General features: G+C 35.4%; 61 protein-coding genes (1 of these 61 cut by a window edge). 37 read left to right on the forward strand and 24 right to left on the reverse strand.

Annotation, left to right across the window (positions count from 1 at the left end; translation table 11 throughout):
- The first annotated feature begins 197 nt into the window (after positions 1-197).
- Positions 198-632: a hypothetical protein gene (locus tag Q1V95_RS11770; RefSeq protein ID WP_300674150.1), complete on the forward strand. Its 435-nt coding sequence runs from the start codon at positions 198-200 to the stop codon at positions 630-632.
- Between the two features lie 17 nt (positions 633-649).
- Positions 650-1063: an OsmC family peroxiredoxin gene (locus tag Q1V95_RS11775; protein ID WP_300674153.1), complete on the forward strand. Its 414-nt coding sequence runs from the start codon at positions 650-652 to the stop codon at positions 1061-1063.
- A 123-nt stretch (positions 1064-1186) separates the two neighbouring features.
- Here Q1V95_RS11775 and Q1V95_RS11780 read toward each other — a convergent pair whose 3' ends face one another.
- Positions 1187-1483 carry a hypothetical protein gene (locus tag Q1V95_RS11780; RefSeq protein WP_300674155.1) on the reverse strand — a complete coding sequence of 99 codons (297 nt, stop codon included), beginning with the start codon at positions 1481-1483 and terminating at the stop codon, positions 1187-1189.
- Positions 1484-1575: 92 nt separating this feature from the next.
- Between Q1V95_RS11780 and hflX the strand changes: the two genes are divergently transcribed.
- Genes hflX through Q1V95_RS11810 form a run of 6 tightly spaced genes read left to right on the forward strand, consistent with a single transcriptional unit; the run spans position 1576 to position 6431 of the window.
- Positions 1576-2790 (forward strand): GTPase HflX, encoded by a 1215-nt coding sequence (gene hflX / locus Q1V95_RS11785; RefSeq protein ID WP_300674158.1) that lies wholly within the window; start codon positions 1576-1578, stop codon positions 2788-2790.
- On the forward strand, positions 2780-3439 hold the full coding sequence (locus Q1V95_RS11790) for a DUF4919 domain-containing protein (protein ID WP_300674160.1): 660 nt from the start codon (positions 2780-2782) through the stop codon (positions 3437-3439). The genes hflX and Q1V95_RS11790 overlap by 11 nt, the downstream gene beginning before the upstream one ends.
- A 22-nt stretch (positions 3440-3461) precedes the next feature.
- A complete protein-coding gene (locus tag Q1V95_RS11795; protein ID WP_300674163.1) occupies positions 3462-4748 on the forward strand; it encodes a sodium:proton antiporter in 1287 nt (428 codons plus the stop codon).
- Positions 4749-5381 carry a CatA-like O-acetyltransferase gene (locus Q1V95_RS11800; protein ID WP_300674164.1) on the forward strand — a complete coding sequence of 211 codons (633 nt, stop codon included), beginning with the start codon at positions 4749-4751 and terminating at the stop codon, positions 5379-5381.
- Positions 5382-5385: 4 nt separating this feature from the next.
- Positions 5386-6105 (forward strand): DNA alkylation repair protein, encoded by a 720-nt coding sequence (locus Q1V95_RS11805; protein ID WP_300674166.1) that lies wholly within the window; start codon positions 5386-5388, stop codon positions 6103-6105.
- Positions 6105-6431: a DUF6122 family protein gene (locus Q1V95_RS11810; RefSeq protein ID WP_300674168.1), complete on the forward strand. Its 327-nt coding sequence runs from the start codon at positions 6105-6107 to the stop codon at positions 6429-6431. Before Q1V95_RS11805 ends, Q1V95_RS11810 begins: the two co-directional genes overlap by 1 nt.
- Here Q1V95_RS11810 and Q1V95_RS11815 read toward each other — a convergent pair.
- On the reverse strand, positions 6428-6805 hold the full coding sequence (locus tag Q1V95_RS11815) for a group III truncated hemoglobin (protein ID WP_300674315.1): 378 nt from the start codon (positions 6803-6805) through the stop codon (positions 6428-6430). The two genes, Q1V95_RS11810 and Q1V95_RS11815, sit on opposite strands and share 4 nt — an antisense overlap.
- Positions 6806-7020: 215 nt before the next feature.
- On the opposite strand from Q1V95_RS11815, the gene Q1V95_RS11820 reads away from it, so the two are divergent.
- From Q1V95_RS11820 to Q1V95_RS11830, 3 genes are all read left to right on the forward strand, one after another.
- Positions 7021-7512, forward strand: a complete 492-nt coding sequence (locus tag Q1V95_RS11820) for a YkgJ family cysteine cluster protein (protein WP_300674171.1) — start codon at positions 7021-7023, stop codon at positions 7510-7512.
- 112 nt (positions 7513-7624) lie between these two features.
- Positions 7625-7930 (forward strand): hypothetical protein, encoded by a 306-nt coding sequence (locus Q1V95_RS11825; protein WP_300674172.1) that lies wholly within the window; start codon positions 7625-7627, stop codon positions 7928-7930.
- A gap of 222 nt (positions 7931-8152) precedes the next feature.
- Positions 8153-8410: a hypothetical protein gene (locus tag Q1V95_RS11830; protein ID WP_300674174.1), complete on the forward strand. Its 258-nt coding sequence runs from the start codon at positions 8153-8155 to the stop codon at positions 8408-8410.
- Positions 8411-8445: 35 nt separating this feature from the next.
- Here the strand turns inward: Q1V95_RS11830 and hemE are convergent, their stop codons facing one another.
- The 4 genes from hemE to hemA are packed head-to-tail and all read right to left on the reverse strand — an operon-like array spanning position 8446 to position 12345.
- Positions 8446-9471 (reverse strand): uroporphyrinogen decarboxylase, encoded by a 1026-nt coding sequence (gene hemE, locus Q1V95_RS11835; protein WP_300674176.1) that lies wholly within the window; start codon positions 9469-9471, stop codon positions 8446-8448.
- 5 nt (positions 9472-9476) lie between these two features.
- Complete coding sequence (locus Q1V95_RS11840; RefSeq protein WP_300674179.1) at positions 9477-10145, reverse strand: uroporphyrinogen-III synthase; 669 nt, start codon at positions 10143-10145, stop codon at positions 9477-9479.
- An 18-nt stretch (positions 10146-10163) separates the two neighbouring features.
- Positions 10164-11078 carry a hydroxymethylbilane synthase gene (gene hemC / locus Q1V95_RS11845; protein WP_300674181.1) on the reverse strand — a complete coding sequence of 305 codons (915 nt, stop codon included), beginning with the start codon at positions 11076-11078 and terminating at the stop codon, positions 10164-10166.
- A complete protein-coding gene (hemA, locus tag Q1V95_RS11850) occupies positions 11053-12345 on the reverse strand; it encodes a glutamyl-tRNA reductase (protein WP_300674183.1) in 1293 nt (430 codons plus the stop codon). Before hemA ends, hemC begins: the two co-directional genes overlap by 26 nt.
- Positions 12346-12601: 256 nt before the next feature.
- Here hemA and Q1V95_RS11855 point away from each other — a divergent pair, with 256 nt between their 5' ends.
- From Q1V95_RS11855 to Q1V95_RS11925, 15 genes are all read left to right on the forward strand, one after another.
- Positions 12602-13627: a rod shape-determining protein gene (locus Q1V95_RS11855; protein WP_079666444.1), complete on the forward strand. Its 1026-nt coding sequence runs from the start codon at positions 12602-12604 to the stop codon at positions 13625-13627.
- Between the two features lie 27 nt (positions 13628-13654).
- A complete protein-coding gene (gene mreC / locus Q1V95_RS11860) occupies positions 13655-14509 on the forward strand; it encodes a rod shape-determining protein MreC (RefSeq protein WP_300674186.1) in 855 nt (284 codons plus the stop codon).
- Complete coding sequence (locus Q1V95_RS11865) at positions 14499-15005, forward strand: rod shape-determining protein MreD (protein ID WP_300674188.1); 507 nt, start codon at positions 14499-14501, stop codon at positions 15003-15005. The genes mreC and Q1V95_RS11865 overlap by 11 nt, the downstream gene beginning before the upstream one ends.
- The gene (locus tag Q1V95_RS11870) at positions 15002-16981 is read left to right on the forward strand and encodes a penicillin-binding transpeptidase domain-containing protein (protein WP_300674189.1); all 1980 of its coding nucleotides are present in this window, start codon (positions 15002-15004) and stop codon (positions 16979-16981) included. The genes Q1V95_RS11865 and Q1V95_RS11870 overlap by 4 nt, the downstream gene beginning before the upstream one ends.
- The gene (gene rodA, locus Q1V95_RS11875) at positions 16978-18231 is read left to right on the forward strand and encodes a rod shape-determining protein RodA (RefSeq protein ID WP_300674191.1); all 1254 of its coding nucleotides are present in this window, start codon (positions 16978-16980) and stop codon (positions 18229-18231) included. The genes Q1V95_RS11870 and rodA overlap by 4 nt, the downstream gene beginning before the upstream one ends.
- A gap of 30 nt (positions 18232-18261) precedes the next feature.
- Positions 18262-18945 carry a M15 family metallopeptidase gene (locus tag Q1V95_RS11880; RefSeq protein ID WP_300674193.1) on the forward strand — a complete coding sequence of 228 codons (684 nt, stop codon included), beginning with the start codon at positions 18262-18264 and terminating at the stop codon, positions 18943-18945.
- A gap of 257 nt (positions 18946-19202) precedes the next feature.
- Complete coding sequence (locus tag Q1V95_RS11885) at positions 19203-19523, forward strand: hypothetical protein (RefSeq protein ID WP_300674195.1); 321 nt, start codon at positions 19203-19205, stop codon at positions 19521-19523.
- A gap of 236 nt (positions 19524-19759) precedes the next feature.
- Positions 19760-20491 carry a hypothetical protein gene (locus Q1V95_RS11890; RefSeq protein ID WP_300674197.1) on the forward strand — a complete coding sequence of 244 codons (732 nt, stop codon included), beginning with the start codon at positions 19760-19762 and terminating at the stop codon, positions 20489-20491.
- Positions 20484-21233 (forward strand): hypothetical protein, encoded by a 750-nt coding sequence (locus tag Q1V95_RS11895; protein ID WP_300674199.1) that lies wholly within the window; start codon positions 20484-20486, stop codon positions 21231-21233. Before Q1V95_RS11890 ends, Q1V95_RS11895 begins: the two co-directional genes overlap by 8 nt.
- A 154-nt stretch (positions 21234-21387) precedes the next feature.
- A complete protein-coding gene (gene miaB, locus Q1V95_RS11900; protein WP_300674201.1) occupies positions 21388-22824 on the forward strand; it encodes a tRNA (N6-isopentenyl adenosine(37)-C2)-methylthiotransferase MiaB in 1437 nt (478 codons plus the stop codon).
- A 22-nt stretch (positions 22825-22846) separates the two neighbouring features.
- Positions 22847-23989: a PDDEXK nuclease domain-containing protein gene (locus tag Q1V95_RS11905; RefSeq protein WP_300674202.1), complete on the forward strand. Its 1143-nt coding sequence runs from the start codon at positions 22847-22849 to the stop codon at positions 23987-23989.
- A 5-nt stretch (positions 23990-23994) separates the two neighbouring features.
- Positions 23995-24342 carry a hypothetical protein gene (locus Q1V95_RS11910; RefSeq protein ID WP_300674204.1) on the forward strand — a complete coding sequence of 116 codons (348 nt, stop codon included), beginning with the start codon at positions 23995-23997 and terminating at the stop codon, positions 24340-24342.
- A gap of 61 nt (positions 24343-24403) precedes the next feature.
- Positions 24404-25690 (forward strand): sigma-54 dependent transcriptional regulator, encoded by a 1287-nt coding sequence (locus Q1V95_RS11915; RefSeq protein WP_300674206.1) that lies wholly within the window; start codon positions 24404-24406, stop codon positions 25688-25690.
- Between the two features lie 13 nt (positions 25691-25703).
- Positions 25704-26258 (forward strand): LptE family protein, encoded by a 555-nt coding sequence (locus Q1V95_RS11920; protein ID WP_300674208.1) that lies wholly within the window; start codon positions 25704-25706, stop codon positions 26256-26258.
- 2 nt (positions 26259-26260) lie between these two features.
- A complete protein-coding gene (locus tag Q1V95_RS11925; protein ID WP_300674210.1) occupies positions 26261-28252 on the forward strand; it encodes a hypothetical protein in 1992 nt (663 codons plus the stop codon).
- An 11-nt stretch (positions 28253-28263) separates the two neighbouring features.
- Here Q1V95_RS11925 and Q1V95_RS11930 read toward each other — a convergent pair whose 3' ends face one another.
- The 4 genes from Q1V95_RS11930 to Q1V95_RS11945 form a co-directional block, all read right to left on the reverse strand.
- Positions 28264-28905 (reverse strand): response regulator transcription factor, encoded by a 642-nt coding sequence (locus Q1V95_RS11930; protein ID WP_300674212.1) that lies wholly within the window; start codon positions 28903-28905, stop codon positions 28264-28266.
- Positions 28906-28920: 15 nt separating this feature from the next.
- Positions 28921-29715 carry an ATP-binding protein gene (locus Q1V95_RS11935; RefSeq protein ID WP_300674214.1) on the reverse strand — a complete coding sequence of 265 codons (795 nt, stop codon included), beginning with the start codon at positions 29713-29715 and terminating at the stop codon, positions 28921-28923.
- A gap of 279 nt (positions 29716-29994) precedes the next feature.
- Positions 29995-30807 carry a M48 family metallopeptidase gene (locus Q1V95_RS11940; RefSeq protein ID WP_300674216.1) on the reverse strand — a complete coding sequence of 271 codons (813 nt, stop codon included), beginning with the start codon at positions 30805-30807 and terminating at the stop codon, positions 29995-29997.
- Positions 30808-30889: 82 nt separating this feature from the next.
- Complete coding sequence (locus Q1V95_RS11945) at positions 30890-31642, reverse strand: RDD family protein (protein ID WP_300674217.1); 753 nt, start codon at positions 31640-31642, stop codon at positions 30890-30892.
- A gap of 22 nt (positions 31643-31664) precedes the next feature.
- Between Q1V95_RS11945 and Q1V95_RS11950 the strand changes: the two genes are divergently transcribed.
- The 7 genes from Q1V95_RS11950 to Q1V95_RS11980 all read left to right on the forward strand — a co-directional run bounded on the left by Q1V95_RS11950 (position 31665) and on the right by Q1V95_RS11980 (position 38399).
- The gene (locus Q1V95_RS11950) at positions 31665-32657 is read left to right on the forward strand and encodes a stage II sporulation protein M (protein WP_300674219.1); all 993 of its coding nucleotides are present in this window, start codon (positions 31665-31667) and stop codon (positions 32655-32657) included.
- The gene (locus Q1V95_RS11955; RefSeq protein WP_300674221.1) at positions 32626-33597 is read left to right on the forward strand and encodes a DUF4013 domain-containing protein; all 972 of its coding nucleotides are present in this window, start codon (positions 32626-32628) and stop codon (positions 33595-33597) included. The genes Q1V95_RS11950 and Q1V95_RS11955 overlap by 32 nt, the downstream gene beginning before the upstream one ends.
- The gene (locus Q1V95_RS11960) at positions 33545-34363 is read left to right on the forward strand and encodes a DUF4129 domain-containing protein (RefSeq protein ID WP_300674223.1); all 819 of its coding nucleotides are present in this window, start codon (positions 33545-33547) and stop codon (positions 34361-34363) included. The genes Q1V95_RS11955 and Q1V95_RS11960 overlap by 53 nt, the downstream gene beginning before the upstream one ends.
- Positions 34363-35535: a hypothetical protein gene (locus Q1V95_RS11965; protein WP_300674225.1), complete on the forward strand. Its 1173-nt coding sequence runs from the start codon at positions 34363-34365 to the stop codon at positions 35533-35535. Before Q1V95_RS11960 ends, Q1V95_RS11965 begins: the two co-directional genes overlap by 1 nt.
- Positions 35536-35554: 19 nt before the next feature.
- Positions 35555-36547, forward strand: a complete 993-nt coding sequence (locus Q1V95_RS11970) for a MoxR family ATPase (protein ID WP_300674227.1) — start codon at positions 35555-35557, stop codon at positions 36545-36547.
- A gap of 17 nt (positions 36548-36564) precedes the next feature.
- Positions 36565-37887 carry a DUF58 domain-containing protein gene (locus tag Q1V95_RS11975; RefSeq protein ID WP_300674229.1) on the forward strand — a complete coding sequence of 441 codons (1323 nt, stop codon included), beginning with the start codon at positions 36565-36567 and terminating at the stop codon, positions 37885-37887.
- Between the two features lie 92 nt (positions 37888-37979).
- Positions 37980-38399: an OsmC family protein gene (locus tag Q1V95_RS11980; RefSeq protein ID WP_300674231.1), complete on the forward strand. Its 420-nt coding sequence runs from the start codon at positions 37980-37982 to the stop codon at positions 38397-38399.
- Between the two features lie 72 nt (positions 38400-38471).
- Here the strand turns inward: Q1V95_RS11980 and Q1V95_RS11985 are convergent, their stop codons facing one another.
- Positions 38472-39422 (reverse strand): 2-oxoglutarate and iron-dependent oxygenase domain-containing protein, encoded by a 951-nt coding sequence (locus Q1V95_RS11985; RefSeq protein ID WP_300674233.1) that lies wholly within the window; start codon positions 39420-39422, stop codon positions 38472-38474.
- Positions 39423-39633: 211 nt separating this feature from the next.
- Positions 39634-41421 (reverse strand): transcription termination factor Rho, encoded by a 1788-nt coding sequence (rho, locus tag Q1V95_RS11990; protein WP_300674235.1) that lies wholly within the window; start codon positions 41419-41421, stop codon positions 39634-39636.
- A 173-nt stretch (positions 41422-41594) separates the two neighbouring features.
- Between rho and Q1V95_RS11995 the strand changes: the two genes are divergently transcribed.
- Both Q1V95_RS11995 and Q1V95_RS12000 read left to right on the forward strand, forming a co-directional pair.
- On the forward strand, positions 41595-41984 hold the full coding sequence (locus tag Q1V95_RS11995) for a DUF4293 family protein (RefSeq protein ID WP_300674237.1): 390 nt from the start codon (positions 41595-41597) through the stop codon (positions 41982-41984).
- Between the two features lie 103 nt (positions 41985-42087).
- Positions 42088-43926, forward strand: coding sequence for an ABC transporter ATP-binding protein (locus Q1V95_RS12000; RefSeq protein WP_300674239.1), 1839 nt, complete (start codon positions 42088-42090; stop codon positions 43924-43926).
- A 3-nt stretch (positions 43927-43929) separates the two neighbouring features.
- Here Q1V95_RS12000 and Q1V95_RS12005 read toward each other — a convergent pair whose 3' ends face one another.
- Positions 43930-44277 carry a tRNA-binding protein gene (locus Q1V95_RS12005; protein ID WP_300674317.1) on the reverse strand — a complete coding sequence of 116 codons (348 nt, stop codon included), beginning with the start codon at positions 44275-44277 and terminating at the stop codon, positions 43930-43932.
- Between the two features lie 304 nt (positions 44278-44581).
- Between Q1V95_RS12005 and Q1V95_RS12010 the strand changes: the two genes are divergently transcribed.
- A complete protein-coding gene (locus Q1V95_RS12010; protein WP_300674240.1) occupies positions 44582-45859 on the forward strand; it encodes a T9SS type A sorting domain-containing protein in 1278 nt (425 codons plus the stop codon).
- A 43-nt stretch (positions 45860-45902) separates the two neighbouring features.
- Here the strand turns inward: Q1V95_RS12010 and Q1V95_RS12015 are convergent, their stop codons facing one another.
- From Q1V95_RS12015 to Q1V95_RS12055, 9 genes are all read right to left on the reverse strand, one after another.
- Positions 45903-46424 carry a hypothetical protein gene (locus Q1V95_RS12015; protein WP_300674242.1) on the reverse strand — a complete coding sequence of 174 codons (522 nt, stop codon included), beginning with the start codon at positions 46422-46424 and terminating at the stop codon, positions 45903-45905.
- Positions 46425-46463: 39 nt separating this feature from the next.
- Positions 46464-46928 carry a hypothetical protein gene (locus Q1V95_RS12020; protein ID WP_300674245.1) on the reverse strand — a complete coding sequence of 155 codons (465 nt, stop codon included), beginning with the start codon at positions 46926-46928 and terminating at the stop codon, positions 46464-46466.
- Positions 46922-47485, reverse strand: a complete 564-nt coding sequence (locus Q1V95_RS12025) for a hypothetical protein (protein WP_300674248.1) — start codon at positions 47483-47485, stop codon at positions 46922-46924. Before Q1V95_RS12025 ends, Q1V95_RS12020 begins: the two co-directional genes overlap by 7 nt.
- Positions 47486-47520: 35 nt before the next feature.
- On the reverse strand, positions 47521-48834 hold the full coding sequence (gene sufD, locus Q1V95_RS12030) for a Fe-S cluster assembly protein SufD (RefSeq protein WP_300674250.1): 1314 nt from the start codon (positions 48832-48834) through the stop codon (positions 47521-47523).
- A 3-nt stretch (positions 48835-48837) separates the two neighbouring features.
- Positions 48838-49827: a PDDEXK nuclease domain-containing protein gene (locus Q1V95_RS12035; protein WP_300674253.1), complete on the reverse strand. Its 990-nt coding sequence runs from the start codon at positions 49825-49827 to the stop codon at positions 48838-48840.
- 180 nt (positions 49828-50007) lie between these two features.
- On the reverse strand, positions 50008-50751 hold the full coding sequence (sufC, locus tag Q1V95_RS12040; protein ID WP_300674255.1) for a Fe-S cluster assembly ATPase SufC: 744 nt from the start codon (positions 50749-50751) through the stop codon (positions 50008-50010).
- 136 nt (positions 50752-50887) lie between these two features.
- Entirely contained in the window at positions 50888-52336 is a 1449-nt protein-coding gene (gene sufB / locus Q1V95_RS12045; RefSeq protein ID WP_300674258.1) for a Fe-S cluster assembly protein SufB, read from the reverse strand.
- 8 nt (positions 52337-52344) lie between these two features.
- A complete protein-coding gene (locus Q1V95_RS12050; protein WP_300674261.1) occupies positions 52345-53445 on the reverse strand; it encodes a hypothetical protein in 1101 nt (366 codons plus the stop codon).
- 78 nt (positions 53446-53523) lie between these two features.
- Complete coding sequence (locus tag Q1V95_RS12055; RefSeq protein ID WP_300674264.1) at positions 53524-53853, reverse strand: iron-sulfur cluster assembly accessory protein; 330 nt, start codon at positions 53851-53853, stop codon at positions 53524-53526.
- Positions 53854-54046: 193 nt separating this feature from the next.
- Here Q1V95_RS12055 and Q1V95_RS12060 point away from each other — a divergent pair, with 193 nt between their 5' ends.
- Positions 54047-54877, forward strand: a complete 831-nt coding sequence (locus tag Q1V95_RS12060) for a GLPGLI family protein (RefSeq protein WP_300674266.1) — start codon at positions 54047-54049, stop codon at positions 54875-54877.
- Between the two features lie 153 nt (positions 54878-55030).
- Here the strand turns inward: Q1V95_RS12060 and trpS are convergent, their stop codons facing one another.
- Positions 55031-55999: a tryptophan--tRNA ligase gene (gene trpS, locus Q1V95_RS12065; RefSeq protein WP_300674268.1), complete on the reverse strand. Its 969-nt coding sequence runs from the start codon at positions 55997-55999 to the stop codon at positions 55031-55033.
- An 80-nt stretch (positions 56000-56079) separates the two neighbouring features.
- A protein-coding gene (locus Q1V95_RS12070) for a tetratricopeptide repeat protein (protein ID WP_300674271.1) crosses the window boundary here: on the reverse strand, positions 56080-57067 show its 3' portion. The gene runs 146 nt beyond the window's last position; only the last 988 of its 1134 coding nucleotides appear in the window; its start codon lies off the right edge, out of view; the stop codon is at positions 56080-56082.

A 57067-nucleotide genomic window follows, 5' to 3' on the forward strand; every position in this document is an offset into this window, starting at 1 on the left:
GCCATTAAGACGCTTGATAAGCATTAATAGCCACATTCCTTCGTCTGCTCTCATCTGAGCAAAACTCAAAAGAAAAGTAAGTGCTAAAAATATTCTTTTCATAGAGTAAAATTTTTGCTGGCTAATTTACTCAATTTATTCGAGAAAGTCTTAATTTTAGAGTGTTAAAATGCGGTTTAACCTAATTTTTGCGTGTTATGAAATTTTCAAAATCAAAATATTTTTTACTTCTAATTGGTTTTTTAATGCTTGTAAGTTGCAATGCCTTAATCACTAAGCAAAGTATACCAATCGAATTAGAGCGGCAATGGATGTTGACATCAATTGTTGGTTTTGCAAAAGAAAAATTGGTCAGAAATAAAGCGCAGTTGGACTTGACGCAATATTCTGGTAAAAAAGCGAATCTCGGCTGTGGCGATTTTGCCATCGAAGTTGCACAATTAAACGGTGACAAAATAAAATTTAAAAGTAAAGATAATCCTGCCAAAAAATGTATTGATTCTGATGTGTTGGAGTATGTTTTCAGAAACGAGTTGGCTACCGTTAATCGATACAAAATTGAAGGACATTTCTTAAAATTATATCAAAATGATAAAATTGTCATGGAATTTGTAGCTGCTGATTGGGATTAACCTTAAAACAAAAATACATGAAAAGAAAAGCAACAGCCCTTTGGACGGGCTCAGTAAAAGACGGTAGCGGAAATTTGACTACTGCAAGTAAAGTATTGGATCACACGCAATACTCTTTCAAAAGTAGATTCGAAGATGGGATTGGAACAAATCCTGAAGAGCTTTTGGCAGCAGCGCACGCTGGATGCTTTACCATGAAAACTTCTGCTGACTTGACGGAGGCTGGTTATGTGCCAGAAAGTTTGGAAACAAACGCCGTGATTACATTCGAAGGTGGAAAAATCACAAAATCAGAATTGACTTTAACAGCAAAAGTTTCTGGAATTTCGGAAGAGGAGTTTCAAAAAATTGCTGCGAATGCGAAAGAAACTTGCCCTGTGAGTGCAGCATTTAGTTTTGAAAAGACGCTTACTGCAAGCTTGATTTCTTAACGAATTGAAATTCGTCAGTCCGAGTGATTTTTCAAAATGAAATGTCGAAAAATTGTATCGAGGATAGAATTTCATTTATGTTTAATGATAGCTTTTGTGGTTGCTTTTTTGAAAAAATCCAGGTTAACTAAGAGTATTAAACTTAACAACATTCCAAAATATTGCTGCGCTTTTCGGTAGTAATATTTTGGAATTTTCATTTGTGATAAAATCCTTTGCAGATGAGGTTTTATTGCAGTAGTTTTCGATTTTAATTAAATACAATTCCACATCTTTTCTAGTAAAGGCGATTTTGAAATCGTCTTGCAGTTCTTCATTTTCAAAAGCAAAACAAACGTCGTTGGGAAGTTCGGTTTTTAATTCCAGTTTCAATTCGTTGGTGAGATAATAGCACACGAAATTGAAATCCTCTTGTGTCATAAATATTAAATTTAGATAAAAATAAAACGATTTTTTGTATTTTTTATTCAAAAAAACTATCTTGTGAAACTTACAAAAAAGATACTTATTTAATGCTAGATAAAAAAACACATCAATACGAAAAAGCGGTATTGGTAGGTCTTGTTACAAGAGACCAAGATGAGGAGAAACTTCAGGAATATATGGACGAGTTGGAGTTTTTGGCGTATACGGCAGGTGCGACTGTGGAAAAACGTTTTACCCAAAAATTGACACAGCCAGATTCCAAGACATTTGTCGGAAGTGGAAAAGCGGAAGAGATAAAAGCTTATGTTAAGGAAAACGAAATTGGAACAGTGATTTTCGATGACGAGCTTTCGCCTTCGCAACTTAAAAATCTTGAACGCGAAATTGAAGTTAAAATTCTTGACAGAACCAATCTTATCCTTGATATTTTTGCACAAAGAGCACAAACTTCTTATGCAAGAACGCAAGTAGAATTGGCGCAATATCAATATTTGTTACCTCGATTGACCAGAATGTGGACCCACCTCGAAAGACAAAAAGGGGGAATTGGGATGCGTGGTCCTGGGGAAACGGAAATCGAAACCGATAGACGTATTATCCGCGACCGAATTACTTTGCTAAAAGAAAAATTAAAAACCATCGATAAGCAAATGGCGACGCAACGTAACAACCGTGGAAAGGTTGTGCGCGCTGCTTTGGTTGGTTATACCAATGTTGGAAAATCAACTTTGATGAATGCTTTGTCGAAGTCCGAGGTTTTCGCTGAAAACAAATTGTTTGCAACGTTGGATACAACTGTGCGAAAGGTTGTAATTGGTAATTTGCCTTTCCTATTGACGGATACCGTTGGATTTATCAGAAAACTTCCAACGCAATTGGTGGAGTCTTTTAAGTCAACTTTGGATGAGGTTCGCGAGGCGGATTTGTTAATTCACGTTGTGGATATTTCGCACGAAAGTTTCGAAGATCATATTGCGTCGGTTAATCAGATTTTGATGGAGATTAATGCACATCAAAAGCCGATGATTATGGTATTTAACAAGATTGACGATTTCTCTTATGAGAAAAAAGCCGATGATGATTTGACACCATCAACGCGCAAAAATATTTCTTTGGAAGAATGGAAAAAAACGTGGATGGCAAAGTCAAAATATCCAACTGTTTTTATTTCTGCTTTAACAAAGGAGAACTTCTCCGAAATGAAAAAGATGATCTATGATGAGGTGATGAAGATTCATATTTCGCGCTTCCCATACAATGATTTCTTGTTCGAATATTTTGAGGATGAGGATGAAGAATAATTTAAAATTAAATTTTATCAAAAGCTTATTCTTTCTAGGATTTCTAATCTTGGGAGGATTGGCTTTTGGTCAAAATAAAATTGACTTTTCTGAAATCAAAAAAAATATTCAGGACAAAGATTCGCCTTATTATTATGATCGTTTGCTTTTTAAATATCGAGGAATGCCGCAATCCATCGATAGTACAGAAGCTTTTCATTTGTATTATGGCAAGAAATTTACCGATCATCAACTCGGTGAAATGAATCCTAATTTTAGCAAGCTTCGAGAAAAATTTCAACAAAGAAATTTTGCAGATGCCATTAAAATCGGAGAGGATTTGCACTTTAAAGATCCTACGAATTTGGAGGTTTTGCTGATTCTTTTGCAATCGTATGAACAAATGAAAGATCAAAATAAATTCGTCTGGACTTTGCAAAAATTCCGAATGATTTCCGCAACCGTCCTTACTTCGGGTAAAGGTGATCAGGAAGATTCGCCCTATCTCGTGAATAGCGTTGGGGAAGAATATGTCTTGCTTAATCTACTAAAAGTGCCTTTTCAGAATTATCAACGTTCTTCTAAAATGACAAAAGATGGAATGATGGATATTTGGACAAACGGAAAGGAAAAAATTTACATTAACGTCGTGGGACACGCTCCCGAATAGAAACTTAACTTAAACAAAATAAATGGAGTTATATTACTCATTTTCAGTCTTAATTGTGTTGGCATCGATATTTTCTTACATTAACTATCGATTCTTAAAATTACCCAGCACCATCGGCATCATGCTTATTGCGATTGTCGTTTCTACATTTTTAGTATTTTTTGGAGAGGCAGTCTTGCCTCGTACTTTTGGTCATCTTCACGACCTTATGAATAGCATCAATTTTACCGAAGTCCTTATGGGAGCGATGCTAAATTTTCTACTCTTTGCAGGAGGAATCCACATTAACATCAATGATTTAAAAGAGCAATTTTGGCCTGTTGTAATATTTTCTACAATTGGCGTTGTTATATCCACCTTTATTGTGGGATTTGGTGTGTTTTATATTTTGCCTTTGGTTGGCATTCACATGCCTTTGCTCTATTGTTTGGTGTTTGGTGCGCTAATTTCTCCAACGGATCCTGTTGCGGTTTTAAGTATTTTAAAACAAGCTAATGTTTCAAAATCTTTGGAAACTAAAGTTGCTGGCGAATCTCTTTTTAATGACGGTGTTGCCGTTGTTGTATTTTCGGTATTGTTGCAATTGGCGCTTGGTGCAGAAATCGATATTACTGCGGAAAGTATTGGATTGTTGTTAATTCAAGAAGCGGGCGGTGGTATTTTGCTTGGTGTACTTTTAGGTTATTTCACGTCAAGATTAATGCGTGAAGTTGACGATTATATTATCTCGGTTTTGGTAACTTTGTCTGTTGTGATGGGCGGTTATTTGATTGCGAAACAAATGCATATTTCGGGACCTCTGACAATGGTTGCGGCAGGATTATTTATGGGGAACTTCAACAAAGGTTTCAAAATGAAATCCATTACCCAAGATTATTTGATTAAATTTTGGGAATTGATTGACGAAATTTTGAATGCTGTTTTGTTCTTATTTATCGGTTTCGAATTATTGATGATAAAAGATTTGAATCATTATTTAATTCCGGGACTTGTTGCAATTATGATTGTGTTGTTCGCTCGTTTTATTTCGATTTGGGGACCAACAAAGTTTATGTCTTTCAAAACACGATTTACGCCACAGACGGTTAAAGTTTTGGTTTGGGGAGGTATTCGCGGAGGTGTTTCTATTGCGTTGGCGATGTCTATTCCGAAGAGTGAATACAGTACGATTATTGTAAGTATTACTTATTGCGTGGTTGTTTTCTCAATTATTGTGCAAGGTTTAAGCATCGGAAAGGTGGCAAACCCTAAGAAAATTGCTACCGAAGAAGAATTACAAGACGAAGAAGTTAGCGAAAATATACATTAAATGAAGCAGGAAATAAATCTCGAAACTTGGAATCGCAAAGAGCATTTCAATTTGTTTTCGAATATGGATATGCCGTCTTTTGGTATTGTCACAGAAGTCGATTGTACAGAGACTTTTAGGTTGGCAAAAGAGAATAAAGAATCTTTCTTTGCACATTATCTTCACAAGTCAATGATTGCAGTTAATAAAGTTGATGCTTTTAAGTTGAGAATTGAGAACGGAAAAATTTTTCAATATGATGTCATCCATGCTGGATCGACGATTGCAAGAGAAGACGGAACTTTTGGATTTGCGTTTATGAATTATTCGGAGGATTTTAAAACTTTTAATGAAGCTTTGCAAAGTGAAATAAAAGCAGTGCAAGAATCAACTGGGCTTAGAATCAGTAATGACGATTTGGACTTGAATTTAATTCGACACTCTACATTTCCTTGGCATCAATTTACCTCGATTTTGCATCCTGCAAATGTTAACAATAAGGAAAGTATTCCGAGAATTGTTTTTGGTAAATTTTCCGAGAAGAATGGAAGAAAAATGTTACCGATTTCTGTGGAAGCACATCACGCTTTAATGGATGGACGCCATATTGCAATGTATTTGGAGGAGTTTCAGAAGCAACTAAATTTGGTTTAAAATAATGGTATTTGTTGAAGATATAAAAGCGGCTTTACAGGATTTGTCAATTCCTGAAAAGAAAGAATTTTTTCCTAAGTTTTTTAAAACTGGTGAAGGAGAATACGGTGAAGGCGATTTGTTTTTGGGTGTTAAAGTTCCAGACCAGCGTGCCGTTGCAAAAGCTTTCTACGAAAAAATTAGTTTGGAGGAACTGAAACAATTATTGTCTTCCAAATATCACGAAGAGCGTTTGACTGCTTTGTTTATATTGGTTCTTAAATTTGAGAAGGCTAAAAAAGATAAGGCGCTTCAACAAGAAGTGGTTGATTTCTATCTCAACAATTTAGAATTTGTCAACAACTGGGATTTGGTGGACAGCACGTGTTATAAGATTTTGGGAAGATTCGCGTTTGAAAACGATCAACCGGAATTACTACGAAAGCTGTCGAAGTCCGATGAAATGTGGCATAAACGAATCGCGGTTGTCGGAACAATGTATTATATTAAAAAAGGAGAATTTGGGTTGACAAAAGAATTTGTTGAACGTAATCTAAAACATTCACACGATTTGATGCATAAAGCCAATGGTTGGTTATTGCGCGAAATGGGAGGACAAGATGAGCAAGAGCTTTTGGATTTTCTGAATCTTCATTATAAAGAAATGCCACGTACTTGTTTGCGTTATGCTATTGAAAAGTTGGACGAAAATATGCGTCAAGATTATCTAAAAGGCAATATTTAATGGAGCTTGCACGTCCGATAATTCATTATTCTTTACATTTTGTATTTCCGATTGTGTTGGCTTGGTTGTTCTTCCGAAGCGATTGGAAAAAAGCTTATTTCTTGATGTTGCTGACAATGCTGGTTGACGTTGATCATCTTTTTGCAACGCCAATTTTTGACCCGAACAGAGGAAGCGTTGGTTTCCATTTGTTTCATGGTTATGTGGCGATTGGCGTCTATTGTTGTATGTTGTTCTTCAAAGGCAATATTCGGATTTTGGGTGTGGGATTGTTGTTTCATATGTTGACCGATTATATCGATATGCAACTAAATCCGAATCTTTAGGAACGCGCCATTTTCATTTTGTAGGACATGATTCTTGCAATGTTTTGGGCGCGAAGTAAAGCCGTTTCGGCATTTTGTCCACTGAAATTTTGTTCTAAGGTCTCTTGCCAAAGCATTAACCAACGATCAAAATGTTGCTCTTCTAGTGCAACAACTTGGTTAAGCGGAAAATGCACACGCATTGGATTGCCGTCATAGACAGGATTTCCGAGAAGGATGCTTTCCCAGAAATTGTACATTTTCGGAAGGTGTTTTTTGAGGTCGATTTGGGCAATCTCTGTGAAAAAAAAGCCAATAACTTCATCTTTGATGACTTTGTCATAAAACTTGTTCACGAGATCTTCGATGTCTGTTCTGGTTTCGATGCTTTTCATATTAACAAAGTTAGGCTTTATAATGGATTGGTTATTAGTGCTTTCTTTGATTTTTATCATTAAATGAAATTCGGAACGGCATCTGCGCCCCAGATTGAGCGGCGTGTTTGAGCTCGTCTGTCGAATGTGGAATGCTGAGGCGACAGACAGCGAGTAGCGAAAGCTGGAAGTGGCGCCCAAAAAATTATGTAATTTTGTGAACTTAAAATTCTGTGGTGGATATTGATCATTATAAAAAATTAGCGGAGCAAAAGTCTAAAGAGCATAAAAAATTTTTGGAGCAACTGAAAAAAAAACCTCCAAAGAATCTGGATTATGTTGTGGAAGATACCCATGAGGAGACTTTCGAAGAGATAGATTGTCTGTCTTGTGCGAATTGTTGTAAAACAACGGGACCGCTTTTTACCGAGAAAGATAAAGAACGTATTGCGAAGCATCTGCGAATGAAAATTTCGGATTTTGAAACGAAGTTTTTGCGCATTGACGAAGATCAGGATTGGGTTTTGCAATCGACGCCTTGTTTTTTCTTGGATCCAAATGATAATAAATGCAGCATCTACGATGTGCGACCTAAAGCTTGTCGCGAGTATCCGCACACGGATCGCAAGAAAATATACCAGATCAATAATTTGACTCTGAAGAACACTTTAATCTGTCCTGCGACTTATGTTTTCGTAGAGAAATTAAGAAAAGTTTTGGAGAAGTAGTTGATTATCATAAGCTTTCATAAAGTCTTTTAAATTTTTATAAATTTTTGATCGGCGCGTATTATTGCGCCGATTTTTGTCGTTGAAGAAGTATAACTCCAAATAATTAATTATGAAAAAGTTAATTCTTGCAGCGCTTGTTATGACTGGCGGAATTGTGGCAGTAAGTGCGCAACAAACTAAAAAAGCAAAGAAAGTGGAAACTGTTGAGGTTAACCTTGTTGAAGTTAAAGATGCACAATCGCCAACTCCAGCAGATGGCACGATGACAAAAAGTGAAAGCAATAAAAGCATTATTGCTAATGATAAAAAATTACGTAGCAAACTAAATAGAGAAGAACCTAACAAACAGCTCTTGTTGCAAGAAAATCAGCCTGCGAAAGTCGAAGAAGTTAAGAAGATTGAAAAGGTTGAATAAATTTCCAGAGTAATTTTTTGATGTGTAATCCTTGGAAGTGTAGCTCCGAGGATTACTTTCAAATTATTTATTGCTGGTTAAATCACTGTTTATGTTGCGAAATTGCGAATAGAAAGCGCTTTTTGCTAAAGTTATATTTGTTAATAAATGTTAAATTGCTTTTGAATTGATTTTTATTAAAAAATATTTCGTTAATTAGAGTTCACTAAAATCAAAATAGATATGAAAAAAGTATTACTAAGTGCAATGCTTCTTGTAGGAGGTGTTGCGGTTATGAGCGCACAATCTGTAAAAGGTGCAGATATGAAAAATTCTAAAAAAGAAGCAACTGTAAAATCTAAAAAACAAGTGGCTTCTACGCAACAAAATGCAGCTCCTGTAAAGATGGTAGACGCTAATAATAAGCAAGCGAATACTGAAGTACGTGCTAAGGAAGAAGGCAAAGCGGTTCTTGAGCCAACAGGAAGAAAGAAAAATTAAAATAAAACCCGAAGCTTAGCTTCGGGTTTTATTTTTTATGCTTTCCACTCTACAACTGCGCGGATAAATGCTTCAGCATTTTCTACTGGAATATTTGGTAAAATACCATGACCAAGATTGGCGATGTATTTGTCTTTGCCGAAACGGTTAATCATTTCGTGTACCATTTTTCTGATAACTTCCGGTGACGAGTGTAATCTCGCAGGATCGAAGTTACCTTGTAAAGTGATATTGTTTTTTGTCAATTGTCTAGCAATTTCTGGTGTTATCGTCCAGTCAACACCCAAAGCAGAAGCTTTAGATTTTGACATTTCTTCCAAAGCAAACCAACAGCCTTTTCCGAAAACAACAACTGGCGAAACCAAGCTTAGTTCTTCAACAATTTGATTGATATATTGCCAAGAGAATTCTTGATAATCTGCTGGAGAAAGCATTCCGCCCCAAGAATCAAAAATCTGTACTGCAGAAACGCCTTTTTCCACTTTACGCTTTAGGTAAGCAATTGTGGTATCTGTAATTTTTTGAAGTAAAGAATGTGCTGCTTCAGGATTTGTAAAGCAGAACGATTTTGCAATGTCAAAAGCTTTAGAGCCTTTTCCTTCCACGCAATAACAAAGTATTGTCCAAGGACTTCCAGCAAAGCCAATTAATGGAATTTCATTGTCAAGTTTCTGTAAAGTCAATTCGATCGCGTCAAAAACGTAACCCAAAGTATCATCCACATCTGGAACTTGGATGGCGTCAACTTGTGCTGTTGTACGAATAGGATTGTCTAGCCAAGGTCCAACCGATTCTTTCATTTTGAAATCGATGCCCATTGCTTGCGGTACTACCAAGATGTCGGAAAACAAAATCGCAGCATCCAACGGAAATCTTCTAATTGGTTGTACTGTAATTTCTGCTGCCAACTCTGGAGTTTGACAACGAGTGAAAAAATCGTATTGATTGCGAAGCTCAATGAATTCTGGAAGATATCTTCCTGCTTGACGCATCATCCATACTGGCGGTCTTTCAACAACTTCGCCTTTAAGAGCTCTTAGATATAAATCGTTTTTAATCATATTCTTTATTTTTTGTCTGATGCGTGGTTACGAATCAGATTGAGTAAATCTTCAACAGTATTTTTGTTGCTGGTTAATATGTTGGCGGAAGTCCAATTTTTAATTTCGTTGGTTGTTGTTTCGCCAATCGAAAATATAGTTTTCCCTTCTAAAGTATTGTTTGCTATAAAACTTCTGACGCCGCTTGGGCTAAAAAAAGCAATGGCGTCAAAGTCTTTGTTGTAAATAGGTTCTGTAAGTTTGGTTTTGTAAGAAATTACTTTTACATAATCTTTACCCAAATTATTGAAAGTCTCCGAAAGCTTTTCTAAAGCAATATCAGCGCAAAAATGAAGATAAGCTTCTTCTTTGTTTTCTTTGATGAAATAATGGGAAAGTGCTTCCGCATTCTTTTCTGCAATGATAACATTAAAGCCTTTTTGTTCTAAAAATATTTTAGATTGCTCACCAACGCAATAGATTGGATTTGCTAAAGAAAGTTGTTTTGATGTTTCGTTATCGAAAAAACTTTTAACAGCATTAATGCTAGTAAAAATCAAAGCTTTGTTTGTGAGATTCTGTGTTTCGAAATTAATGTTTTCAATAGAGATAACATCCACAAAGTCCACAACAATATCATCTCCCAATTTGGAAATGTCTGCGTCATTGATATGTTTGGTTAACAATAGGCGCATTGTTTTTGACTTTTAAAACTAAGATTTAATTTGAGAATTTATAAGAAGCATCATGTCTTTGCCTCCTCTTTTCAAAACTTGATGGGCGATTTCTGCGCCAAAGTTTTGTTCAGAATTCCAGTCAATTGTTTCGTCAACGTTGATGCAATCTTTTCCGTCCAAAGAGCAAAGTCTGCCTTGGAATCTTATTTTGTCACCAATAAACTCAGCGTGCGCTCCGATTGGTGCTGTGCAACCACCTTCCAAAGTTCGCAAAAACTCGCGTTCGATATGGATGCATTTTTGAGTTTCCTCGTGATTGATTTGTTTTAAAACTTCCGTCAAATCTTTATCTTCCGAAAGATTGGCGATACAAACAACACCTTGTGATGGCGCTTGCAAAAGGAAATCAACTTCTTCAAAGTCGATGTCGAGTTCCATCCTTTTAAGACCAGCCAAAGAGAATAATGTTGCGTCGGCTACACCATCTTCAAGTTTTTTAAGACGGGTTTGTACATTTCCTCTAATGTCAGCGAATTCAGTATTTTCGAAAACATGAGACCAAAATGCACGTCTTCTTAAACTGCTGGTAGCGATTTTTAAATCTTTTAAATCTTTGTTTTTGGAATCCGATTTTCTTACCAAAACATCTTGAGGAAAATCTCTTTCCAACACAGTGCTAATCTGTATGCCAGTTGGTAGTTGCGTTGGCACATCTTTAAGAGAGTGCACAGCAATATCGATGTCTTTATTAAGTAAAGAAATGTCTAAGTCTTTGGTGAAAACGCCTGTGATGCCCATCGCATAAAGCGGTTGCGTTAGGTTTTTGTCTCCCGAAGATACAATTGGGACGATTTCTGTTGTATGACCAATAGCTTGCAATTTAGCAGCAACTTCGTTGGCTTGCCATAAAGCGAGTGGACTATTTCTAGTTCCTATTTTTATCGTCTTCATTATTGTTCTTCTTTTTAGGGTTGTGGAGTACCAAAATATCTTCCATTAGTTTTGAAACTTCTTCAGCTTTCCAAGGGTTTTCCAAAATGTATTTTGCAAATCTATTGGTTAGCTTTTGGATAAGCTTATCAGAGAGTTCCATATCTTCAACTTTAGCATATTGGAATCTTTTGTGGATGTTGTGCATCTCGTTTGATTCTATTTGCTTAAGCGAGTTTTTGAAATTCGTAATCGATGGTGCAAATTTTCTTTTGCGCTCCCATTCCGTAAAGTCCTTGCTCATTTCTTTGATAATGGCTTCGGCTTTTGGAATTTCCTTTTTACGCTGTTCCATCGTCTCGGAAATCTGCTGCGAAAGTTGATCAACATCGATGAGGTCAACTTTTTCTAAAGCTCCTATTTCTTTAGCTACGTTGTTAGGAATTGACAAATCGATAACTAACATTTCTTTATCAGCAGGGAAGTTGTCTGGGTTTACAATAAATTTTTGTGCGCCAGTTGCAACAATCAGGATGTCGGTTTTCTTTAACTCTTCTGGAAATACTTCAAAAGCGATCTGTTGTATGCTGTGCTTTTCAGCAATTTTTTCTGCTTTTTCGAAAGAGCGGTTTGCGATTTTTATTTTGGGTTGGTAGACATGTTTTACCATATTTTCGATGGTGTTCTGTCCAATTTCGCCAACGCCAAGCAATAAAATGTTTTTGTCAGAAAGGTTTTTGACGTTATTTAAAATATAATGAACCGCTGCATAAGAAACCGAGGCAGCGCCATTGCTGATACCTGTTTCGGTTTTAATTCTTTTAGAAATTTGAATCGCCGAATTAATAGCGCGCTCCAAATAAGGGTTTGACGCTTCTTTGTATTTCTTAAAACGGTTGTAGGCGTTTTTGATTTGAGAAACGATTTCGAAGTCGCCAATAATTTGACTTTCAAGTCCTGCTGCCACACGGAATAGATGCAGGACAGCATCTTCTCTTTGGATGATGTTGACATATTGCAGAAACTCTGAAAGGTTAACACCAATTGTTTTGCAATATTGCTCGGCAATTAACAAGTAGTTACTGGTTGTCGTGTAGATTTCGGTGCGGTTGCAAGTGGACACAACGAAAGCATCGCCAAAATTCTGGTCGTGAATTTGGTTAACAAAAGACTTGATATGCTCGTCAAAAAACGCAAATTTTCCTCGTGTTTCGGCATCGGCTTTTTCGTAGCTGACACTTAATACTGCAAAGTTTGACGTCTTTGAGGTGTCGTTATTTTGATTCATTTTAGCAACTGCAAAGTTAAGCTTTTAAAATGAATATTGGTAGTGATTGCGAGAGACTTGGTCTATGATAATGCTCAGTTTTGAGAAAGTCTAAATTGTTCGTTTTCAGGAAGTATAGAAGTGGAATTGATTTTTTGTTAGTGTTTGTGGATAAGTTTTTGGATTTTAATAAAACTTTAACCTTTTTGAAGATAGATAAAACCAATAAACTCACGTTAAATTTATATCTTTGTAAATTAAAATAGACAGGAAGAAAATGGGTTTATTAGATATGTTTACGCAAGAAATTGCGATTGACTTAGGTACAGCAAATACATTAATAATTCACAATAATAAAATCGTTATAGATCAGCCATCTATCGTGGCGATCGAAAGACAAAGTGGGAAGCCTATCGCTGTTGGTGAGCAGGCAAAACACATGCAAGGAAAAACGCATGAGGACATCAAAACCATTCGTCCTTTGAAGGATGGCGTTATTGCAGATTTCCATGCTTCCGAGCACATGATTAAGGAGTTTATTAAACAGATTCCAGGTATCAAAGGGAAGTTATTCCAGCCTGCTTTGAGAATCGTAATCTGTATTCCGTCTGGTATTACAGAAGTTGAAAAACGTGCGGTTCGTGACTCTGCGCAAAAAGTAAATGCAAAAGAAGTTAGATTGATCTATGAGCCAATGGCGGCGGCGATAGGTGTTGGTATTGATGTGCAAAAGCCTGAAGGTAACATGGTTATCGACATAGGTGGTGGTACGACAGAGATTGCTGTTGTGGCGCTTGGTGGTATTGTTTGTGATAAATCTGTGAAAATTGCAGGTGATGTTTTCACAAGTGATATTGCTTATTATTTGAGAACGCACCATAATTTATATATCGGTGAAAGAACGGCAGAGCGTGTGAAAATTGAAGTGGGATCTGCTGTTGAAGAGTTGGATGTTGATATCGAAGATATTCCGGTACAAGGTCGTGACTTGATTACAGGTAAGCCAAAAGAAATTATGGTTAACTATAAAGAAATTGCTAAAGCTTTAGATAAGTCTATTATTCGTATTGAAGATGCGGTGATGGAAACGCTTTCTCTAACGCCTCCAGAATTGGCTGCAGATATTTACAAAACTGGTATCTATTTAGCTGGTGGCGGTGCTTTGTTAAGAGGTTTGGCAGATCGTATCCATAGAAAGACAGGATTGCCTGTATTTGTTGCGGAAGATCCGTTGAGAGCGGTTGTTCGTGGGACAGGTATCGCATTGAAGAATATGGATAAATTCAATTTCTTGATTAAATAATTAGTAACTTTTTACGGAACTTAACAGATGGGTTATTTGCTGAGATTATTTTCGAAGAACGCATTGTTCGTCTTCTTTATATTCTTGCAAATCATTGCAGTGGTATTGATTTTTTCTAAAAACGCGATGCAGCAATCTTTTTTGGCTGCCAAAACCGCTGCGTTCAATGCTTGGGTATCTGGCTATATTGACGAAGGAGCTTCTTATCTTAAATTAAAGCAGATTAATGATGATTTGGTTGCGCAAAACAAAGAATTGTTGCAACAACTTTATGGAAAAGAAGGTGGCGCTAATCCACAATTTCGCCGTGTTCACGATACTATTGGAGGTGGGCAAATCTATACTTTCGTAGATGGTGATGTTGTCTATAACAGTATTAATCGTCAAAATAATTATTTTACCATTAACCGAGGACGATTGCAAGGCGTGACGCCAAAAATGGGTGTTATTGCGCCAAACGGAATAGCTGGTATCGTTATTAATACAACAGATCATTATGCTTTGGTGCAATCGGTGTTGAGTGTTAATAAAATTAAAATTAGTGCTGCATTAAAGAATTCTGGCTACTTCGGAACTTTGGAATGGAAAGGTGATGATTCTAGAATGATGCACTTGTCAGATATTCCAAAATATGTTTCGCTAAAAGTTGGTGATACTGTTGTGACTGATGGACGTTCTGCTATTTTTCCAAAAGGTGTTATGGTCGGTAAAGTTGCAGGTTATGAAGTTGATACCAAAACAGGCTTCTGGGATGTTTCTGTAGAATTAAATGAAAAAATGGGGCCACTAAGTAAGGTTTTTGTTGTTAAAAATCTTAAAAAAATGGAGGTTCAAAAGATACAAGATACTTTACAAGTACAGATGAATAAAGATGGTAAGTAGAAACATATTTTCCGATATTGTATTGATCGCCATTTTGGTGTCGATTCAGATTTTTTTACTGAATCGCATTACGCTTTTCGGGAAGTATATTCCAGTGCTATATCCAGTCTTTGTGATGTTCTATCCTTTTTTTAGAAATAATTTTCAGTTTTTAGGACTTAGTTTTATATTGGGTTTATCAATTGATGCTTTTCTCGGGACTTGGGGAATTAACGCGTTGGCAACGACAACCATTGCCTATTTTAGGATGTTGATTTTTAGAACTTCTACAGATACTTCAACTGACTTTTTTTCGTTTCAATCAATACAATGGTTGCAATTTGTCGTTTTCATTTTGACCAGTATTTTTATACATCAGCTGATTGTACAATACGTTGAGTTTTTTAAACCCGAACGTTTTTTCCAAATTTTGTTGAATGTTGTTATAACAAGTCTTATCTCATTTGTATTTATTATCGCTTACGCATTAGCATTTAAAATTAAACAGAAAATTTGAAGCCTCAATATCTCAAGCTTATTGGTATTTTGATTGTTGTAGCAATTATTTTTATTGCTAGGCTTGCTTATTTACAATTGTTTACTGACAGATATGCTCTAAATGCTGCGAATACTTCCATTAAAATTGAATACGAGATCCCGCAACGTGGTGTCATCTTTGACCGCAACGGAAAAATTCTAGTTGGTAACCAACCCTCTTTTGAAATTTCCTATACAGGGGCATTAATGCGTCCAGATTTTGATACTATTGGTTTTTGTAATTTGATGAGAATTACAAAATCTGAGTTTATTGACAATATTAATACACTTAAAAAAGACCAATATTACACCAAGCTGACGCCAATGACTTTTATGAAAAATTTGAGTCGTGAAGATATGGCGCGTGTTCAGGAAATTTTGTTTAAGTATCCAGCGTTTAGTATTGTTTCTCGTCCGCAAAGAGAATATGAAGTTAACACTTCTGGCAACCTTTTAGGTTATACCAACGAGGTTAACACTGCTGATATCAAAAAAGATTCACTGTACTATCTTCCTGGGGATGTTATTGGTAAAAGTGGTGTCGAAAAGTCTTACGAAAAAGATTTGCGCGGCGAAAAAGGTATTAAATACATCCAAAAAGATATTCGTCAAAGAAACATTGGTTCCTACAAGAATGGTACTCTCGATAAAGAAGTTATCACGGGTAAAGATCTAACCCTAACTATTGATTATGATTTACAACGTATCGCCGAAGAAATGATGGTGAACAAGCGCGGGGCAATTGTTGCAATCGATCCTAACAACGGCGAAATTTTAACTTTGGCAACAGGTCCAGATATCGATCCTAATCTTTTTACTGGTCCTAACAAGATGAAAAATATCTATCGATTGACACGTGATAGTATTAATCAGCCAATGTTCGATAGATCGATCCAAGCGGCTTATCCTCCAGGATCAACGTTCAAATTGTTGACATCACTTTCTGCAATGCAAATGGGCGTTATGCAACCGTCTACTATTTTCCCTTGTGGTGGCGGATTCAGCTATATGGGCGTTCGTATCAAAGGTCACGGTGGTGCAGATCCATTAATTCCGTCAATTCAGATTTCTAGTAACTGTTATTTTTCCTATGCTTATTTAGCGATTTTAAATAAATACCCAGGCAATCCATCAAAAGGAATGCACGAGTGGAAAGATATTATGGCTAGTTTTGGACTTGGTGTTTATATGAACAACGACCTTGCTGCAGGTAGCAAAGGTTATATACCAGACGAAAATACCTACATCAAAAGAAATGGAAAAAATTGGAAACCTATTAATGCGGTTTTCAACGGTATGGGGCAGGGCGATATTTTGTTAACACCTTTACAGATGGCAAACGCGACAGCTGCTATTGCAAACAAAGGTTGGTATATTACGCCACATATTGTTAAAAATATTGATGGCAAACCAAATCCAAATCCATTATTTAGAGAAAAGAAAATTACCAAAGTAGATGCTAAACATTATGATGCCGTGCTGCAAGGTATGGAAGCTGTAATGTTACGAGGTACTGGACGTAGTTTGAGGTCTAATGATTTCACACAATTGGCGAAAACAGGTACAGCGCAGGTGCCGCAAGGTAAGGATAACTCAATTTTTGTTTTGATAGCGCCAGCAGATAAACCAAAAATTGTTGTGGCGGCAGTTATGGAGCATGCTGGTTTTGGAGCAACGTGGGCAGGACCAGCTTGTACAGTTATTGCAGAGCGTTATCTACTTGGCGAAATCAAACGTGAAAATCTTTACAAAAAGATGATTACTTCGAGCTTCCAACCAGAGTACAAACGCCAATGGAATGAATATTTAAAGAAAATTGGAAAATATGTTCCACCAAAACCTGACTCAATTAAGTTAAAAAAACTTCAGGATAGTTTAAGAGCAGTTAGTATAAAAGCCGAAAATACGGATAAAAATAAAAAAACGACTAACCCAACAAAACCTGTAAAACGATGAAGTGGGCACAAGGCATAGACAAGTTAGGAATAGGGCTTTATTTGGTAATCTGTATTTTTGCAGTCCTAAACATCAGTAGTGTTAACGAAACTTTGGGAACAAAGCAATTGACATTCTTTTGTGTTTCGTTATTTATTGGTTTAATTATTTTCTTCACCAGAACCAAATTCTTCGAAAATATGTCTGGCATTATCTATGTCGGCGGTGTTTTGTTGTTGATTGGTTTGTTTCCTTTCGGTACCGAAATTTTAGGACAAAGAAACTGGTATAAGTTCGGCGGTTTTACGATGCAGCCCGTAGAATTTGCAAAAATTGGAACATCGCTAATGGTTGCTAATTATGTTTCGAGTTCTGATTTTAATATAAAAAATACAAGATCATTATTAACTATTTTAGCCATTATCGGTGTGCCAGCAGTTGTTGTTTTGGCAATTCCCGATGTTGGCTCACTTTTGGTTTTTGGAGCATTTTTTATTGCCTTGTATCGAGAAGGTCTTAATGGTAAAGTCTTTGGCGTGGTATTTTTATTAGCTGCAATTTTCTTGATTGCCAATTACATCAATGATCCGATGGAAGAAAGTCCTTGGTATATGGTGGGAGCAATAGTCTTCGTTGGCGCTTTGTATATTTTATTTAGGTTTAATTATCTAGCGCGAGATGTTTATCGATTTATCTTTACAGGTGTTGCAATTATTGGACTTTCTGCTTTAGCTTATTTTTCTCCAAATGTTTTTGAAAAGCTGCCAACACACCAAAAGCAAAGAATTGAAGTTCTTTACAAAGGTGAATCTCGAAAAGAATTTAGAGATAATATTGGATATAATTTGCTGTATTCCAAAACTGCAATTGGCTCTGGTGGCGTCATGGGAAAAGGTTATAAGGAAGGTTCTGTAACGCAAGGGAAGTTCGTGCCAGAGCAAGAGACCGATTACATTTTCTGTACAGTTGGCGAAGAGTGGGGCTTTGTTGGAAGCGCAATTTTGATACTTTGTTACGCGCTTTATATTGGTAGAATATACTACCTCGCCGAAAATCAGAAATCTACTTTCAACAGAGTGTTTGGGTATTGTTTCGCATCGATTCTTCTTATTCACTTCTGTATCAATATTGGGATGGTTATGGGCTTGTTCCCGACTGTTGGTATTCCGTTGCCGTATTTTAGTTATGGTGGAAGTTCGTTGTTAGCGTTCTCGATTATGACGTTTATCTTTTTCAAACTTAATTACGCTGATAAGAATAGTTTAGTCTAAAATTTTGTAATTTGTGGTCAAACTTTTACCATGAATCCAAAATCACTTTTTCTCATTGTTTTTAGCCTTTTCGGATTATTTTCTTGTGCGACGCGAGAAGAGCATCTGCAAGAAGGATTTGTCTATGTTCAAAAAGAAATCCCTGATATTATTGTCGATCTGCGTTACTATGGAACACACAATTTCACAGGGCGACCAGTTGTTGGTTACGAGAAGCCTGTCCTTATCTTGTCGGCTGCTGCAACAAATTCGTTAAAGAAAGTTCAAAAAGAATTAAAAGCCAAAGGTTATGGTCTCAAAGTATTCGATGCTTATCGTCCGCAACGCGCCGTTACCAGCTTCGAAACTTGGGCTAGAAATATTAATGACACTATTGCCAAAGCCGAATTTTATCCAGATGTTGACAAGCGCGATTTGTTTACTTTGGGCTATATCGCCGCCAAATCTGGGCACACGCGTGGAAGCACGATTGACTTAACTTTGGTCGATCTCAAAACTGGAAAGGAAATCGATATGGGAAGTGCTTTTGATTTTTTCGGAAGTATTTCGCATCAAGATGCAACACAGATATCGGCGGTACAACAAGCCAATCGAATGATCCTAAAACAAGCGATGTTGCACAACAACTTCAAAGAGTACCACGAAGAGTGGTGGCATTTCACTTTGGTCAACGAACCTTTTCCAAAAACCTATTTTGACTTTCCAATAAGGTAATTTTTTTAGGAGCCGAGAACCTGCTTTCCGCTGCAATCTTTTTGGTTCGGCATAGCCTCTCACCAAAAAGGATTTCCACTACAATCAGGGCTAGGGATTTCGGATAATAATTTATAAGAGCTTTTTTAAATTTAGCAAAGAAGGTCTGAGTACTTTAAGAAAGAATACTTCGGTGTAATTTTAAACAAGTTCTTACATTTTCATTAATTTCTCTGTGATTTTATTTAAAATTTCGCATATTCGCACAAATAACATTTATGAAATCAATTATCCTTTTTGTGGCACTATGTTTTAGCGCTTTTGCTTTTTCTCAAAATACGCAACAAGATGCGGGTAATGTTTACGATACCAAAGCAGTATATCCAGGTGGTGACAATGCATTCAGAAAAGACTTTATGAACATGGTGCATGCCTATATAGATTTGGCAGCTTACAAAGTGGAAGGTCCTTTTGTTTTTGCTTTTGACATTGACGAAAAAGGAAAAATAAGTCAGCTAAGTATTTCTCCGAAAGTTAAAAATTACGAAGTTTTCAATGATGATATGCAATTCGCAATGCGAAAGGTAAAATCAAAATGAAAACCCGCCACAAAAGATGGAAAACCAGTACGTTCCAAATATTTTCTAAATATTAACTTTAACAGAATGGATTATGATGAAGAGTAAATTAATTAACATAGTTTTCCATCAATCGTTTCTGGTTCCGCATAATCTCTCGCCAAGGAGGATTTCGGTTACAATCAAATCGAGAGGTTTTGGACAATGATTTATTTCCATTTTCAACGAAAGTATACATATTCACACAAATAACATTAATGAAATTAGTTATCCTTTTTATGTTGCTATGTTTTAGCAACTTTACTTTTTCCCAAGTTATTCTTAGCGATTATCCTGTTGACCAATTTTATTATAAAGGAGGCAATATTGCATTGCAAAAAGACCTAAGTAAAGCCTTCAAAGACTTAGAACTAAAACCATGCGACAACACTATGGAAGCTTATAATATTAGCGTTTTAATAGAAAAAGATTCTTCCATTAAGTTCATAAAAGATATGGATAGTGTAAATGTCGAGAAAAATAAATGCGCTTTTACTGTTGCTCGCGAGATTATCCCGGAGCTTAAATTTTGGCAGCCAGCAGAAATTCAAGGACAGAAATTTCAGTCAATTGCTAAAATTTTAATTAATCCTTTCCAAATTGCATATTCAACAGGGGAAGGTTATGGTGATAATGTAGTACATGCTCAAATGCTTAGTGACGCCGACTATTTGCATGTTCAGCTAAAGAAAATTTTTCAAAAAACTTTTAGATTGAATATGGAACAAACTATTTATTTGAGTTTTACTGTTACCAAAGAAGGGTTAATGAAAGATTTTGTTCTTGATGGCAATTATGATAAAATTGAAGTTTCGAGAATAATAACAGATCTAAAGCACCTAAAATTGAAGTGGAAACCTGCGACATTTAATGGTGTGCCAATGGATAGTAAACAAAGAATAAATGTTAATCAACTATACAACTATGGCGAGTTATATAATAATGACTAAGAGATTAAAGCATATTTTTTTATTTTTATTGTTTTCGATGTGTCAGCTTTATATGTCGCAAACTAAATTCTTAAGTAGTTATCCTAAATTTCAAGAACCTTATGTTGGAGGAGATAAAGGATATTATAAAGATTTTCACGATATCGTATTTTCAAAGAATTTGAAGACTTGCAATGATCAAAATGAGATTTATCAATTTCGCGTATTGGTAATGCCAGATTCCACAATTTCTTTTGTCCAAGAGCTAAATGCGAATTATTTAGAAAGAAATAAATGTGCCTACGATATGGCTCGAACAGTAGCGAAGTACCAGAAAAAATGGTTGCCAGCAAATGAAGACGGGAAGGCGACACCAGCACTCGCAAGTTTTATCATTTATCCCCAAGATATTTTTAATAATTATTATGAAGGTTATTTGCCTAAAGTAACATATCCTTTCTATGGGAAGAATCCAAAAGAATCTTCAGAGAATTTTAAGAAAGATTTATTGAATAAAATTGATCTATCTCGTTTTATTTGGAACGATATTTTTTTCATGGAGATAGAGTTTATCATAAATAAAGAAGGAAAAATGGAAGATGTTGTATTGCTTAATACTTCTGGTTTAGAATCTTTCGACAAAAGAATTTTATGGGCTTTTAAAGATCTTAAAACAAAATGGAGTCCAGCCACAATTAATAGTGTTCCGTTTAATTATAGATACAGATTTAGCCTGAGAATTATTACAGATATCAAAAAATAAGACTAAATTTTCAGAAATTTTCTCCTGCCATTCTGTCAGCGAAATTTGTATCTTTGCAAACTGAACCGATTTGAAATTTGAAATTTGAAATCCAAAATTGCTTTTACACAGTTTTATTCTCAAATCTCAAATCTCAAATCTCAAATATGAGATTGTGCAAGAAAAATATATAGACGAAACCAAGCAAGGAGAAGCATTTGCAATTGCTGAAAAACCAGAAAATTCTAAGAAATTATTCTTGGAAAGTTACGGTTGCCAAATGAACTTTTCAGATTCCGAAATCGTTGCATCCATCCTTAACGAGCAAGGTTACAACACTACAACTAAAGTTGAAGAAGCAGATTTAATTCTGTTGAATACCTGCTCTATTCGTGAAAAAGCCGAGCAAACCGTGAGAATGCGTTTGTCGCAATTCAAGAATCAAAAGAAGGAAAACCCAAGTCTTACTGTTGGCGTTTTGGGCTGTATGGCAGAGCGTCTTAAAACCAAATTTTTAGAAGAAGAACATTTGGTGGATTTGGTTGTTGGCCCCGATGCTTACAGAGATTTACCCAATCTTTTAAAAGAAACCGAAGACGGTAGAGATGCCATCAACGTAATTTTATCAAAGGAGGAAACTTACGCCGACATCAATCCTGTTCGTTTGGGCGGAAATGGCGTAACGGCTTATGTGACGATTACCAGAGGTTGCGATAATATGTGTACGTTCTGCGTAGTGCCTTTCACGAGAGGGCGTGAGCGTAGTCGCGACCCGCATTCAATCCTTGAAGAATGTAAAGAATTAGCATCAAATGGCTACAAAGAAATTACACTTCTTGGTCAAAATGTTGACTCTTATTTGTGGTACGGCGGCGGTCCCAAAAAGGATTTTGCCAAAGCATCAGAAATGCAAAAAGCAACGGCTGTTGATTTTGCTCAATTGTTAGATTTGGTGGCGAAAGCAGTTCCTGAAATGAGAATTCGTTTTTCGACTTCCAATCCTCACGACATGACGACTTCGGTGTTCGAAATGATGGTAAAACACAATAACATCTGTAAATATGTTCATTTGCCAGTTCAAAGCGGTAGCGACAGAATTTTGGAGTTGATGAACCGTCAACACACACGTCAAGAATATTTAGATTTAATTAAAAAAGCGAAAGAAATCGTTCCCGATATTTCGTTTTCACAAGATATGATTGTTGGTTTCTGCACCGAAACGGAGGAAGATCACCAAGATACATTGAGCTTAATGCGCGAAGTTGAGTACGACTACGGTTATATGTTTGCCTACTCCGAAAGACCTGGAACTCCGGCTCATAAAAAAATGGAAGACGACATTCCTGCCGATGTTAAGCAAAGACGTTTGGCGGAAATTATCGCTTTGCAAGGCGAGTTGTCAAGAAAAAGAATGGCAGGTTACGTTGGAAGAAACCATGAAATTTTAATTGAAGGAACTTCCAAAAAGAACGAAAACCAATGGAAAGGTCGTAATTCTCAGAATGCCGTTTGCGTTTTTGACAAGTTAGAAGGTCAAAAAGTGGGCGACATTGTGTCTGTTTTTGTGTACGACAACACGCAAGGAACACTTTTGGGGAGAACTGCGGAATAGTTTTTAAAAATTTGGACATAAAGTGAATCTTCAAAATCAATTAATCGACAAAGTTTCGGCACTTTTAGAAATTGCCCGAAAACGTGTTGCATCTACCGTAAATCAAACTATGGTTTATACCTATTTTGAAATTGGTAGAATGATTGTGGAAGAGGAACAGAATGGAGAAGCGAGAGCTGAATATGGTAAAGGATTGTTGAAAGAACTGTCTACTCATTTAACAGAGAGGTTTGGTAGGGGATTTTCGGAAGATAATCTTTCAAATATGAGAAAATTTTATCATACGTATTCTAATAATTCAATTTCCGAAACACTGTCTCGGAAATCTGAAAACCCAATTTCGTCAACTTTGTTGACGAATTCCGAAAACCCAATTCCGCAAACACTGTCTGCGCAATCTGAAAACCAAATAGGTCAGACAGTGTCTGTCGATTTTGAAGTGGTTGAAAATAAGCCTTTTGCAAACGAACTAAACTTTAATCTTTCATGGTCGCATTATCTCAAATTAATGAGAATTGATGATAGAAATGAGAGAAGTTTTTACGAAATTGAAGCTTTCAAAAACAATTGGAGTCTGCGAGAATTGCAAAGGCAATATGATTCTGGATTGTTTGCCAGACTTTCTTTAAGTAAAAATAAAGATGAAGTTTTGGCGCTTTCAGAGAAAGGTCAAATTATAGAAAAACCTTTAGATTTAATAAAAGACCCTTATGTTTTAGAGTTTTTGGGTTTAAATGATAAAAGTTTTTATTCCGAAAATGATTTGGAGCAGAAACTGATTGATAAATTGGAGCAGTTTCTGTTAGAATTGGGGAAAGGTTTCACTTTTGTGGCGCGTCAGGAAAGGATTTCTTTTGATGAAAAGCATTTCCGAATAGATTTAGTATTTTATAATCGTATTTTGAAATGTTTTGTTTTAATTGATTTAAAAATCGGCGAATTGAAGCACCAAGATATCGGACAAATGCAAATGTATGTTAACTATTTCGACCGAGAAAAACGCATAGAAGGGGAGAATAAAACCATCGGAATTATTCTTTGTCAAGATAAAAGCAATGCTTTGGTAGAGTATACTTTGCCCGAGAATAACGATCAGATTTTTGCAAGCAAATACATGACGGTTCTTCCGTCAAAAGACGAATTGAAAAATTTATTAACGGAATAAATTAAATGAGAAGTTTATCCTACATCATAATTTTAATGAGTTTGATTGGTACTTGCCAATCGGGGAAGGCTTCTTGTGTTCAAAATAAGACGAAATGTTGCTCTTCAAATATTGCTAAAAATGTTTCTCAAGAAGAAGCGAAGCAACTTTTGAAAGAGTTCAATCATTTAATTTCAAAATACAATCAAAAGTTTTCGAAAGCAGTTTGTTCTGTTGATGAAAGTACAGGTTTCAAATTTGGATTTATTTTTAATTTTAAAGAATCCAAAAGCTTAGAATCACATTTTGATTTAATCAAAAAAATATCAAAAATTCGTAACAAAGATGATTTAGGAGAAAGGGTTGAGGCTTAAAATTAATTTTTTAAACATTAAATTTTTCAATTCTTTAGTAAAGAACTTTTAAATCAACAAAATGAACGAATTACAAAACATAAAAAATCGCTTCGGTATTATCGGGAATTTTCCTGCACTCAACCGAGCGTTAGAAAAGGCGATTCAAGTCGCACCAACGGATATTTCCGTTTTAGTTATCGGGGAAAGTGGAGTAGGAAAAGAATTTATTCCTAAAATTATCCACGCCGAATCCAAAAGAAAACATCAACCTTATATCGTTGTCAATTGTGGCGCAATCCCAGAAGGAACGATAGATTCCGAGCTTTTTGGTCACGAAAAAGGAGCATTTACAGGTGCAACTGCAACCAGAAAAGGTTATTTCGAAGTGGCCGATGGTGGAACAATTTTCTTAGACGAAGTTGGGGAATTGCCTTTGCAAACGCAAGTTCGTTTGCTTCGTGTTCTTGAAAGTGGAGAATTTATGAAAGTGGGTTCTTCTCAAATTCAAAAAACCAATGTAAGAATCGTGGCGGCAACCAATGTCAACATGATGAAAGCAATCCACGATGGGCGTTTCCGTGAAGATTTGTACTATCGTTTGAACACGGTTCAAATTGATATGCCGGCTTTGCGTGAGAGAAAAGGCGATATTCATCTTTTATTTAGAAAATTTGCCATTGACTTTGCAGAGAAATACAGAATGCCAGAGCTGGAATTGGAGCCAAGTGCAGTAACTTATTTAGAAAATTACAGCTTTCCAGGAAATGTTCGTCAGTTAAGAAATTTGGTGGAGCAATTAACTGTTGTAGAGCGAAATCGCAAAATTACAGCTGAAAAATTGGCGGAATATATCCCGATGGAAAAGCATCTTCCGATGTTGGTAAATCAAAACTCCAATAGCGGACAAACCGATTTCGGAAACGAGAGAGAAATCATGTACAAGGTTCTTTTTGATATGAGAAACGACATCAATGATTTAAAATCCTTAACTTCGGAGTTGATAAAAAATCGCGGAAATTCAGATTTGAGCAATCAAGAAAAAAACTTAATTAATCGTATCTACACACCAACTGAAGCTCCGCCTAGTCAGAGTCCAAATTCATTATTGTATTTTGAACCAACGGAAAATCAGACAATGCAGCCATCTGTGATTAACTCTGATATTGTGGATCCTTACGAGGATGTGATGGACATCGAAGTAGAAGAAGCAAAGCCAGAATCTTTGTCACTTCAGAATAATGAAAAAGATTTGATTATTAAAGCTTTAGAAAAACATCGTGGTCGTCGTAACAAAGCGGCAGACGAGCTTGGTATTTCGCAAAGAACACTTTACAGAAAAATTAAACAATATAATCTAGAGGATTAAAATGAAATTTTATATGTCAAATGCACCAACCAAATTCTTGAAAAAACTATTGTTTTTTTCACTATTTGTGCCATTGTTGTCTTTGGTGAGTTGTTACAGTTTTACAGGTTCTTCTCTAAGTCCAGAGACAAAAACCTTTCTTATTCGACCATTTCCGAATAATGCTGCTAACAATAACCCCAATCTTAGCCAAGATTTTACCGTGGCTCTGCAAAATAGATTTGCCCAAAGAACAACCTTGAAAGGTGCTGTTGACAAAGCTGATATTATCATAGAAGGCGAAATAACGGACTATAATATTACGCCAACGACGATTTCGACGCCCGTGGAAAGTAGTCAAACAGGAAATATGATACAGGCAGCGCAAAACAAATTGACAATTACAGTGAAAGTTCATTACGAAAATCACGTTCCCAAAGAGGAGAGTAAAAGCTTTGACAGAACCTATTCCGACGAGGTAACCTTTAATAGTGATATGGATTTGATGACGATAGAATCTACTCAGGTCAAAGTTGTTAATGAGCGTATCATCAACAAAATTTTTAACGATATTGTAGCAAACTGGTAATTATGAATGCACGAATTATTGAGCTTCTTCAGCAACCCTCATTAATGCAAGCAAATGATTTGCAGCTTTTGGAAAAACAGATTGCGCATACACCTTATGTGCAAAATGTGCGAGCGCTTTATTTGTACGGCATTCATCTTTACAATCCTGCACGATATAAGGAAGTATTGACAACTACTGCGGCATATACGACAGACAAAAAGATTTTGTATCAATTTATTAATAAAAAGAATATCACAGAATCTTCTGTTGAACCAGAATTAAAGGCGGAAGAATCAACTTCAGTTGTTAATAATGATAACAAAATTGATAAAAGTATTGAAGCAATTAAAACTTCTCCTTTTTCAAGTTTAAAGGCTAAAGAAGCAACTTCACCGATTTCTGAAAAAGAAGCTGAAGTTGAATCTGGTTTAAGTTTAGAATCGATTGACGAAAATTTATCAGAAAATAAGGTTGAATCTTCGGAATCTGAAATTCAGAAGGAAGAAGATGTGATGAATGTCGAGGAAGGTTCTAAGGATGAAGTTATCACCGATGAAACTCCGATTTCGGAAAAAGAAACTGAAGTTGAATCTGGTTTAAGTTTAGAATCGATTGATGACAATTTAACAGAAAATAAAGTCGAATCTTCGGAATCTGAAATTCAGAAAGAAGAAGATGTGATGAATGTCGAGGAAGGTTCTAAAGATGAAGTTATCACTGATGAAACTCCGATTTCGGAAAAAGAAGCCGAAGTTGAATCTGATTTAAGTTTAGAATCAATTGACGAAAATTTATCAGAGAATAAAGCTGAATCTTCGGAATCTGAAATTCAGAAAGAAGAAGATGTGGTGAATGTTGAGGAAGGTTCTAAAGATGAAGTTATCACTGATGAAACATCGTTTTCTGAAAAAGCAGAAGAACTAAATACAGACGTTAGTTTTGAAGGAATTGATGATTTCTTACCGCAAGTTAAATTCGAAGTTCCAAAAAATCACCATAAGTTTTTAAACCCTCCAAAATTTGAGGTTAAAGAACATAAACCCGTTCAAATTGAGGAAAAACCTACTGGAATTGTCTTTGATGAAGAAAAGCCTAACAATTCCGAAATCGAAGAGCAGCCAGTATTAGAACATCAATCTCTAGATTTTGGACCTTTTTCGCATGAAGAAGAACCAATTGTAAAAGAAGAGGTTTCTGTTCCTGTTGAAAAAGTAGAGGAGGTTAGTCCAAGGGATTCTGTAGAATCCAAAACCGAGTCTTCTTGGAAACCGATGACTTTGGACGCAAATCAACCTGATGCATTGATTGGGAAAACTGCAATTGCTCCTGCTCCTGTAATTTCTAAAGCGGAAGTTAAAACAGAAGTTTTAAAAGAGGAAACTGTGGAACTTCCAAAGCAAGAGATTAAACTTGAAGAAGTTAAACAACCTCAATTATCTGTGGAATCAGAAGCAAAAGAAGAGCAAAAGGACGAAAACACTTTGGAGCAAACTGAAGAAGAAAAGCGTCCTATTTTGAATGTTTCATTCTTTGGAGATTCTTTAGCTTTTGTTAGAGAAGAAGAAAAATCAGTTGTTAAAGCCGAAGAAAATATAATTGAAGAGCCAAAATCTGTTGAAGAAATTGTACCAGTTTTAGAGGCGCAAAGTGGTGTCAAAACATCAAAAAGTAATGTCGGTCAGTTTATTAATACTTGGCAAAGTTGGTTGAAAATTGACCGTTCAGCGGAAATAGAAAAGGATAAAGAAGTTAAAAAGCAAAAAGCAATTGACGAATTTATCGAAAATCAACCGAAAATCACTCAGCTAAAAGATGAAGCTAGTTTTGTCATAAAAGAGAAGAAAGAAGATATTTCGCATTTGATGACGGAGACTTTAGCAAATCTTTATTTGGAGCAAAAGTTATATTCTAAAGCGATAAAAGCTTTTGAAACGCTAATCACAAAACATCCAGACAAAGCTGAATATTTTGCGCAAAAGATTGAAGAAGTTAAAGAACAAAGAAAAGCTTAATATTAACCCGCCTAGACTTCAATTATTTTATGCTTTATAGCATAAAGTACAATCCCGATTCTGGTTTTAACATCGAGTTTCTGAAAAAGATTTTCGCGATAACCATCGATCGTTTTATGACTTAGGCACATAATGTCAGCGATTTCTTTATAGGTTTTTTCGGTGCAAGCGAGTTTAATAAATTCCAGTTCTCGATCTTTTAGAACCAGCTCTTCTTCCGTTTTATTCAATGAATGAATCAAAAAATTGGAAACCATTTCGGTGTAATAGAAACCTTTCTCGTGCACCTCATCAACAGCTTGTTTAAAGAGATTTGGACTGGTATCTTTTAATATGTAGCCTTTCGCACCGTTGGTCAACATTTGCATTACTGTATCTTCATCATTATTAACAGATAAAGCGAGGACTTTTAGGTTGTGATGCTTATTATTGAGATGTTTCATCGTTTCGATACCATTCATAATAGGCATATTAACATCCAACAGAACGACATCTGGAGCAACATCGCCATTTTCCAAAGCTGCAATAAAATCTTTTCCATTAAGAAAATGACCTATCACATTATAATCTCCAAAAGTACCAATGAGATAACTTAAGGATTGTGCAAACAATTGATGGTCATCAACAATAACAATCTTCAGTTTTTCCTTCATATATATTTTACAACATTACAAATATGGATAATCAATGGTCAGCTCTGTGCCCTGTCCAATTTTGGAATTAATCTCACATTTTGCATTTATTAATTTGGCTCTACTTTTAATATTTCTAAGCCCAACTCCTGACATTATTTTTCCCTTAACAACAAATCCCTTACCATAATCTTGAATACGTATAAAACAATTTTGGATTGTATTTACTATTTCTAAATCAATCTTACGACTTTGCGAGTGTTTCAAAATATTATTAATAATTTCCTGTAACATTCTGTACACAATAATCTGATGATCCATTGGGATATTAAAAGGACGATCGCCAACAAGGCTAAAATGACATTCGATATTTTTTAACAATTCTATTCGCTGTAGATCTTGCTGTACCAAATCTGTGAAAAGTACTTCATCTTGGACATCCGCCAAACTGGCTTTAGAAACAAAGCGAATTTCATCCAAAGATTTTTCTACAAGACTTTTTATCGCAATGGAATTTTCTTTTTCATAATCATCGGTCTGACGGTCAATTTGCATGTTGAGTTGCATTAGCGCCACCGAAAGAATTTGTCCAACATTATCGTGCAACTCTTTGCTAAAAGCTAAAGTCCGTTCTTCTCTAATTTCTAATAACGAACTCTGCAAAGCAGATTGAAATTCTATTTTATCTTCTAAACCTTGGATATGAGAATTTGATTTTCCTCTTTTTTTGAAAAAAATAATAGCAACCAATACCAGCATTATAAATAATCCACCAAAAACCAATAGGATTTCCAGCTTGCTAACCTCAACCATCTTAAAAAAATAATCCATTGATTTTCACCAATTAGAAATTAGAAAATACGAATCAATAAATCATCTTCAAAGAATCAAATCGACAAGTGCAGCAAAATTAGCTTTAAAGCCAAACATACAAAAGGGGAAATTTCCCCTTAATTTTTACGGCTATTTCCTGATGAATTCATTCATAATAAATTATACATTTGGTACTATAAAAACACAAGACAAATACAACTAATAACCATTCAAACTAAAAAGAGACTAACACAATTGCTAGTCTCTTTCTAGTTTTATAACAGTTTAAGTAATTTCTTACTTCGTAAGTTTAGTTTTGGGTAAAGTTACTGTTCCTGGATCTTTCCAAAGTCCGTCTTTTTCAGCTCTTTTTTTGATAACATCTGCACGTTTGTTGCTATCCGGATGCGAGTTGAACATCTTTTGGAAACCACTTTGTTTTCCACCTTCTTCGGAAAGTAAAGCCAACTTTTTGAATGCCGTATATTCTGCCACGACATTATATCCATTTGCTTTCATAAAGTCATAAGAATAAGCATCGGCTTCAGATTCTTGTTTTTTACTGTGAGAAGCATCAATCATCGCATTCGCCATTTCACCAAGTTGGCTGTCATTAAGCGTTGCAACAGTTTTTGAACTTGCTGAGGCAGCATCCATTGCAGCAGCTTTTAGATAAGCAGCTTTAATAGCATCTTTAGTATCTTCATTTTTAACGTGACCAATTTCGTGACCGATAACCGCTAGGATTTCGTCATCCGTCATGATGTCCATTAACGAAGAGAAAACGCGAACACTTCCATCTGCACAAGCAAATGCATTGATGTCAACAACCTTGTATACTTTGTAGTTAAGGTTAAGACCATCTTGCGTTTTATGTTTTGCAAACAGTTTATTTAATCGAATTGTGTAAGGATCTTTCGGACCTGCAACAGGATTGTTTTTATCCATCCAAGCGACACCTTCCTTAGCAAGTTTAACAGCGTCAGCATTGCTGAACGTTAAAGCTTTCAAGCCTTTTGTACCAACGTCCAAGGCTTTATTTAGATTGAACTGAGCTTTAATAGTAGCGCATGAGCCAATAAGAAAGGCTCCAATAATTAACTTTTTCATAACTTTTATTTTCTGAAAGGTAGAAAAAATAATCAGTAAAAATGCAGTTGATGAAGCTTTAATTATAAAAAAAATAAGATTTTTAAGAATTTTTTCCAGTATAAAAATTATAATCCTTAATAACGACATTAATGAATTGTAAGTCTGTATAATCCTTATTTTCGTGATCCAACTTGATGGTTTGTCTTATTTTGTCAGCCAATTTTTTAATGATAACAGAATCTTTAGTTCTTACGGCGCGTTCGTAATTCTCTTTAATAATCCGCATATCATTGTCATTTAACAAAATAACTTGCGGGAAGACCGCAACATAATCTTCTTTCAATTCTTGCAAAATGGTATGGGAAATATTGACATCGCTTTTTAATGAAATAACGGCACATCCAGAAACAACATCACCAAGACGCTGATTTTTTTGAGAAACTACCATGCTGATGAGACCAACAACACCAAAATTGGTATACAAATCTATAAGTCGCATCAACCAACGCATAAAGTAGTCACCAAAGCTAGCTTGATAACCATCAATCTTAACAACGCGAATTTTCATTAATTTTTTCCCAGGTGTTTGTCCTTCAAAAAGACTTTCGAGAACCAAAGTATAAAGTATGGTTGGCAACATAATAATCGCCATAAAAGCCATCGACGACCAATCGTCCAAACCTGAAAAGTAACGCTGAATGCCAAGTATATCAAATAGCAACCAAAAAATGGCAAATCCGTATGCGCCTTTGATCAGCATATCAATGACAAACGCAAAAAATCTTTCACCTAAACTTGCGGTTTTGAAATTGATGTTTACATTTTGTGATGTATTGATGTCTATTTGATTCATTTTTTATTACTTTAGCAAAATCATGAGAGAAATCGCTTTCATTAAACAAAATAAAGAAAAATGGTTGGGAATTGAACAAGTCATTCAGGGAAAAGTGAAAAAAAATCCCGATGATTTGTCATCTCTATATATCAACATTGTCAACGACTTGGCTTTTGCACAGACTTATTACCCAAAAAGTAAGACCACGATTTATCTTAACTTTTTGTCTTCTCAGATTTTTCAAAAGATTTACAAAACCAAAAGAATCGAGGAAAATAGAATCAAAACATTTTTCTTGTCAGAAGTTCCACTTATCGCTTACGAATATCGCAGATACCTTTTCTACGCGATTTGCTTTTTCCTAATTTTCACAGGAATTGGCGTTTTGTCATCTTATTATGATAAAGATTTTGCTAGACTTATTTTGGGCGATGATTACATTAATAAAACTTTAGAAAATATTCAAAAAGGAGATCCAACTGCGGTCTATGGACAGGGTTCAACTTTCGGAACTGCTGTCATTATTATCCTTAACAACCTTTATGTTGGTGCTAGATTATACATTTACGGAATTTTTGGAGGCGTTGGTACAATCTACGCGCTTTTCCAAAACAGTGTAATGTTGGGTGCTTTCCAGTATTTCTTCAAAGATCATAGTGCATTGTTGGCAAGCGCAAAGGGAATTTGGCTTCATGGTACTTTCGAAATTATCGCAATGGTTGTAGAGGCGTCAGCAGGTTTAATTTTGGGTGCTTCGATTTTGTTTCCAAAAACTTTGTCGCGATTTGATTCGTTTAAAATCGGTTTTAAAAATAGTGTAAAACTTTTCCTAAGTACTGTTCCGTTTACGATAGTTGCAGGAATTATCGAAGGTTATGTAACGCGAAATGCGCAAGTAATGCCACTTTTGGTTAACTTGTCAATTATATTTATTTGTTTGGTAATTATTGGATTTTATTACGGTATCTTTCCGAGATTGGTTCATAAAAAATATCTAAAAAATGCAAATTTTTCAGGAAAGGAACTTCGGTAATTTGGTGGGCGACACTTTTAATTTTTTTCGAGAATATGGGAAAAATTATTTTAAAACCTATTTTATTCTCAATGGTGCATTATTGCTAATAATGTCGCTGTTAATGATATTTTACTACCGAGAATTTTTCATGCAAATTTTGATGGCTAATGCTGGTGGTAATAGTTACGTTTTCGAAAGTTATTTCAGTAACAATTGGCCAGTTTTGCTTTTGGTAGGGATTATTGGACTAATCTTGCTGTTTCTTATAAGTATTGTCGTATACACTTTTCCAGTTTTCTATATGAAAAGACTTGGAGAAAATCAAACCAATATAACAACAGACGACATTCTTTCTGATATGAAAAAAAATGTCGGTAAATTCTTCATTTTTTGCCTGTTAACACTTTTCGTCGTTGGTCCAATTATGATGGTGATCCTGACGATTTCGGCTTTTTTAATTGTCGTTTTCATCGGTTTTTTTCTATTGCTTTTGCTGGTGCCGTCATTTTTTAATGTTATTAATTTAACACTGTACGATTATCTAACGACCAAGAAAGGCTACTTTGAATCTTTGAGTTATGCGGCGAGAACGGTTTTCGGCAATATGTTCGATACCAAACGGACAAACTTTTGGAAATATTGGGGTTCTACAATTGTGATGACTCTTGCGATTTATGTTGTAAGTATGGCATTTTCGATGATTCCTTATTTTATAATAATTGGGAACATGAGCCTAAATCCGAATTTTGACCAAGTTGAAGATCCGTCAGCAATATTTTCAGGTGTTATGGGTGTTATCTTTTTTGTGAGTTATGGTGTTTCAATGTTTGTAAGTTCTGTTATATATAATCTGATAGCGGTTAATGCAGGATTGATGTATTACGATAGTAGAAAAGATGTACACCGTGATTTGGATATTAACGAAATTGATACGATTGGTAGCGAAGTTGATGCGTAGTTTTTTATTTCTCATATTATTTTCATTATCGATACCCGTTTTTGGACAAATGGAGGTTGATACTGTTACCACAGAATTGCAAAATCCAGCAGATAGAAAACTGGTGGAAACGGACTCTATTTTAAAAACAAATTACCAAACAGATAATACGATAACCACGAGAAGTTTCAGTCCTAATTATTACAAAAAATATCAAAGCGAAGATTTCGATTATCGATTAACAAAACCGCGCGAATCTATTTTCGCAAAGTTTGCAAAATGGCTAGACAAAGTACTTAACACTCTATTTGGAAATATTGATTCGCCTAATGTACCCAAATATTCGGATATTGTTTTTAGGTTTTTTGTTATTTTGTTGGTGGGCTTTTTATTGTATTTCATCATTACAAAATTCCTATTAAAAGAAGGAAATCTGTTTTTTAGCAAGAAGAATAAAAAGTTGAAAATCGCGACGGAAGATCTAAAGGAGAATATCCACGAAATTAATTTTGAAAAAACAATTGCGGATTACGAAGGGCAATCCAACTACAGAATGGCAACGCGTTATCAGTTTTTGTTGTTGTTAAAAAAACTATCCGACCGCAAATTGATTGACTGGAACATCGAAAAAACAAACAGAGACTACAGCCAAGAACTAAAAAATCCAGAACAGAAAACACAATTCAATCGACTGACTTATATTTTCGAAAATGTTTGGTATGGCGAAATTGACCTCGATCAAGAACGTTACCAAGCCTTTAAATCTTATTTTAATAACTTCAAGTAATGAGTAAAAATTTCAAAATATACATTGGCATTTTTCTCGTTATCCTCGTTATAATGGGAATTTTCCAAGTTAATAGAAAACCGATTTTGGATTGGCGCAAAAATTTTGACCCCAATTCCAAATCGCCTTTTGGACTTTTTGTATTCAACAAAGAGGCCGATCAACTTTTTGGAGGAAAACTCGAGCGCCTTAAGGAATCGCCTTATGATTATTATTCCAAGGAAAAAAATCTCGATAAGCACAATATTTTAATTATCGAAAAATCTTTTGACACCGAATCTTGGAACAAAATTTTCACGCAGGTTAAAAATGGATCGAATGCAATGATTATTGCAAGAAAGCTTCCTGAAAAACTGGAAGATAGCCTCAAATTCCGACTTTTCGTTAATAATTCTGACGATGAATACAACTTAGAATTTACAGATAAAAAGTTACAATCTGATACGCTTTTCATTAACCGACTTCCAGACAATAAAGGATTTACAAAGATTGATAAAAACATCGAAATTTTAGGTTATAACAAAACCAAAGGTGGAGGAGATGATGTTTACAAAAACGCGAATTTTATCAAGGTTAAATATGGTTCGGGTAACTTTTATTTGTTTGCAGAGCCAATTGCAATTTCGAATTATTATCTTTTAAAATCACGATCAGCATATCCAGCGAAAATATTTTCGTTCTTGCCACAGCAGAAAACACTTTGGTTTACCGAAACACGATCAGCAGGCAACTCACAGTCGCCAATGCGTTTTATTCTTGCCAATCCGCCATTGCGATATGCGCTTTACATTGCGGTTTTGGGACTTGTATTATTTATGATTTTTAATGCTAAACGAAAACAACGTATTGTCCCAATTGTCGAACCTTTAAAGAATACGTCTTTGGAATTTGTAAAAAGTATCGGGAATTTGTACTTACAAGAAGGCGATTTTCATGATATGATGGCAAAGAAGGCGCAGTACTTTTTACACAGAATTCGATTGGATTTGTTAATCGATACTTCCAATTTGGATGAGGATTTTACTAAAAAATTACAATTAAAAACAGGTGTCAAAATAGAAACAATTCAGGAAGCTGTATCTTTAATCAAGAAAGCGCAAGATCCTTATTCTAATGTTATGAAGGAGGATTTTATCAAAATGAATAGTTTGTTAGATGACATTTTAAAATAGATTTTGAAAATTAAAAATTATGGAACAACAAGATCAACCAAGCAACGCTTTTAAGTCCAGAATCGATATGTCTGAGCTGAGTAACAGTTTGCACCTCATAAAACAAGAGATTTCTAAAGTTATTGTCGGACAAGACAAAATGATCGAGCATCTTTTGGCTGCGCTTTTATCCAACGGACATGTGTTGATAGAAGGTGTTCCGGGTGTTGCAAAGACCATTACATCAAAACTTTTGGCAAAGACCATTGATGTTGATTTTAGCAGAATCCAGTTTACACCCGATTTGATGCCATCGGATATTTTGGGAACTTCGGTTTTTAATGTTAAAGAATCTGATTTTAATTTTAAAAAAGGACCAATTTTCTCAAATTTCATTTTGATTGACGAGATCAACCGTTCGCCAGCAAAGACGCAATCGGCTTTGTTTGAGGTGATGGAAGAGCGCCAAATTACCATGGATGGTGTGACTTATCCAATGGATGAACCGTTTTTGGTTATCGCCACACAAAACCCAATCGAGCACGAAGGGACTTATCGTTTGCCAGAAGCACAGCTAGACCGTTTCCTATTCAAGATAGAAGTTGGTTATCCAGACCTTAATCAAGAAATTGAAATTATTAAAAACCAACATCAAAGCAAATTAAACGACAAAACAGAAGTCGTTAACAAAGTCGTTTCGGGTAAGCAGTTGAAGATTTATCAAGACTTGGTAAAAGATGTTGTTGTCGAAGAAAAACTCCTAGAATATATCGCAAAGATCATTGTTAACACAAGAGAAAATCAATTCTTATATCTTGGTGCTTCGCCTAGAGCAAGTTTGGCATTATTAACGGCAGGTAAGGCATTTGCTGCAATTCGTGGTCGTGATTTTGTAACACCTGACGATATTAAAGAAGCTGCTTTTGCTGTGTTAAGACATAGAGTTATTGTTGCGCCAGAACGCGAAATGGAAGGTTTGACAGCCGACGAAATTATCCGCCAAATTTTAGAATCAATTGAGATTCCACGTTAGGTTTTTTAAGAAAAAATATGAAAGCACTTTACCTAAATAACAGATTATTCTTCGCGCTAATATTAGCGGGAGTTATCTATGTTTTGGCTTTCTTTTTTCCAGTCCTCATGTGGCCAGCACACATTGTTTTGATTTTGATACTGGTCATAACTTTTGTCGATTACCTTATTTTATTTAATGTAAAAGAAGGAATAAAAGCGCAAAGGATGATACCTGAAAAATTATCAAATGGCGACCAAAATCCTGTTAGAATTGATGTTAAAAGCAACTATCCTTTCAAGACTGACATAAAAATTATTGACGAAATTCCGTTTCAATTTCAAAAGCGCGATTTTTTTATTAATAAAAAGTTAGAAGCGCATGCGGAAGCGTCTATGCAGTATATTTTGGAACCGAAAGAACGCGGTGAATATAGTTTTGGAAGCTTAAATATCTTCGCGAATTCGCCAATTGGATTTGTTGCCAAACGTTTTCAGTTTCAAAAAGATTCGACTTTGCCGAGCTATCCGTCATTTATTCATTTAAGAAAGTATGAATTGATGGCACTTCAAAATGAGTTTTTGCTTGGTGGTATTAAAAAGATTCGCAAGCTTGGACATACCATGGAATTTGAACAAATCCGCGAATATGTACAAGGTGACGACATCCGAAGCATCAACTGGAAAGCAACATCCAAAACCAATCGATTAATGGTCAATCAATATCAAGATGAAAAATCGCAACGCATTGTGATGCTCATTGACAAAGGTCGTACGATGAAGATGCCTTTCAATGGATTGAGTCTTTTGGATTATTCGATCAACGCAACGATGGCTTTGTCACACATTATTCTTAAAAAAGGTGATCGCGCTGGTATGATGTCGTTCTCAAAAAAGACAGAAAATCGTGTTCCTGCTGATAATAAATCTGGGCAACTTCGTAAGATTTCTGAGGCTTTGTACAACATCCAAACTAACTTTTTCGAGAGTGATTATAACGGACTTTACCAAGACATAAAATTTAGTCTCAACCAACGAAGTCTGGTTTTGCTATTTACAAATTTTGAAACTTTGGATGCGCTAAATCGTCAAATTAAATATTTGCGAGGTATTGCTAAAAACCATTTATTGGTAGTTGTGTTTTTTAAAAATGCTGAAATTAATACTTTATTAAAAACCAATCCCGAAAGCATCCAAGAAATCTACGACGAGATTATCGCAGAGAAGTTTGAGTTCGAGAAAAAATTGATTATTCAAGAATTAAAAAAATACGGAATCCATTCTGTTTATACACTTCCTGAGAACCTTAACATTGATGTTATCAATAAGTATTTGGAGATAAAAGCGCGCGGAATTTTGTAATTTTACACGAGAATTCTCGAAACAATTTTTCTTGCTTCCCATCGAAAAATCACTCGAATTTACGCACTTAGTAATACTATAAAAATTTAAAAATGAAAATACAACTTAATAGAATTAATGACGATTATTTGTTTGAATGTAGCAATCAAAATGGACATTCGATTTTAATTGATAATACGTCACAAGAAGGAGCAACAGGTGTTTCGCCAATGGAAACGGTTTTAATGGCAGTTGCAGGTTGTAGCGGAATTGATGTTGTTTCGATTCTTAAAAAGCAAAGACAAACGATTACGGATTTCAAAGCTGAAGTTGAAGGCGAGCGTGTACAGGTTGACGACGCAAAACCTTTTAAACGCATTAAAGTTATCTTTAGACTAGAAGGCGAGATCGATCCTAAAAAAGCGCAAAAAGCAGCGGAACTTTCATTTGAAAAATATTGTTCGGTTTCTAAAACTTTGGAACCTAATGTTGAAGTTAGCTACGAAGTCTTTGTTAATGGAGAAAAAGCTTAAGTTTAAACTAAAAATTTAGATAAGAAAAAAGTCAGCAATTATGCTGACTTTTCTATTTTTGAAAGAATGGTTTTATTTTTTAATCAAACCTAATTCTATTAATCTTTCTGTTAAGAATTCACCTGCGGTGATGTCTTCGAAAGCTTTTGGATGTTCGTCGTCAATTGTATTTTCTAGAACATTTAATGGCATTTCGCTGATTGGATGCATAAAGAATGGAATCGAAAAACGTGACGTTCCCCACAATTCTCTTGGCGGATTTACAACTTGGTGAATGGTAGATTTTAATTTGTTGTTAGAATGTCTAGACAACATATCACCAACGTTAATCACTAATTCGTCATCTTGTGCAATCGCGTCAATCCATTCACCTTTATGGTTCTGAACTTGAAGTCCTTTACCTTGTGCGCCCATCAACAACGTAATCAAGTTAATATCACCGTGTGCAGCTGCTCTCACAGCATCTTTTGGCTCGTCTTGGATTGGTGGATAATGGATAGGACGTAGGATTGAATTTCCATTTTTGATGTAGTTGTCAAAATAGAATTCGTCCAAACCTAAGTAAATTGCCAAAGCACGCAACACATAAATACCCGTTTTTTCTAATTTCTGATAAGCTTCTTTACCAACTTTATTGAATTTTGGTAACTCATCAACCATCACATTTTTCGGATATTCTGCCTCTAATTTTGGATTGTTTTCGACATATTGCCCAAAGTGCCAAAACTCCTTAAGATCGCCAGTTGTCCGACCTTTTGCAGATTCTTTACCAAAAGAAACATAACCACGTTGTCCTCCAATACCTGGAATCTCATATTTAGCTTTGGTTTCTAAAGGAAGGTTGAAAAAGTTGCGTACTTCTGAGTACAGATTTTCAACCAATTGGTCATCAAGAAAGTGACCTTTAAGTGCTACAAAGCCGATGTCTTCGTAGGCTTTACCGATTTCATTTACAAATTTTTGTTTACGTATCGGATCATCCGATAGGAAATCACGCAAGTCAACACTAGGAATGTTTTGCATTGTTTGTAATTTTTATACGAATGTAAATTTAAGCAATTTTTCAAAGGCTGTAATAATATTTAATAACAAATTATTTTAAACCTTAAAAGCTGCGAAGTTTAAGTTTAAAAAAAGTAAAAGCATTACTTGCTTTAAACCATTTAAAAAATTAAACCATAAAAAAACAGCTTCATTTTCATAAAGCTGTTTAGGAAATATTTTAAGCAAAATCTTATTTGTTCATTGACATTAAGAATTCTTCGTTGTTGCGTGTGTTCTTCATGTTTTTCATCACAAAGTCCATTGCTTCTACAGGATTCATGTCAGAAAGGTATTTTCTCATAATCCACATACGTTGTTGTGTTACTTCGTCTTGAAGCAAGTCGTCACGACGTGTACTAGAAGACACCAAATCTACTGCTGGATAAATACGCTTATTGGCAATTTTTCTGTCCAATTGCAATTCCATATTTCCTGTCCCTTTGAATTCTTCAAAGATCACTTCGTCCATTTTTGATCCAGTGTCGATAAGAGCGGTTGCGATAATCGTCAAGGATCCGCCACCTTCAATCTTACGAGCAGCTCCAAAGAAACGTTTTGGCTTGTGAAGCGCATTAGCATCAACACCACCAGAAAGAATCTTTCCAGATGCTGGTGTAACTGTGTTATAAGCTCTTGCCAAACGCGTGATAGAATCTAATAAAATCACAACATCGTGACCACATTCTACCATTCTTTGCGCTTTTGACAAAACAAGGTTCGCCACTTTAACATGTTTTTCTGCAGCCTCATCAAAAGTCGAAGCAATAACTTCTGCATTCACACTTCTTTGCATATCGGTAACTTCCTCTGGACGTTCGTCGATCAAAAGTACCATCATGTAAGCTTCTGGATGGTTTGCAGAAATTGCGTTGGCGATATCTTTTAATAAAATCGTTTTACCAGTTTTCGGTTGCGCCACAATCATCGCACGTTGACCTTTACCAATTGGTGCAAAAAGATCTACAATTCTTGTTGATAAAGTTGAATTCCTACCTGCAAGATTAAATTTCTCTTGAGGAAAAAGCGGTGTCAAATATTCGAAAGCAACACGATCTTTGATAAATTCTAAATCTCTACCATTAACTTCTGTTGACTTTTGCAAAGAGAAATATTTTTCACCTTCTTTTGGAAGTCTAACGATACCTTTAACAGTGTCACCAGTTTTAAGACCATAATTTCTAATCTGCGCCGTTGACACATAAACATCGTCTGGCGAAGAGATATAACTAAAATCCGAAGAACGTAAAAATCCATAGTTGTCTGGAAGAATCTCCAAAACACCTTCAATCGTTACAAGTCCATCAAAATTGAAGTCTTTCTTAGCTGGCGCTTCTTCCTGCTGAGATTGCTGTTCTTTATTCTGATTATTTTGGTTATGGTTCTGTTGTTGGTTGCCGCGATTTTGGTTTTGTTGACCTTGAGAATTCTTGTTTTGATGTTGCGGCTTTTGCGTTTGCTGTGGTTTGGAAGCAGCAGCTTCTACTGGTGTAGTGTTTGTTGGGCTCTCGGGCTGCGTTTCTGCGTTGTTAGCATCTTCAGCTTTTGGTTCTTCCGTTTTTGGAAGTCTCTTGCGAGGTCTTTTTGTTGTTTTGTTTTCTGCTTCCTGTTCCGAAGTTGCTTCTGCTGTTGGCGTTTCTGCTACTGGAGCAGCAACTGCTTTCTCTTCAACTTTTGCTTCTTCGGCTGGAGCAGCTTCTGTAGCAACTGGCTCTGGTTTAGCTTTTGGCTTTCTTCCAGGTCTTTTGGCTGGTGTTGCTTTTGGTTCTGCAGCGTCTTCTTTAATTTCCACTTCCTTCATAAGTTGGTTGTTGGCTTCTAAGTAGGATTTTATTTCGGTTTGATGCGTTGACTGATAATCTAAAATCGCAAAAACCACTTGTTCGTGTTCGGGTTTTCGACTGATTTTAACGCCTAAATCTTTTGAAATTTGAGTCAATTCGTCAAGCGACTTTGACTTCAGCGTATCAATGTTAAACATAAATGTTGTAAAAATATTGTATTTTAAAACTTTGTAAGTAAGAAAGTTAAACCAGGCGGTCTATTATTTTCCGAGTGATTACTATGCAAATCTACATTAATTTTTGAAATACGCAAAAATTATTTTAAATTTGCCTAATCTTTTAAAGACAAAGAAGATACTTACAAAAAAATATGATCCAAAGAATACAGTCTGTCACCATGTTTTTTGCTGTACTATCAGCAGTTTTTCTATTTTTAACATCGCAAGATGTTAACATAATAGAAAGTGTGCCAGTAATGCTAATTGCATGTATTGTACTTGTATTGTTAGGATTGTTGAGTATTTTCAGTTTTAAAAATAGAAAACGACAAATTCTACTGAACAACATCAGTATTGTTATAAACGCTTTGTTGATCGGTTTGTTGGGATATTGGTTACTAAATCTATCCGGAGGAATTAGTTTTCCTGAGAAGGGTATTGAGCCAGTTTTTCCGTTGTTGGCGATTATCTTTTTACTTATGAGTAATTTGTATATCCGTCGCGACGAAAGGCTCGTAAAATCTGTAGACCGTCTACGATAAATCTTACAACGATTTTTTTGAGTTTAAACAGCTTCTTATTAAGGAGCTGTTTTTTTTATGTTATTACGGAAATGCATTACATTTGTAGCTTAATCAATTTTCAATGAATTTATATAGAAGAATTCTACGATTTGCTGCACCACATCAAAAATATATTTACGGAAGTTTATTTTTTAATATTCTTTACTCGGTATTTCAGATTGCATCACTGGGAACAATTTTACCTGTTCTTGGGATGTTATTTGGTACAATTAAGATGGATGAAAAATTAGTTGCGCCAGTATACGATGGACATATTTCACATTATTTTAATTACCTAAAAGAATATTCGTACTATTATATCCAGACAGCAGTTAACGAGAAAGGCGCATTAACAGTTTTGGCCTGGCTTTGTTTGATTACTGGATTTATGTTTTTCCTACGGAATATTTTCCGATACCTTGGTGCTTACCTTTTGATTTTCTATCGTGTTGGTGTGACTAAGGATTTGCGAAGCGCTATGTACAATAAGATTTTAGCGTTGCCAGTTTCTTTCTTTACAGAGCAAAAAAAAGGCGATTTGATGTCGAGAATGTCAAATGATGTCGGCGAAGTGGAGAATAATATTTTGGGCAGTTTGGTTGACCTTATCAACTCACCATTTATGTTAATCAGTACTTTGGTAACCTTATTTTATTTAAGTCCACAATTGACCTTATTTAGTTTAATCGTTTTACCAATTATGGGAACGCTGATTTCTTTAATAGGAAAAAGTCTTAAAAAAGATTCTCACGAAGCCCAAAACGAATTGGGAAACATCTTCTCTATCGTTGATGAAACTTTAAAGTCAACTAAAATTATTAAAATATTTAATGCTGATAAATTACTTAGCAATCGTTTTTCAAATTCGATGACGAAGTGGATTAATTATTCCATAAGTCTTGGACGCAAAAAAGAACTAGCCTCGCCAACCAGCGAATTTTTGGGAGCGCTTACTTTTTTGATGATTACTTGGTATGGTGGTAAAGAGATTATCGTTAATCACAGTATTCGTCCAGAAGATTTCTTGGTATTTTTAGGAATTTTCTTCCAAATTTTGCCTCCGATTAAAAGTCTTTCGTCTTCGATTTCTAATGTACAAAAAGCCGAAGGTTCTTTGGTTCGTGTAATGGATATTTTGGATGCTGATGTCAAAGTTGACGAAATTCCGAACCCAGTTCCAATTTCAGAATTAAAAGATAAAATTACTTTCGAAAATGTTGGTTTCTATTATAACCAAGAGCATTTAATTCTGAAGAATTTTAACCTCGAAATTAAAAAAGGACAAACCGTTGCGCTCGTTGGACAAAGTGGAAGTGGGAAAACTACAATTGCAAACTTGCTAACGCGTTTTTATGACGTGTCAGAAGGTAGTATCAACATTGATGGTGTTAATGTTAAAAACCTAAACTTAAAACAATACCGTTCGATTTTAGGAATGGTAACGCAAGAATCGGTTTTGTTTAACGATACAGTTTATAACAACATTGCGATGGGCAAAGAAAATGCGACTCGAGAAGAAATCATCGAAGCTGCAAAAATTGCCAACGCCCACAACTTTATCGAAAGTCTTCCCGAAGGCTATGATACCAACATTGGTGATGATGGTAACAAGCTTTCTGGAGGACAAAAGCAGCGTGTTTCTATTGCGCGTGCCGTTCTCAAAAATCCACCAATTATGATTTTGGACGAGGCAACTTCTGCTTTGGACACAGAGTCGGAACGCTTTGTGCAAGAAGCTTTAGAAAAAATGATGGAGAACAGAACATCACTTGTTATTGCACACAGACTCTCAACCATCCAAAAAGCCAATCATATTGTTGTGATGGAAAAAGGCGAAATCGTCGAACAAGGCAGCCATACCGACCTTATGGAAAAGAATGGCGTCTATAGAAAACTTGTAGAGTTACAAAATTTTGAGTAGGCATTAACCTACTTGCAAACCATTTTTCACAGGAAGTGATGCTGTTAGCAGTGTCACTTCTTTTGTATCCTCACCATAGATACCAAGAACAAGACATTCGCTGAAGATGTTTGCTATTTGTTTCTTCGGAAAATTAACAACTGCCAAAATTTGCTTTCCAACTAAATCTTCGGGTTGATACAAAGCTGTGATTTGAGCAGAAGATTTTCGAATTCCTAAATCGCCAAAATCAATTTCCAAAATGTAAGCAGGGTTTCTTGCCTTTTCAAAATTTTGGGCTGCGATAATTGTTCCAACACGAATATCTATTTTTTCAAAGTCGCTCCAAGTGATGTCTGGTTTTGTCATAATTTATTTAGGAATTTATATTTAAGTCAATTGTTTTAATCTTCTTTTAAAAAAGATAAAATGACCCAACAATATAATAAATAATTGAGAATTTACTTTTAGAAATATTTTGAAATAAGACTTTTTCCTGAAATTACAAGCCATTTTGCACTCAAAATTGAAATTCTGAAAAGTAGTTGAAAGCCTTTGTACAAGGACTATTCCTAAAAATATACTTTCAAGATTCACGAATTTTAAAATTGTTAAACTTTCGAGTGTTGAATATCAAAGTTATTTTTGGAGTATCAAATAACTTAATATTTTAAATATGAAAAAATTCTACTTAAGCGCGCTTGCTGGCATCATGACTTTATCGTCTTTATCAGCTCAGATGAAGTTTAATTTCCTTAATCAAGGAGTTGGGACTTCTTTGCTATCAATTAATAAAAATGGACAAGGTCTCTCTGGTGGAAGATATTATGATTTTGCAACAAATAAGTTTGTATTTGCAGAGTCAACTGTTGCCGCGCTAGCTTACAATAATGACAAAGGTGATTATGCTGGTGCTACTTGGATTGATTTGGATGCGAGAACAACTCAACCTGCTTACAAAAAAGATGGTGTTTGGTATAATATTCCGTGGTTTCCAGAATCTGATCCTGCAACCTCACAAACAACTGTCTATAAAAATTCGCCGAATGGTAAATATGTTGTTGGGCAAATGTCTATTGCAGAGTCACAATATGGAATATTCGTTTTCAATACAGAAACTAAGGAGATGAAACGTGTTATCGGAGGAGATTACAAGCACTATGCTGCCTACGGTGTTAATGACAATGGAATCGTAGTTGGTTGGGCAGATATGCCTGGTGGTGGTACTCGCAGAACGCCAATCTATCTAGATGTTGCTGATATGGTCGTGCATGAGATTGCACCAGCGCCAGTTTTAATTCTAAACTCTTCTAGTGCAGTTAACAGTAGTAATATTATGGTTGGAGATTATAATGGACGCGGTTTTTATTTTAACATAAATACTAAAGATTTTAAGCAAGTTAACAATCCTGCTGGTTCTGTTGCAACAAACTTTATGAATCTTTCTGAAACCAATGTTGCCGTAGGTTATGCCGATATGCCAGACGGAAGTAGAAAAGCGATTATCTACCATCCAAGTATGGGGGATACACCTTTGTACGTTACAGATTATTTGACTGAAAAAGGTGTTACGATTACTGCTACAGATAAAAGCTTAGGTACGGCTTGTTCTATTTCGTCAGATGGCAAATACATTGGAGGATTCCTTAATGGCGTTTCGGCAGCATTTGCAATGGGCTGGGCTGCATATCTTGATAATGCAACTTTGGATGCAGCTTCTGTCGCAACTAAAGCGCAAGTGTCAATCTATCCAAATCCTGTTGTAGATAAGTTAACTATAAAAACAAATGATAAAATTTCTGATGTTGAAGTCTACAATGTAGCTGGTACAAAAACACAAATTCTAAAAACACAAAACAATGAGCTAGATGTTCGTCATCTTTTGCCTGGAACTTATATTATCAAATTTAATATTGGTAATAAAGCGTATAGCGAAAAATTTATTAAAAAGTAATTGTGATTCAGAAATGAAAAAGAGCGAAATTTTCGCTCTTTTTTTATGCTTGATTGTGTGCTAAATTTTCTAAAAAATTAAGAAGTCGTTGTTTTTGTTCTGCATATTTAATTTGAAGGTCAGATTCTTCTCCCATTCTTTTATAATATTCTAAAGCTTTTTCACCAAAGAACTTTTTATGATAATCACTAACATCAGGAATATTTGGGAAGTTGGTATGGAACAACATTTCGTTGTAAGCAAGCCATTCTCTTTCATTTTTGTCTTGCATCATCACTTCTGGAGACTTTTGGCGAACATGTAGCATCTCGTGAGCAATCATATTAATGACCAGATTAAATTCAAAATCAAATAGATTTCTTGGAATTAAAACCATTTGTCTTTCACCAATATCGCCATTTGCGGTTAACAAAATTGAATTCTTTTCCAACTCATCTCGAAAGCCAAAACCTTCTAGATTAGGATGATCAAGTCCAAATTCATATACTAGGAACTTTGCTAAGTCCAAAATCTGATTGTTCTCTTTATAAGCATTGATGTTAAACATCAACTGATCGTAATTCATCTCGAAATTTTTACGAATGTAAAAAAAACTTTGTTTGGGCTAAATGTTTTTCTCGCCTTTATTCATTTTCTTCATCGTATTCACCTTCACCTTTCGAAATGGTCGAATCATCTTTTTAATTGGTTTTAAAGACCTTAAATAAATTGTGACAACCAAAGAAATACAAGCTGCCGTTCCAAGTGCGCCTCCAAATCCTTTGAATTCTTTTGAAATGTTGTGATAAATCAACGTGAAAATAATTGGAGCAATAAATAAATTGAAATTTTTAAAATGTTTCCTCGACGAAATCATCCCGATGAACGTAGAGCCAATAAGGATAAACGGAATATCCTTTGGTAAATCGAAATGCCAAAACCATGTATTGAATTGGTAAAATCCGCCAACCAACATAGCAATTAATCCCGACGCACGAACTGGACCTAATTTTAAATTTTTATTTAAATGATACGTCAGCCAAGCTCCAGAAATAGCTAAAATAATATTGAAAATTAACGTTTCTACCATGGCCAAAAGAATTTATGAATGATATACGCGTACAAAACGCCCATAAATGCTAATGTTCCCAGCTTTCCGCCAATTCCATGGAAATAATGATGCGAAAACGTATAAAAAACAGCTGTCAAAAAAGTCGATAACAAAATAAAAACATAACCATACGGAAGTTGCGTCATGCCCACAAAAGCGCCACAATAAATGGCAATTGGCCAATGCGCCGCCGAGTTCATTTTGTATTTTATGTTTCTTGTAAAACTTCCCGTAAAGCCAACCAAACCTGCGGCGAAAACAGTATTTAAACCAACAGTAGATTGTAAAAAATAAGTGGTTAAGCTTCCTATTAAAAACCAAACGAACAAATCGTAATGCACTTCGTGTTTATGCTCGATGTGCAAACGGTGTTTTTTTCGATAAGACATCGCCATTCCCAAGACAATCAACGAAAAGGCAATAAGAAACCAAGGTTTCAAGGTTTTTTCTTTGATGATGGCTACAATAAAATAAACCTGCGCAGCGATGAACAGGAATAATAATATTTTGGGAATTATTTTTTTAAAATTTTGCATCTAAATGAAAATAGGGCGATTAACGCCCTACTTTTTTATTCTTCAATAATCAAATCAACACCTAATTTTTCGGCTAAGAGTTTTGATATTTTTAGTTTTAATGGCTCAATGTCAATATTTTGCATTGCATCGTTGGCGAAAGCGTAAAGCAACAAAGCTTGTGCTTCATTTTTCGAAATTCCACGTGCACGAAGATAGAACATAGCATCTTTATCTAATTGTCCAACCGTACAACCGTGCGAACATTTAACATCATCAGCAAAAATTTCCAACTGAGGTTTAGTGTCGATAGACGAACCTTCAGAAAGTAAAATATTATTGTTTTGCTGATAGGCATTGGTTTTTTGAGCAATTTTATCTACAAAAACTTTCCCGTTGAAAACCCCGTGAGATTTCCCACCGAAAATCCCTTTGTAGTTTTGGTACGACTCACAATTTGGCTGATTATGATGAACTGCAGTGTGATGGTCTACCAATTGGTCTTTATCAATCACCGTAATTCCATTCATAAACGAATTGATATTGCTTCCGTTATGAATAAAATCTAAGTTATTTCGAACCAATTTACCACCAAAAGAGAAAGTATTTACGGTTGCTAAACTATCTTTTTCTTGCTTAGCATAAGTGTTGTCAATTAAATACGAGGTATCGCTATCATTTTGAAGTTTATGCCAATCTGCTTTTGCATTCGGATAAACGAAAATTTCCGTTACCGAATTGGTGAACGTAAAACTTTCATCAAAATTATGATGACTTTCAATAACTTCTACTTTCGAATTTTCTTCAACAATTAACAAGTTACGCGTGTTGTAAAACGTATTTTCTTGTTGATTTTGAGAAAGATAGAACACATGAATTGGTTTTTCAATCACTGTGTTTTTTGGAACGTGAAGGAAAAATCCGAATTTGCAATACGCATCATTCAAATCCACAAATGGGTTGTTTTCCAACGCAATGGTATTGAAATATTTATCGAAAACCGCTTTGTGTTTTTCATCATTCAATGCATGATTGAAAGACAACATCTCAATATTTGCAATCGAAATTTTTGACAATTCCTTGTGCAATTCTCCATTTACAAACACGATGTAATCGAAGTTTTCCTCGCCCAAATGCAATGCATCAATTTGCTCATTTGTAATGTGATGCTCGTTGGTTGGGAAAAAATTGTAGTCTTTTTTTACAATTTCCGCAAGGTTGGTGTATTTATATTCTTCGTCTTTCTTTGTTGGAAAGCCCAATTCAGCAAACTTTTGCAAAGCCGCCTTTCTTTTATCATCGAGAAAACGATGCTTCAAGCTTTCTAAAAAAGCAGAATGGTTGTTTAAAATTTGTTCGTTTAATGACATATTCTATAATTTGTCTTCCAAAAAATGCTGAAATTCCTCTTTTTTCGGAAGATAAAGTTGATATTTACTAAGTAAAATTTTATTACTGATGCTATCGGTAGCATATTCTACCAAAATTTCATTTTTGTGAGCTCCCAAAATAATTCCAATGGGTTCTTGGTCTCCTTCTGTGGCTTCTTCTTTTTTAAAATAATTAAGATAAAGGTTCATTTGACCAATATCTTCGTGGGAAATCTCCCCTTTTTTGAGGTCAATTAGAACAAAACATTTCAAAATTCTGTGGTAAAAAAGCAAATCTACATAAAAATGCCTTCCACCAATGCTCATCCTATACTGTCTCCCGATGAATGCAAATCCTTTCCCTATTTCCATGATAAATTTCTGGAGTTGGTTGATGATTTCCTGTTCTAAATCGGTTTCTTGCCAAATTGGATTTTCGGGAAGGTTAAGAAATTCCAAAACAAAAGGGTCTTTTATCAAATCCTCGGGTTTTATTATTTCATGTCCTTTTTGTGCAAGCTCCAAAACACTTTCCTTGTCTTTGCTCAACGCAATTCTTTGAAAAAGTAAGCTTTTCATTTGCCTTTTCAAATCCCGAACGCTCCATTTTTCCAATTCGCATTGTTTGGCATAAAAACTAATTTCTAATTCGGAATCAGCTTTTAAAATTTCGAAATAATGGCTCCATGTCAATTTGTGAGACAGTGTCTCACTTATTTGGAATGAAAGATATAACTTCCGCATATACAAAAGATTAGACCTGCTAAATCCCTTTCCATATAATTGCGTTAAATCTTTTGAAAGTCTTTCAAAAAGTTGCGAGCCGTAATCTGCTCGCTCGTTTCCGTTTTGTTCAAATTCAACAATGTATCGTCCAATTTGCCAATAAGTTTGAACCAAAATCGTATTAACAGCCTGAACCGCTTTTTGCCTTCCTTCCGAAAGCAAAACCCCAATTTGGTCTATTAACGAATTGTATTGGTTCTGTAACATTTGAAATTTGAAGTTCTTTAAATTTGAATTCCGTACAAATTCTATTCTTTATTTTTTCTTAAATCTTTAAAAACGCAAAGTCAAACAAAAGCATTTTTAACACTTTTTAAAATAAGGCAGACAAAGGCGCTAAACTTATCAAGTGAAAAACAAACATTTATTCTGAAATTCAATCTCGAATTATTTAAGCAGCCAATCGTAGCCTTTTTCTTCTAATTCTAATGCAAGAGATTTGTCTCCTGTTTTGATGATTTTTCCGTCCGCTAAAACGTGTACGAAATCAGGTTGAATATGATTCAAAAGTCTTTGGTAGTGCGTAATTAAAAGTACTGCATTGCCTTCATTTCTGAATTTATTCACACCATCCGAAACAATTCTCAAGGCGTCGATATCCAAACCAGAATCGGTTTCGTCCAAGATTGCCAATTTCGGGTTGAGCATCATCATCTGGAAAATCTCGTTTCTCTTCTTTTCACCACCCGAAAAACCTTCGTTTAACGAACGAGAAAGGAAATCTTTTTTAATTTCCAATAGCTCCGATTTCTCACGAATTAATGCTAACATTTCTTTTGCTGGCATATCTTCAAGACCGTTTGCTTTGCGGTTTTCGTTCATTGCTGCTTTAATGAAGTTCGTTACCGAAACTCCCGGAATTTCCACTGGATATTGGAAAGACAAGAAGATACCTTTGTGCGCTCTATCTTCTGGCGCATCTTCGATGATGTTTTCACCTTCGAAAAGAATTTCACCATCCGTTACTTCGTAATCTTCTTTACCAGCAATCACCGATGAAAGCGTAGATTTACCAGCACCGTTAGGTCCCATAATCGCGTGAACTTCACCCGGTTTTATCTCTAAATTGATTCCTTTTAAAATTTCTGCGCCATCTTCAATTCTGGCGTGTAAGTTTTTAATTTCTAACATTGTTAGCTTTTAATTTTTATTTTAAATACGATAAATCGCACTCTTTGTATATCTTAAATTTGTCATTCCGAGGAACGAGGAATCTTGATTCTTCATTCCACTATGTTGCATTCAGAATGACAACTGCTTACTATTTTTATCCAACACTTCCTTCCAAAGAAATTTCCAAAAGCTTTTGGGCTTCGATGGCGAATTCCATTGGGAGTTTGTTGAGAACGTCTTTGCTGAAACCGTTTACGATTAATGCAATCGCTCTTTCGGTGTCGATTCCTCTTTGGTTGCAGTAGAAAATTTGGTCTTCACCAATCTTCGACGTTGTTGCTTCGTGCTCTAATTGTGCGCTTGGGTCTTTGATTTCGATGTACGGGAAAGTGTGTGCTCCACATTCGTTCCCCATCAATAAAGAGTCGCACTGAGAAAAGTTTCTCGCCCCTTTTGCAGACGGCATTACTTTCACCTGACCACGATATGAGTTCTGTGATTTTCCTGCAGAAATACCTTTAGAAATAATCGTTGAACGTGTATTCTTACCAATGTGAATCATTTTTGTACCCGTATCTGCGTATTGATGCATGTTGGTAACGGCAATCGAATAAAACTCTCCGATTGAATTGTCACCTTTCAAAATACAAGATGGATACTTCCAAGTTACAGCAGAACCAGTTTCTACTTGCGTCCAAGAGATTTTTGCGTTTCTTTCGCAAAGTCCTCTTTTTGTTACAAAGTTGAAAACGCCTCCTTTTCCATTTTCGTCACCTGGATACCAGTTTTGTACCGTTGAATATTTAATTTCAGCATCGTCCATTGCGATTAATTCTACAACAGCGGCGTGCAATTGGTTTTCGTCACGAGATGGTGCAGTACAACCTTCCAAATACGAAACGTAACTTCCTGCATCAGCGATAACAAGCGTTCTTTCGAACTGTCCTGTTCCTGCTTGATTGATACGGAAGTAAGTAGAAAGTTCCATTGGGCATTTCACACCTTTTGGAATATAGCAGAATGAACCGTCAGAAAACACTGCCGAATTCAATGCTGAATAAAAGTTATCACCTCTCGGAACAACTGTTCCCAAATGTTTTTTAACTAAATCTGGATGGTTTTTAATCGCCTCAGAAATCGAACAGAAAATAATTCCTTTTTCTGCCAAAGTATCTTGGAAAGTCGTTTTCACGGAAACAGAGTCCATTACGATATCCACGGCAACACCAGCCAAACGTTTTTGTTCTTCGATGTTGATACCCAACTTTTCAAAAGTTTTCAAAAGCTCTGGGTCAACCTCATCCAAACTTTCCAATTCTGGTTTCACTTTCGGTGCAGCATAATAACGAATCGCCTGAAAATCTGGCTTTTCGTACTTAATATTCGCCCAAGTTGGCTCTTCCATTTTTTGCCAAACGCGGAAAGCCTCCAAACGCCAGTTGGTCATCCAATCTGGCTCGCCTTTCTTTTCCGAAATCATTCGGACAATATCTTCATTAAGACCCGTCGGAAAATCGTCATACTCGATGTCGGTATAAAAACCGGCTTCGTATTCTTTGGTTTTAAGATCTTCTCTTAGATCGTCTTCTGTGTATTTTGACATTATATTAATTAGTAATATTGATACTCATAGCTCGAAGTAAATCCTTTTTTGTTGCCATCTTCATTACTCGAGTAAGTAAGTTTTTCTATTAAATTTTTATCATTCAAAAAGTAGGTAACTTCGCCTTTATCCATTTTTTCTACTATTTTGTTTCCTGTTTTTGTAATGCTCGATTGTGAACCTCCATTATAATAAGTAACCTTTACGGGGAAGATATCTTTAGCATTTGACAAATAAAAATCGGTGTTATTAAGATTTCCACTTTCTTTATACGCTAAATGATTATTCTCATAGGTCACTTCTTTCGTTAATTCCGTGTAATAATCATCAAAAACATAGTCCGCGTTGTACAACAAGAAATTATCTTTTAGACGATATTCTACCACACCATCATCGTCAAAAGTTTTGACAGAATTATCATTGTACAAAAACTCTTTAGCTTCGGCACCAACTGCTCCCATTTTTCGAAGTACACCATTTTCGTAAGTAAACTTTAGATTGACTTTAGGAAAAATAACTTCTGTCAATTTGCCGTCTGTATCGAAATAAGCTTCCACTTTCTCGATTTTAGGATTGTTCGAAGTTACCTTTATTGATTTCACGCCTTTTGGATTAAAATCAAAAAGATTCGACATTCCTTTTTTCGAATGAAACAAAATATCAGTCACGAGACCGTTAACATACTTTCTTGATAACAACTTTGACTTTTCTGTTATCTTTTCTGTAACGGGAGCTCTTAGTTTTTCTTGTTTATTAAGAAAATCGGTGTAGTATGATGAAGCTTTTGGCTTACCAAATAAGTCCGAAAAGTATTCAGTACTTTTTAAAAAGCCGTTACTTACAATTGGCTCCGTTTGTACTTTTCCATCCCAAAAAAGCACATTAGATTCTTCTGTAAAGCTTGTCTTTTTTAAATTTTTGTTTTTAACGATAACGTTTTTAGCATCTGTAATAATGACTTTGGCATTAATATCCTTGAAGTTTTTTTCAAGTTCTGCTTTTTCACGGTCATAATATTCGTCAGTATTACTAGAACCGTAATAAGCGTAAAAAATTACAAAAGTTGGGCGTCCACCATCTACAACTATTTTCCCATTGTTTCCTCCCATAGAAGCAGATGTTTTTTGTTGAGAAAACAACAACAAAGGTAGGATCAGAAATAAATATGATAGACTAAACTTCATTATCTACAAGCTAAAACTTTCGCCACAGCCGCACGTTCGTGAGGCATTTGGGTTATTAAAAACAAAACCTTTTCCATTCAATCCGCCTGAATATTCCAAAATAGTTCCGGCAAGATAAAGGACAGACTTTTTGTCAACAATAACTTTTACGCCATTGTCTTCAAAGATTTGATCTGTGTCTCCTTTTTGGTTATCAAACTTTAGGACGTATTCTAGACCAGAGCAACCTCCGCTCTTTACGCCTACTCTTATATAATCTGTCTCAGGATTAAAGCCTTCCTCAGTCATTAACTGTGCTGCTTTTGCTTTTGCCTGATCGCTTACTTTTATCATTGTTTTTATTTAGAATGATTTTTTATAGTGCAAAAATACGAACTAATTTCCGCAATCTCAAATCGATAGATTCTATTTTAATAATTTAAGATTTTCTTAATGCTTTTTAAGTGAAATTAAGTGTGCTAAAGATTTAATTTTAAAACAACAATTTAACTTTATTGTATAACTTCTGTCTAAACTAAAAAACAATATGAAATATATACTTGGACTTCTAAGTCTTGTGATGTCGCAGTTGGCTTTTTCTCAGGCAACTAGATTTATTTATCAAGCTACGATGACGCCTGATTCTACTAAAGTATCGGACAAGAAAATAGAGAATGTCTATCTCGATGTTGATGGTCAAAACTCTGTTTTTTATTCTGAAAATAGAGCCAAACGTGACTCGATAATGAACCGTATGCGAGAAACTAAAAATTTTGATAGAACGCAACTGCAGGATCTGCGGTCAATTGTGGATTATACTGTCGAAAAGAATTTAGCAAAACAAAATCTTAATTTCAAGCAAAGGATTGCTCGAGATCAATATGTCTATGAAGAGGCAATTCCTCATACTTGGAAAATTTTACCAGAAACTGTAAAGATTGGAAAATACCAAACTCAGAAAGCTGAACAAAAATATGGAGGTCGAACTTGGTATGCGTGGTTTACAACAGATGTGCCTTTGCAAGATGGTCCTTACAAATTTGGTGGTTTGCCTGGATTAATTGTAAAACTTGAAGATAGCAAAGGTGATTATAGTTTTGACTTAATGGAGAGCAAAAAAATTGCGAGCATCCAAGGACCTGAAAGTCGCGGACAAGATATTAGCATTAAGAAGGATAAATTTTTGGCGATGCAAAAGAAATTCCAGCAAGATCCTAGCAGTTTTATGAATGCTAACTCTAACAGAATGGGAGGAGGACAACGTGGAAATTCTGGCGGTGGACAACGACAAGCGCCAAATCCTCAACAAATGCAGGATATGCAAAAACGAATGCTAGATGATATTAAATCCCGAAATAATCCGATTGAAAAAATTTAGAAATTATTTCTAGAAAATTAAAGTTCTTATATTTTATTTTTTTGACTTCGGCAATTTTTAAGTAGAAAATTGTCGAAGTTTTGTAAGTAAATATAGAATAGAAAAAGGTCAACAAATTTGTTGACCTTTTTCTATTTTTTGATAGTCTAGGTTTTACAATCCTAGGCTTTGTCTTACTTTCCCTAAAGTTGCTTGGGCAACTGGACGTGTTTTGGCAGCACCTTCTTGTAGTTTTGCTTCTAGCTCATCAAGATGCGACATATAATAATTGAAAGTTTCTCTCTCTTTTTCGAAACGTGTCAAGATTAGTTCTAACAATTCTTTTTTAGCATGTCCATATCCAAAGTTTCCAGCCAAATATTTAGCTCTTAGTTCTTCAGTTTGTTCTGGTGTTGCAATCAATTGATAGATTGCAAATACCTTATCTGTTTCAGGATCTTTTGGTTCTTCCAAAGATTTAGAATCCGTTTCGATGGACATCACTTGTTTTTTCAATTCCTTTTCAGGCGCGAAGATGTTGATGATGTTACCGATTGATTTTGACATTTTGCGTCCATCTGTTCCGGGAACATATTTGGTGTCTTCTTGCAATTCCGCAGATGGCAAAACAAAAACTTCGCCCATTTGACGATTGAATTTTTCAGCAACGTCTCTTGTAATTTCTAAATGTTGAAGTTGATCTTTTCCTACAGGAACAATCTCGGCATCGTACAACAAAATATCTGCTGCCATCAAAATAGGATAGTTGAACAATCCAACATTAACATCCGCCAAACGATCCGACTTGTCTTTGAAAGAATGCGCCAATTGCAATCTTTGGAAAGGGAAAAAACAATCCAAATACCAAGTTAACTCGCAGGTTTCGGGAATGTCACTTTGACGATAGAAATTTGTTTTTTCAGTATCTAGACCACAAGCAAGCCAAGCAGCAGCAATCTCATAGGTATTTTGTTTCAGCGTTGCTGCGTCTTTAATCAAGGTTAAAGTATGCAGATTGGCGATGAATAAAAATGATTCGTTCTCTGCTTTTTTTGATAATTCGATTGCAGGAATAATCGCTCCTAAAAGATTTCCCAAATGCGGGGTTCCGGTCGCTTGGATGCCGGTTAAGACTCTTGCCATAATAGTGTTCTATTTAAAAGCAAAAATACAAAAGATTGTGTTGTTGACCAATTTCTATGTTGTCGGGATTTTCTCTAGAATTAAGAATTAACTTCTTTTCCTAATTTCTGAGTAAGGTTTTTGTTTTGTTTACTGAAATCAAAAATCTTTTTTAACATTAAAACAGAACATAGCAAAACCACAAGCCAAACTATAATTTGAAACAACGAAAATCTTTGATTTTCATGATCAACTTTCTTTTGGTAATCTTTGTTTTGAATATCCATAAGACGGTTAAGCGATTTCAATTCGCTGTCTTGTTTTTTTTGTTTGGAAGCCTTAAGTAGGTCATTGTAAGATTGATAATTTTTCCAGTCATTTAATGCTAGATAATTATCGCGAGTGATCTTGTATACGCCTTCTTTTAAACTTAAATCCGAAACATCATCTGACAATTTTTGAGCGGTTGCCAAGATTTCTAGAGACTTTTTATAATCTTGTTGAGAATAATAATTATCTGCCAAAGCCTTATAAGCAAAAGCTTCAAGGCTTTTTGATCCAGATCTTGTTCCATAGAAAATGGCTTCGTTAAAGTAGCTTTGCGCTTGTTCGTAATTTTTTAATTCTAAAAAACAGTAACCAAGATTGTACGAAAACACACTAATGTTAGCATCGGTCTTTGGCTCAGTGGGCAAACTTTTGAAAAAACTAATGGCGGGCACAAATTTCTTAATCGCCATTTCGGGGTTCTCTTGACTACGGTAGATCATGCCTCGAACCGCGTCGATAAAGTTTTGGTTAAAATTTCTATCATAGTCGGCAGCAGGCAAAGTTTTGCAAAGCTCTTCAGATTTGTCTAGGCTTTCTAATGCTTTATCAAACAAATCCATTTGTTGGTATTGTACACCAATTGTATTGAGGATTCTGATTTTTGTAACGCTTTGGATGTTGGTATTTAGCAAATCAGAAGTTCTCATGATGTAATACAAAGAACTGTCGATATCACGTTTTGCAATATAAGCCGTCGAAATCAACATATATATATTGGCGAGTTGATCTGGTTTTTTGTTATTAACTAAAAGTTTTTTT

Source organism: Soonwooa sp., assembly GCF_030151385.1.
Taxonomy (GTDB): Bacteria; Bacteroidota; Bacteroidia; order Flavobacteriales; family Weeksellaceae; genus Soonwooa.

Excerpts from the sequence above, each read along its gene's own strand:
- Q1V95_RS11770 (WP_300674150.1), top strand. The coding sequence starts at position 198 with ATGAAATTTTCAAAATCAAAATATTTTTTACTTCTAATTGGTTTTTTA.
- Q1V95_RS11775 (WP_300674153.1), top strand. The coding sequence starts at position 650 with ATGAAAAGAAAAGCAACAGCCCTTTGGACGGGCTCAGTAAAAGACGGT.
- Q1V95_RS11780 (WP_300674155.1), bottom strand. The coding sequence starts at position 1,483 with ATGACACAAGAGGATTTCAATTTCGTGTGCTATTATCTCACCAACGAA.
- hflX (WP_300674158.1), top strand. The coding sequence starts at position 1,576 with ATGCTAGATAAAAAAACACATCAATACGAAAAAGCGGTATTGGTAGGT.
- Q1V95_RS11790 (WP_300674160.1), top strand. The coding sequence starts at position 2,780 with ATGAAGAATAATTTAAAATTAAATTTTATCAAAAGCTTATTCTTTCTA.
- Q1V95_RS11795 (WP_300674163.1), top strand. The coding sequence starts at position 3,462 with ATGGAGTTATATTACTCATTTTCAGTCTTAATTGTGTTGGCATCGATA.
- Q1V95_RS11800 (WP_300674164.1), top strand. The coding sequence starts at position 4,749 with ATGAAGCAGGAAATAAATCTCGAAACTTGGAATCGCAAAGAGCATTTC.
- Q1V95_RS11805 (WP_300674166.1), top strand. The coding sequence starts at position 5,386 with ATGGTATTTGTTGAAGATATAAAAGCGGCTTTACAGGATTTGTCAATT.
- Q1V95_RS11810 (WP_300674168.1), top strand. The coding sequence starts at position 6,105 with ATGGAGCTTGCACGTCCGATAATTCATTATTCTTTACATTTTGTATTT.
- Q1V95_RS11815 (WP_300674315.1), bottom strand. The coding sequence starts at position 6,805 with ATGAAAAGCATCGAAACCAGAACAGACATCGAAGATCTCGTGAACAAG.
- Q1V95_RS11825 (WP_300674172.1), top strand. The coding sequence starts at position 7,625 with ATGAAAAAGTTAATTCTTGCAGCGCTTGTTATGACTGGCGGAATTGTG.
- Q1V95_RS11830 (WP_300674174.1), top strand. The coding sequence starts at position 8,153 with ATGAAAAAAGTATTACTAAGTGCAATGCTTCTTGTAGGAGGTGTTGCG.
- hemE (WP_300674176.1), bottom strand. The coding sequence starts at position 9,471 with ATGATTAAAAACGATTTATATCTAAGAGCTCTTAAAGGCGAAGTTGTT.
- Q1V95_RS11840 (WP_300674179.1), bottom strand. The coding sequence starts at position 10,145 with ATGCGCCTATTGTTAACCAAACATATCAATGACGCAGACATTTCCAAA.
- hemC (WP_300674181.1), bottom strand. The coding sequence starts at position 11,078 with ATGAAGACGATAAAAATAGGAACTAGAAATAGTCCACTCGCTTTATGG.
- hemA (WP_300674183.1), bottom strand. The coding sequence starts at position 12,345 with ATGAATCAAAATAACGACACCTCAAAGACGTCAAACTTTGCAGTATTA.
- Q1V95_RS11855 (WP_079666444.1), top strand. The coding sequence starts at position 12,602 with ATGGGTTTATTAGATATGTTTACGCAAGAAATTGCGATTGACTTAGGT.
- mreC (WP_300674186.1), top strand. The coding sequence starts at position 13,655 with ATGGGTTATTTGCTGAGATTATTTTCGAAGAACGCATTGTTCGTCTTC.
- Q1V95_RS11865 (WP_300674188.1), top strand. The coding sequence starts at position 14,499 with ATGGTAAGTAGAAACATATTTTCCGATATTGTATTGATCGCCATTTTG.
- rodA (WP_300674191.1), top strand. The coding sequence starts at position 16,978 with ATGAAGTGGGCACAAGGCATAGACAAGTTAGGAATAGGGCTTTATTTG.
- Q1V95_RS11880 (WP_300674193.1), top strand. The coding sequence starts at position 18,262 with ATGAATCCAAAATCACTTTTTCTCATTGTTTTTAGCCTTTTCGGATTA.
- Q1V95_RS11885 (WP_300674195.1), top strand. The coding sequence starts at position 19,203 with ATGAAATCAATTATCCTTTTTGTGGCACTATGTTTTAGCGCTTTTGCT.
- Q1V95_RS11890 (WP_300674197.1), top strand. The coding sequence starts at position 19,760 with ATGAAATTAGTTATCCTTTTTATGTTGCTATGTTTTAGCAACTTTACT.
- Q1V95_RS11895 (WP_300674199.1), top strand. The coding sequence starts at position 20,484 with ATGACTAAGAGATTAAAGCATATTTTTTTATTTTTATTGTTTTCGATG.
- Q1V95_RS11910 (WP_300674204.1), top strand. The coding sequence starts at position 23,995 with ATGAGAAGTTTATCCTACATCATAATTTTAATGAGTTTGATTGGTACT.
- Q1V95_RS11915 (WP_300674206.1), top strand. The coding sequence starts at position 24,404 with ATGAACGAATTACAAAACATAAAAAATCGCTTCGGTATTATCGGGAAT.
- Q1V95_RS11920 (WP_300674208.1), top strand. The coding sequence starts at position 25,704 with ATGTCAAATGCACCAACCAAATTCTTGAAAAAACTATTGTTTTTTTCA.
- Q1V95_RS11925 (WP_300674210.1), top strand. The coding sequence starts at position 26,261 with ATGAATGCACGAATTATTGAGCTTCTTCAGCAACCCTCATTAATGCAA.
- Q1V95_RS11930 (WP_300674212.1), bottom strand. The coding sequence starts at position 28,905 with ATGAAGGAAAAACTGAAGATTGTTATTGTTGATGACCATCAATTGTTT.
- Q1V95_RS11935 (WP_300674214.1), bottom strand. The coding sequence starts at position 29,715 with ATGGATTATTTTTTTAAGATGGTTGAGGTTAGCAAGCTGGAAATCCTA.
- Q1V95_RS11940 (WP_300674216.1), bottom strand. The coding sequence starts at position 30,807 with ATGAAAAAGTTAATTATTGGAGCCTTTCTTATTGGCTCATGCGCTACT.
- Q1V95_RS11945 (WP_300674217.1), bottom strand. The coding sequence starts at position 31,642 with ATGAATCAAATAGACATCAATACATCACAAAATGTAAACATCAATTTC.
- Q1V95_RS11950 (WP_300674219.1), top strand. The coding sequence starts at position 31,665 with ATGAGAGAAATCGCTTTCATTAAACAAAATAAAGAAAAATGGTTGGGA.
- Q1V95_RS11955 (WP_300674221.1), top strand. The coding sequence starts at position 32,626 with ATGCAAATTTTTCAGGAAAGGAACTTCGGTAATTTGGTGGGCGACACT.
- Q1V95_RS11965 (WP_300674225.1), top strand. The coding sequence starts at position 34,363 with ATGAGTAAAAATTTCAAAATATACATTGGCATTTTTCTCGTTATCCTC.
- Q1V95_RS11970 (WP_300674227.1), top strand. The coding sequence starts at position 35,555 with ATGGAACAACAAGATCAACCAAGCAACGCTTTTAAGTCCAGAATCGAT.
- Q1V95_RS11975 (WP_300674229.1), top strand. The coding sequence starts at position 36,565 with ATGAAAGCACTTTACCTAAATAACAGATTATTCTTCGCGCTAATATTA.
- Q1V95_RS11980 (WP_300674231.1), top strand. The coding sequence starts at position 37,980 with ATGAAAATACAACTTAATAGAATTAATGACGATTATTTGTTTGAATGT.
- Q1V95_RS11985 (WP_300674233.1), bottom strand. The coding sequence starts at position 39,422 with ATGCAAAACATTCCTAGTGTTGACTTGCGTGATTTCCTATCGGATGAT.
- rho (WP_300674235.1), bottom strand. The coding sequence starts at position 41,421 with ATGTTTAACATTGATACGCTGAAGTCAAAGTCGCTTGACGAATTGACT.
- Q1V95_RS11995 (WP_300674237.1), top strand. The coding sequence starts at position 41,595 with ATGATCCAAAGAATACAGTCTGTCACCATGTTTTTTGCTGTACTATCA.
- Q1V95_RS12000 (WP_300674239.1), top strand. The coding sequence starts at position 42,088 with ATGAATTTATATAGAAGAATTCTACGATTTGCTGCACCACATCAAAAA.
- Q1V95_RS12010 (WP_300674240.1), top strand. The coding sequence starts at position 44,582 with ATGAAAAAATTCTACTTAAGCGCGCTTGCTGGCATCATGACTTTATCG.
- Q1V95_RS12015 (WP_300674242.1), bottom strand. The coding sequence starts at position 46,424 with ATGAATTACGATCAGTTGATGTTTAACATCAATGCTTATAAAGAGAAC.
- Q1V95_RS12020 (WP_300674245.1), bottom strand. The coding sequence starts at position 46,928 with ATGGTAGAAACGTTAATTTTCAATATTATTTTAGCTATTTCTGGAGCT.
- Q1V95_RS12025 (WP_300674248.1), bottom strand. The coding sequence starts at position 47,485 with ATGCAAAATTTTAAAAAAATAATTCCCAAAATATTATTATTCCTGTTC.
- sufD (WP_300674250.1), bottom strand. The coding sequence starts at position 48,834 with ATGTCATTAAACGAACAAATTTTAAACAACCATTCTGCTTTTTTAGAA.
- Q1V95_RS12035 (WP_300674253.1), bottom strand. The coding sequence starts at position 49,827 with ATGTTACAGAACCAATACAATTCGTTAATAGACCAAATTGGGGTTTTG.
- sufC (WP_300674255.1), bottom strand. The coding sequence starts at position 50,751 with ATGTTAGAAATTAAAAACTTACACGCCAGAATTGAAGATGGCGCAGAA.
- sufB (WP_300674258.1), bottom strand. The coding sequence starts at position 52,336 with ATGTCAAAATACACAGAAGACGATCTAAGAGAAGATCTTAAAACCAAA.
- Q1V95_RS12050 (WP_300674261.1), bottom strand. The coding sequence starts at position 53,445 with ATGGGAGGAAACAATGGGAAAATAGTTGTAGATGGTGGACGCCCAACT.
- Q1V95_RS12055 (WP_300674264.1), bottom strand. The coding sequence starts at position 53,853 with ATGATAAAAGTAAGCGATCAGGCAAAAGCAAAAGCAGCACAGTTAATG.
- Q1V95_RS12060 (WP_300674266.1), top strand. The coding sequence starts at position 54,047 with ATGAAATATATACTTGGACTTCTAAGTCTTGTGATGTCGCAGTTGGCT.
- trpS (WP_300674268.1), bottom strand. The coding sequence starts at position 55,999 with ATGGCAAGAGTCTTAACCGGCATCCAAGCGACCGGAACCCCGCATTTG.